The following is a 57001-nucleotide window of genomic DNA, read 5'->3' as shown; positions in this document are numbered from 1 at the left end:
GCCGACCCCGTTGACGAGCCGGTGCCCACGACGACACCCGGGCCCGCGAAGCGCTCGGCCGTCCCGGCGCGGACCGACGACGGCGCGCGCACCGGGCGGCCGATGACGACCCGGCAGGCGGCCTTCGACGAGAGCGCGCCGATCGTCTACCGGCAGACCAGGGTCGAGCGGCACACCACGACCTACAACGGCTACACGGTGGTGTACGAGACGACCACCGTCACCGAGACCAACTCGCTGGACCAGACCCGGACCACGACCCGGACGACCAGCTACACCCAGCAACAGACGCTGGCGAAACCGCCGTCCGGTTCACCGCAGACAGCCCGAACGGCTGAATCTACTCCCTCGCCGGCTGCGCCGAACGGACCCTGACAGGTGCGTGGGGTTGGCGGGTTAGGCCATCATTAGTAGCGATGATCCCGACCAGCTCCGGAGCCGGGAGGCCTTGATGACGCGCGTGGTGCGCGGCGCGGATGGACGGCAGTGGACCCTACGCAGCCAACTCGAATGGCGCTCACCGGCCACCGCGGACGACTTCGAACACGACGTGAGCGTGGGTAACGCGGCCGCGATCGTGCTACTCGCCCTGGTGTTGACGCTCGGCGTGGTCCTGATCGTGTGGACCCCCGACGACGTCGTGGTGCCGCTGTGGGTCGTGTTGCTCGTACTCATGCTCATCCTCTTCTTCCCGACGCGGTGGGCACTGCGCCGGCCGTGGACGGTGGTGGCCGAGACGGGCGACAACGGCGAGAACGAGCCCGTCGAGAGATGGGTGGGCGTCGTGCGCGGCGTGTTCACGGTGCGCCAGCAGATCAAGCGGGTGGAGAAGAGCATCGCGGTCGACTCGGTGCCCGGCATCGAGGGTCCGCTGCAACCCGTGGCGTAATCGCCGGAATCCGGCAAGACTGGCGGTGTGCCTGAACTTCCCGAGGTCGAGGCGCTCGCCCAGCACATCCGCGAGCACGGCGTCGGCCGCACCGTGAGCAGGGTCGACGTCGCGTCGCTGTCCGTGCTCAAGACCGTCACCCCACCGTGGACCGAGCTGCGCGACCGGACCGTCACCGCGGCCGGCCGGCACGGCAAGTTCCTCGACCTGGACTGCGACGGGCTGCACCTGGTCATCCACCTGGCCCGCGCCGGCTGGCTGCGCTGGGCGGAGACGCTGTCCGCGGCGCCGCCCCGGCCGGGCAAGGGCCCGCTTGCGCTGCGGGTGCACCTCGGCACGCCCGGCAAGGGCCCGGGCTTCGACCTGACCGAGGCCGGCACGAAGAAGGGCCTGGCCGCGTGGATCGTCGCCGACCCGGCCGAGGTGCCGAGCATCGCCGCGCTCGGCCCGGACGCGCTGGCGGTCACCCGTGCCGAGTTCGCGGGCGTGCTCGCCGGCCGCACCGAGCGGCTGAAGACGGTGCTGACCACGCAGAAGATCCTGGCGGGCGTCGGCAACGCCTACTCCGACGAGATCCTGCACACCGCCAAGCTCTCCCCGTACGCCACCGCCGGCAAGCTCACCGACGCCGCGCTCGACGACCTGTACGCGGCGCTGCGCACGGTGCTCACCGACGCGGTGAGCCGGTCGGTCGGCCAGCACGCGGCGCTGCTCAAGGGGGAGAAGCGGTCCGGCCTGCGGGTCCACGCCCGCACGGGCATGCCGTGCCCGGTCTGCGGCGACACCGTCCGCGAGGTCTCGTTCGCGGACAAGGCGTTCCAGTACTGCCCGACCTGCCAGACCGGCGGCAAGCCGCTCGCGGACCGCCGGATGTCCCGGCTGCTCAAGTAGGGCTCGCTTGCTTCGTGAGCACGGTCGGTCGAGCATTGACGGGTGACCGACCTGCTGTCCGACATTTTCAACGAGCGTGCGCTCGTCGGGGCGCTGGCCATGCTCGTCGTCGGCGGCTTGTTCGCGCTGATCGTCCGGCGGCGCAAGTCGGAGGGCTCGGTCGACGACGCGGTGCTCGACGCCGTGCAGCGCCTGTCGAAGGCGGCGCCGGCGATGCGCAGCGGGCTCACCGAGGAGGCGGCCGACCAGGCGGTCAAGCACCTCGTGGAGATGCTGAAGTGCGTCGCCATCGGCATCACCGACGAGCGGGGCCACCTGCTGTCCTGGGACGGCGGGGCCAACGAGCACTACCAGCACCTGATCCCGACCATCGACGTCGCGATCCGCAAGGCGCAGCGGGCGGCCATCCCGCACACGAACCTCAAGTGCAACCAGCGCGGCCGCTGCCCGATGCGCACCGCGGTGATCGTCCCGCTGATCCCGGACGGGCACGTGGAGGGCACGCTGATCGTGGTCGGCGGCGTGAACTCCAAGCGGCTCATCCGCGCCGCCGACGAGGTCGCGAAGTTCGTCTCGATCCAGCTGGAGCTGGCCAAGCTCGACGAGTCCAAGCAGGCGCTGGCCAAGGCCGAGGTGCGGATGCTGCGCGCACAGATCTCGCCGCACTTCCTCTACAACGCGCTGAACTCGATCTCCTCGCTGATCCGCACCGACCCCGAGCGCGCGCGCGACCTGCTCCAGGAGTTCGCGGACTTCACGAGGTACTCGTTCCGCACCTCGGGCCAGTTCACCACGCTGGCCGAGGAGCTGCGCAACATCGACCGCTACCTGACCATCCAGAGCCAGCGCTACGCCGACCGGCTCACCGTGCGGATCAAGATCGCGCCCGAGGTGCTGCACGTGGTGGTGCCGTTCCTGGTGCTGCAGCCGTTGGTGGAGAACGCCGTGCAGCACGGCCTGTCCCCGCAGCCCGGCGGCGGCACGATCACCGTGGTGGCGCAGGACAACGGCAACGAGGCGCTGATCAGCGTGGAGGACGACGGCGTCGGCATGGACGCCGACCGCCTGTTCGCCGACCTCCGCGACGCCCACAAGACCGGCTCGCACGTGGGCATCGGCAACATCAACCAGCGCATGCGCTCGGTCTTCGGCGACGAGTACGCGCTGATGGCGGAGACGGCCCCGGGCGCGGGCATGAAGGTGATCCTGCGCGTCCCGAAGTTCTTCCCCGGCGTCCGCCCGGACCTGCCCAAGTTCGGCGCGGAAGACGGCGAGACGCCCGACGCGTCCACGCAGGGCACCGTCGGCCGGGTCACCCGCTGACGCCTGTCCACAACCCGGCCACCTATCCACAGAAAGCCCACGACCACCGGTTTTGTCGGTCCTCACAAGTAGACTGGCGTGGTGGGGTGCCCCCGGGAAAGGGTGGGGGCCTGCGTACTGGGGTCCTGCACGCGCGCGTGCGTGTGGGAGTGGTTGGGGGTCGCGGTTCACGAGCCGGATACCGGATCGCGCCTAGGGTTGGCGTATGAGCGTCACTGACAAGCTGGCGGCGAAGCTGCCCACGCTGCCCAACCGCCGCGGCCACGGCGGTCCGGTGGTGGCCGTCGTCAAGCTGCACGGCGTCATCACCCCGACGCCGTCCCCGCTGGCCCGCGGCACGATCAACCTCAACAGCGTCGAGTCCGCGCTGAGCAGGGCCTTCGACCACGAGCGGCTCAAGGCGGTGGCGCTCGCGGTCAACTCGCCGGGTGGCGCGCCGACCCAGTCGGCCCTCGTCGGCGAGCGGATCCGCGAGCTCGCCGACCGCAAGAAGGTCCCCGTGCTCGCGTTCTGCGAGGACGTCGCCGCGTCCGGCGGCTACTGGCTCGCCTGCGCCGCCGACGAGATCTACGCCCACTCCTCCTCCCTGGTCGGCTCCATCGGCGTCGTCACCGCGGGCTTCGGGCTCAACGGCCTGCTGGAGCGGGTCGGCGTCGAGCGTCGCGTCTACACCGCCGGCGCCCACAAGGTCCGCCTCGACCCGTTCCGCCCCGAGAAGGACGAGGACGTCGAGTGGCTCAAGGGTCTGCAGACCCAGCTGCACGACCAGTTCGTCGACTGGGTGAAGGATCGCCGCGGCGACCGCTTGAACAGCGAGGACGACCTGTTCACCGGCGAGGTCTGGACCGGCGCCCGCGCGGCCGGGCTGGGGCTCGTCGACGGCATCGGCAACCTGCGCCAGGTGATCGCCGAGCGGTACCCGCAGGCGGAGATCAGCGTGGCCGAGCCGAAGCGCCCGCTGCTCGCCCGGCTCGGCCTCGGCGGTGCCGCCGCGAGCCTCGCGCACGGTCCGGCCGAGCGCCTCATGGGCGCGATGGAGGCGCTGGAGGTCAGGTCCACCTGGTCCCGATTCGGGTTGTGAGACCGGGAAACGTCTGCTCAGAGTTGTGTCCGGCACGCACTATCGGCCCACCGCTGACACGGGCGGGGTAAGCAGGATGTTGACCATGGACATTTCGTTCTCCCGATCGGCAAGATGCACATCACCGTGAGTACCTCAGCCAACACCCCTGGTCTCGTCGTTCTGGCCGTCGACGACGAGAAGGACGGGATGGACCTCATGCTCGAACGGCTGGACGGGAACCGCTACGTGCGGCGGGTCATCCCGGCCTTCGACGCGACCGAGGCCTTGCGCCAGCTCGCCGGCGACGACCCCGAGCTGTCCTCCCGCCGCAACTCCGGCCGGCCGATCGTGGACGCCGTCTTCTCCGACCTCAAGATGCCCGGCCTCACCGGCATGGAGATGGCCAAGGTCCTCGCCGGCTTCAAGCCGTCCCCGGTGCTGGTGTTCATCACCGGCCACGGCGAGGGCAACGACGCGGTGGAGGCCTTCGAGCTCGGCGCCGTCGACTTCATCCCCAAGCCGTGCGACCAGGCCCGCATGGACCGCGCGGTGCAGCGGGTGATCTCGAAGCTGCGCGGCGACGGCCTCACCGGCGAGGTGGCCGGCGCGGCACCCGGGCCGGAGCCGAGCGACGAGGAGGTCATCCCGGTCGAGCTCGCCGGCACCACCAAGCTGATCCCACGCTCGGCGGTCCGCTGGGTCGAGGCGCAGGGCGACTACGCCCGCCTGTTCACCGCCGAGGGCTCGCACCTGGTCCGCATCCCGCTGGCCCAGCTCGAGGAGCGCTGGGAGAAGGCCGGCTTCGTGCGCATCCACCGCTCGTACCTGGTGCCGATCAACCTGATCACCGAGCTGCAGCTCGGCGGCAACGGCTACCACGTGGTGATCGGCGAGGAGGAGCGCAAGCTCCCGGTCAGCCGCCGGCACACCCGCGAGCTCAAGGACCGCATCACCCGGCGCGGGGGCACATGAGCGAGCTTGCGAGCGAATCAACGACACAGGGCGAGCGGCATCACCGAGCCTGCGAGGGGATGTCGTGAGTAAGCACGCCGCCGGTCCGTCCGAAAAACCGTACAAGGACCCACCGACCAAACCGCGCCGCAAGCGCGTCGTGCTGGCCGACTCGCGCGCGCCGGTCACGGTCCTGCGCACGGTCGTCGAGCTGGAGGAGCAGACGAGCTACGGCGAGGAGCTGGTCAGCCAGTTCGTCCGCCACCAGTTCCATGTCGCGATCGGGTTCTGGATCGCGGTGGTCGGCGCCCTCGCGGCCGTGCCGACCGTGTTCTTCCTCGTCCCGCGGCTCGCCGAGGTGAGCTTCGCCGGCGTGCCGCTGCCCTGGCTGGTCATCGGAGTGCTGCCGTTTCCGTTGTTGTTCGGCGCCGGCTACTGGTACAACCGGGTGGCCGAGCGCCAGGAACAGGCGTTCGTCGCGATGGTGGAGAAGTAGCCAGCTCTCGTTAGGAACCCGGGACACTCGGTGGACGCAAAGGTGTGGGCGCTTGCCGGGATCCTGCTCGTCACGGTCGTGACCTTCTACATCGGACACCGGTCCTCGCGCACGGCCAACACCACGCAGGACTTCCTCGTCGCCCGCCGCACCGTGCGGACCCGGCGCAACGCGGCCGCGGTGTCCGGCGAGTACCTGTCCGCGGCCTCGTTCCTCGGTGTCGCCGGGCTCGTGCTCAAGGACGGCGCGGACGCCCTGTGGTACCCGGTCGGCTTCACCGCGGGCTACCTCGCCCTGATGCTGTTCGTCGCCGCTCCGCTGCGCCGGTCCGGCGCCTACACGCTGCCCGACTTCTGCGAGGCACGGCTCGGCTCCCGCACGCTGCGCGGCCTGGCCGCCGCGTTCGTCGTGTTCATCGGGATCCTCTACGTCGTCCCGCAGCTGCAGGCCGCCGGGCTCGCGATCGCCAACGTCCTGCCGGTGCCCACGTGGGTCGGCGCGCTGCTCGTGACGATCGTGGTGATCGTCAACGTGTTCGGCGGCGGCATGCGGGCGATCACCGTGGTGCAGGCGTTCCAGTACTGGCTCAAGCTCTTCGCCATCGCCGCGCCGACGTTCGTGATGTGCGTGCTGTTCATCGGCGACGGCGGCCCGCGCAGCGGCGAGACCACCGGCCTGACCGAGAAGCTGCCGCCCACGTTCACCAGTGCCACCACGGTCACCGTCGAGACCCCGGTACGGGTGAAGGTGGACAACGCGGTCGTGCTGAGCGCGGACGGCGTGGTCGACGGCGAGGAGGCGACGGGCACGGTCTACTGGCCGCCCGGCGAGCACACCGCCGACGCCGGAACGGAGCTGCACTTCTCGCAGGGCTCCACGGTCCCGGTGGTGCTCGGCGCGCCGACGGACAACGCGAGCTGGCTGCGACCGGCCGCCGGCTCTGGCGATCTCTTCGCCACGTACTCGCTGATGCTGGCGCTCTTCCTCGGCACGATGGGCCTGCCGCACGTGCTGGTCCGCTTCTACACCAACCCGGACGGCCGCGCGGCCCGCCGCACCACGCTGCACATCCTGCTGCTGCTCTCGCTGTTCTACCTGTTCCCGATCCTGGTCGGCGCGCTGTCCCGGCTCTACGTCCCCGAGTTGCTGGTGACCGGCAAGACCGACGCGGCCGTCCTGATGCTGCCTGCCAAGATCGCGCCCGGCATGCTCGGCGAGATCCTCGGCGCGATCACCATGGCGGGCGCGTTCGCCGCGTTCCTGTCCACGTCCTCGGGGCTCGTGGTGAGCGTGTCCGGCGTGCTGTCGACCGACGTGCTGCGCGGCCGGGTGGCCGACTTCCGCTTCGCCACGGTCATCGCGGGCGGCGCGCCGCTCGCGCTGGCGATCGTCATGCGCCCCGAGGACATCTCGCTGTCGGTCGGCATGTCCTTCGCGCTCGCGGCGTCGACGTTCTGCCCGGTCCTGCTGCTCGGCGTGTGGTGGCGGAAGCTCACCTGGGTCGGCGCGGCGGCCGGCATGATCGTCGGCGGCGGTCTCGTGCTGACCTCGTTGGTACTGAACACGGTCAGCGACTTCACCGGCGGCTGGGCGCCCGGCGCGTTCGGGCAACCCGCGCTGATCACGGTCCCCATCGCATTCCTTACGGTGATCCTCGTGAGCAAGGCGACACAGAACAAGGTGCCCGCGGACCTGGCGCAGATTCGGCTGCGCATGCACGCCCCGGACGGGCTCGGCTTCATCCGCGACCGTGCGGTCGCGCGGTTCGGGACCGCGGAGGAACGCGCCCGCCTGGCCGACGGGCGGCACCGCAAATGAGGCCGGTGGTCACCGACGACGGACGTCGGTTATGGGCGGTGACGGTCGGCCCGGCCGACACGGGCGGCGAGCCGCTGCTCGTCTGCCACGGCGGCCCCGGCCTGTGGGACATGTTCGGCGACGCGGCCGCGATGCTGTCCGACCGGCTGCGGGTCATCCGGTGGGACCAGCGCGGCTGCGGGCGGTCCGAGCGGCGCGGCCCGTACTCGATGGCGCGCACGGCGGCCGACCTCGACGCGGTCCGCGCGCACTTCGGGCTGGAGCGGGTGGCCGTGCTGGGTCACTCGTGGGGCGCGCAGCTCGCGCTGCGGTACGCGCTCGACAACCCGGACCGGGTCAGCAAGCTCGTGTACGTGTCCGGTGTCGGCCTCGGCTTCGACTGGCACGACGACTACGAGCGGAACCTGGCGGCCCGCCTCGGCCCCGACCTGGCCCGGCTCACCGAGCGCAGCGGCCGCGAGCGGACGGTCGACGAGGACCGCGAGCTCGCGATCGTGCGGTGGTCCGCGGACTTCGTCGACCCGGAGATCGCCCGCGCCCACGCCGAGCGCATGGCCACGCCGTGGCTCGAGGTGAACTACGAGTGCAACGCGACGATCAACGCCGAGGACCGGCGGACCTGGCGCGCGGAGGAGCTCGTCGAGGCGTGCCGCAAGCTCACCGTGCCGACGTTGATCGTCGACGGCGAGCGGGACATCCGGCCGCGGTGGGCGGTCGACTCGCTCGAGGAGGCGCTGCCGTCGGTGACCCGCGTGACGTTGCCGGCCGGTCACCTGCCGTGGCTGGAGGCACCCGCGGAGTTCCGTTCGGCCCTGCTCTCGTTCCTGCGTCCGGCGGATTGATCAGCTCGTTCGCGGGGTGATCCGGCCGTTAGCATTTGTCGCGAGCCCGGTCGCCGACGATGGGAGGCCCTGATGGCGGTGTCCGCCGACCGAGCGCCTGATCGGACACCGGCGAGCGCGCGCCTGCGACCCCGGGCCTGGTCGCGTTCGGACCCGGCCGCGGTGCTGACCGCGGCGCGGCACATCGCGGACGAGCTGAAGGACGGCCTCGGCGGGGCCGGTACCCGGGCCGCCGCGCGCGGGGTGCGCCGGCTGCTGGACGCGGACCGCGTGGGCCTGGTGGACCTGTCCGGCCGGCCGGTCTGGGCGCCCGCCCCACCCGAGGACGAGCGGGCGGCGAAGGATCTGGTCGAGGAGGTCCTGCACAGCGAGACGAAGGGCGGCCGGCCGCCGCTGCTGGCGCTGCCGCTGCACGTTCACGACGAGCTCGCCGGGGTTCTGGTCGTCGTCGGAGCGGTGCGCCGCTCGGCGTTGCGGGAGGCGTCGGGCTGGATCGTCGACGCGCTGGAGCGAGCCCGGCTGGAGGCGTCCGCCGAGCAGGCCGCGCAGGCGGAGCTGCGGGCGCTGCGCGCGGAGATCTCGCCGCACTTCGTCTACAACGCGCTGACCGTGATCTCCGCGCTCGTGAGCTCGGAGCCCGACCGGTCCCGCGAGCTGATGATCGACTTCGCCGACTACATCCGGTACAGCCTGGCCCGCCACGGCGAGTACACCACGGTCGCCGAGGAGTTCCGCGCCATCGAGACGTACCTGGCCCTCCAGCGCGCGGTGCTCGGCGAGCGGCTGCAGGTGCAGGTCCGGGTGGCGCCCGAGGTGCTGGCCGTGGCGCTGCCCTACCTCGTGCTGCAACCGTTGGTGGAGAACGCGATCCGGCACGGCATCGAGCCGCGCGCGGGCACCGGGCACGTCCAGGTGCGCGGCGAGGCCGAGGGCAACGACTGTGTGATCAGTGTCGAGGACGACGGGCTCGGTATGGATCCGGTGCTGGTGGAGGAGATCCTCGCCGGCCGCGGCGGTGCGGACAGCGTCGGTATAGCCAATGTGGACAGACGGCTGCGCAACGTGTACGGCCCGTGGTACGGCCTCGTGGTGGAGACCGCGCCGGACGAGGGGACGCGGGTGGTCGTGCGCATCCCGCGGTTCCAGCCGGGGGTGGTGCCGGGGTGACTGGTCTGTCGGTGCTCGCGGTGGACGACGTGCCTCCCGCGCTGGATGAGCTGTGCCGGCTGCTGCGCGAGTCGCCGTACGTGTCGGAGGTGTCCGGCGCGGGCGACCCGCTCTCGGCGCTGCGGATGATCCAGAGCGGGCGGTTCGACGCGGTGTTCCTGGACATCTCGATGCCGGGCCTGGACGGGCTGGAGCTGGCGTCGCTGCTGGCGAAGCTGTCCGACCCGCCGGCGATCGTTTTCGTGACGGCGTACGAGCAGCACGCCGTGGCCGCGTTCGGCATCGGCGCGGTGGACTACCTGCTGAAGCCGATCCGCGCGGAGCGGCTGGCCGACGCGCTGGCCCGCATCAACCGTGTGCTCCCGGCCGCGCAGCAGCCGGTCGCGCGGCAGCCGGAGGCGATGGCCGCGCTGCCGGTCGAGACGGAGGGCCGCACCCGGTACGTGCGCCGCGACGAGGTCCGCTTCGCGGAGGCGCACGGCGACTACGTCCGGCTGCACGCGACGTCGGGCGTGCACGAGGTGCGGATGCCGATCTCGCGACTGGAGGAGTACTGGAGCCCGGCCGGTTTCGTGCGCGTGCACCGGGGCTACCTGGTGGCGCTGGACGCGGTCCGCGAGCTCCGCAGCGACTCGGTGGGCGGCCTGCTCGCCCACACGGACCTCGGTGACGTGCCCGTGAGCCGCCGCCACGCCCGCGACCTGCGCGACCGCCTGCTGGCCGCGGCGCGGACCGGCCAGCTGGACCGCTCGGAGCGGCGGATCTGATGCCCGGCCACAAGCGGGTCGCGGTGATGAGCCCGCAGACCCGCCTGGCGCACTCCCGGCGGCGGCTGCGCGGCCGCTGGCGAGTCCCGAAGCTGGACCCGGCCGGCGCCGAACGAGCCGCGGTGCTCTACCGGGCCCAGCGCCGTCTCGCGGTAGCCCCGCTCGTACTGCTGTTCGTGGGCATGCTGGGCCTACCACTGGTCTTCGCCGTGTTCCCAGCCCTGGACGAGCTGCGCCTGCTGGGCATCCCGGTCTCGTGGCTGGCGCTGGCCGTCCTCCCGTACCCGGCCCTCACGCTGCTGGCCGCCTGGCACCTGCGCCGCGCCGAGCACGCCGAGGACGACACGCCATGACCACGAGTTGTCCACAATGCACGGACCTGTCCACAGCAGACGCCACCCCCCACCATCCGTCACCCCCTGCCACTAGACTGGCATGTGAGGGTGGCCCCCGGGACAGGGTGGGGCTTTCGTTTCTTGGGTTCCGCACGTGCGCGCGTGCGCGCGGGGGCGTTCGGGGTCCGCGGTGATCATCGCCTTCGCCGTCGCGCCCGTCGTTCTGGTGACCCTCCTCATCGGACTCCGTGGTGTCGCCGCGATGCGCACCACGTCCGACTTCCTCGTCGCCTCCCGGCGGGTCTCCCCGCTGCTCAACTCCGCGGCCGTCTCCGGCGAGTACCTCTCCGCCGCGTCCTTCCTCGGCGTCGCCGGCCTCGTGGTCAAGGACGGCATCGGCGCCCTCTGGTACCCCGTCGGCTTCACGGCCGGCTACATCGCCATGCTCGTGCTCGTCGCCGCGCCCATGCGCAGGTCCGGCGCCCTCACCGTGCCCGACTTCGCCGAGGCCCGCCTCGCCTCGCCCGCCCTCAGAAGGATCACCGCGGTCGTCATCCTCGTCATCGGCGGCCTCTACCTCGTCCCCCAGTTCCGCACCGCCGGCCTCGTCCTGAGCGCGGTCAGCGACAGCCCTTACTGGGTCGGTGTCGTCGTCGCCGGCGCCGGCGTCGCGATCACGCTGGCGCTCGGCGGCATGCGCGCGGCCACGTACGTCCAGGCCTTCCAGTTCGTGCTCAAGCTCGTTCTGTTCATCGTCCCGGCGATCTGGCTGCTCGTCCAGGTCGGCCCGCAGGTCCGCGACGAGGCCGTGCGGCCGGTCGAGTTCACCGAGTTCGACAGCGACACCCGCGTCGTGTTCCGCGTCGGCACGACCCTGCGGATGGTCGAGCCGACTAACGTCCTCATCGGACAGACGGCCGAGGTGAAGCAGGGCGACTGGGACGTTGCCGAGGGCACCACGGTGGTCTTCCCGAAGGGCGCGCAGGTCCCCGAGGTGGTCGGCGAGGCCCGGCCGGGCGGCGCCGGCTGGGAACGCCCGCTGCTCGACCTCCGGGACGCCGGCCACCCGCTGCTGGGCACCTGGGCCCTCGTCGTCGCGCTCGCGCTCGGCACCATGGGCCTGCCGCACGTGATCATGCGGTTCCACACCAGCCCCGACGGCCGCGCGGCCCGCCGCACCGCCGCGATCACTGTCGCCCTGCTCAGCGTCTTCTACCTGTTCCCCGGCATCTACGGCGTCCTCGGCCGCGTCCTCGTCCCGCAGCTCTATCTCTCCGGCGCAACCGACATCGCCGTCGTCGCGCTCCCGGCCCAGGTCGACACCGGCTGGCCCGGTGACTCCTTCACCGCGCTGCTCACCGGCGGCGCGTTCGCCGCGTTCCTGGCCACCTCGCTCGGCCTCGTCCTCGTCGTGTCCGGCGCGATCTCCTACGACCTGCTCCCCGGTGGCCTCGGCCGGCTCCGCTTCACCGTGATCGCGGTGTCCACGGTCGTCGTCCTCCTTGCCCTGCAAGCGATCCGGCTCGACGCGGGCGTACTGGTCACGTGGGCCTTCACCGTCGCCGCGTCCACGTTCTGCCCGCTGCTCGTGCTCGGTATCTGGTGGCCCCGGCTCACCGTCGCCGGCGCGATGAGCGGCGTCCTCGTCGGCCTCTTCGCGTCGAGCGGCGCGATCGCCGGCACGATCTGGGGCCTGCCGGTCGACGGCTGGCTCGCGATCCTCGTGGCCCAGCCCGCCCCGTGGACCGTCCCGCTCGCGTTCGCGACGATGTACGTCGTCTCGCTGCGCGGCCGTCCGCCGAGCTGGTCCCGGACCGCGATGCTGCGCCTGCACCTCAACGAGAACAGCCTCACGACGCGGCAGGACGACCTTCGGGCGCTTCGCACCAAGACGTGACACGGGCCACTCGACCCGCCAATCGAACCGCTGGTCAACCGTTCGTCGTGGCTCAGCGCGCTTTGACTGTCGATGATGTTGTCCGCGCTGCCTTCTTCCTAGGGTCGTAACACCGCCTTTACGTCTCGGACCCACCTCCCAGGAGGCATTGTGAGTAGCACAAACCCGGACCCACCGCCGACGGAGACATCCGGTCCCGATTGGGTGACCGTCCAGGAGAGTGCCGAGTTCAGGCAGCTGCGCCGCCGGTTGCGCGGGTTCGTTTTCCCGATGACCGTGGCATTCCTCGCCTGGTACTTGCTGTACGTGTTGCTGTCCGACTACGCGCACGGATTCATGTCGACCAAGTTGTTCGGCAACATCAACATCGGGCTCGTCTTCGGCCTGCTGCAGTTCGTCTCGACGTTCGTGATCACGAGCATCTACGTCCGGCACGCGGACAGGAAGCTCGACCCGGTGGCGGACAAGATCCGCGGCGACATCGAGGGCGACAGCGAGGGTGGTGACCGGTGATGGTGCTCGCACAAGGCATCGAGGGCAGCAACGTCGCGCTGAACATCGGCATCTTCGCGCTGTTCGTCGCCTTCACGCTCTACATCGTGTTCCGGGCGAGCCGCACGTCGAAGACCGCGGTCGACTACTACGCGGCCGGCCACTCGTTCACCGGCGCGCAGAACGGCGTCGCGATCTCCGGTGACTACCTGTCCGCCGCGTCGTTCCTCGGCATCGCCGGCGCGATCGCCCTGAACGGCTACGACGGCTTCCTCTACTCGATCGGCTTCCTCGTCGCCTGGCTCATCGCCCTGCTGCTGGTGGCGGAGCTGCTCCGCAACACCGGCCGGTACACGATGGGCGACGTGCTGAGCTTCCGGATGCGCCAGCGTCCGGTCCGCGCGGCCGCGTCGATCTCCACGCTCGTCGTGTCGATCTTCTACCTGCTCGCCCAGATGGCCGGCGCGGGCGGTCTGGTCGCGTTGCTGCTCGGCGTCGAGAGCAGGACAGGTCAGGCCATGGTGGTCGCGGTCGTCGGCGCCATCATGATCATCTATGTGATCATCGGCGGCATGCGTGGCACGACCTGGGTGCAGATCATCAAGGCCGCGCTGCTGATCGTCGGCGCCGCGGCGATGACCGTATGGGTGCTCGGCAAGGTCGGGTTCAACCTGTCGACCCTGCTCGGTGACGCGGTCGCGCGGGTCGGCGAGGGCGGCGAGAAGCTGCTCAACCCGGGGGCCCAGTACGGCCTGACCGGCACCACGCAGCTGGACTTCGTGTCATTGGCGCTCGCGCTGGTGCTCGGCACCGCGGGCCTGCCGCACATCCTGATGCGGTTCTACACCGTGCCCTCGGCCAAGGAGGCGCGCCGCTCGGTGGTGTGGGCGATCTGGCTGATCGGCATCTTCTACCTGTTCACGCTGGTGCTCGGCTACGGCGCGGGTGCGCTGGTCGGCTCGGACACGATCAAGGCGGCACCCGGCGGCGCGAACTCGGCGGCGCCACTGCTGGCCTACGCGTTGGGCGGCACGGTGCTGCTGGGCGTCATCTCGGCGGTGGCGTTCGCGACGATCCTCGCCGTGGTCGCCGGCCTGACGATCACCGCGTCGGCGTCGTTCGCGCACGACATCTACGCCAACGTGATCAAGAAGGGCGCGGCCGACGACAAGGCCCAGGAGGTGCGGGTCGCCCGAATCACGGCGCTGGTGATCGGTGCGGTGGCGATCGTCGGCGGCATCGTCGCGACCGGGCAGAACATCGCGTTCCTCGTGGCGCTGGCGTTCGCGATCGCCGCGTCGGCGAACCTGCCGACGATCCTCTACTCGCTGTTCTGGAAGCGGTTCAACACCCAGGGCGCGCTGTGGAGCATCTACGGCGGCCTCACCGTGTGCCTGGCGCTGATCATCTTCTCGCCGGCGGTGTCCGGCAAGCCCGTCGACCCGGCGACCGGGAAGAGTCCGTCGATGTTGCAGAACGTCGACTTCAGCTGGTTCCCGCTGGACAACCCGGGCATCGTGTCGATCCCGGCGGCGTTCCTGCTGGGCTACCTGGGCACCGTGCTCTCCAAGGAGCGCAACGACGCCAAGTACGCGGAGATGGAGGTGCGCGCGCTGACCGGTGCGCAAGCCGAGAAGGCGGTCGTCCACTAGCGACAGCGTGCACCGACGTGCGGCCCCGTTCCCCCGGACCGGGGCCGCACGCGCGCACCAACCATCCACAACAACCGCAGTTGTCCACAGCAAACGCCCAACCCCCACTTTTGTCAGCCCCGACAAGTAGACTGGCGTGGTGGGGTGGCCCCCGGAGAGGGTGGGGGCCGCCATCCACGGGGCGTGCGGGTCAGTGGGCGTTAGTGGGGGACGAGGGTGTTCTGTCGTGCCGCGATCAGCCATCGGCCGGCCTCCTTGACCAGCACGTAGAGCGCGACCATCGAGTGATCCAGCTCCAGCGGCTCGCCGTCGGCGTCGGTCGCGGTCGCGTGCTTGTACGCGAGCGCCACGTCCGGCCGGAGAAACCGGATGTCGGTGACGTCGTAGCGGACGTACTGGTCGTGCAGCGCGGCCGCCATGCCCTGTTCGGTCGCCTCGCGAAGGGCGTCGAGCCCGACGATCCGCTTGCCCATCGCGGTGACCACGGACGCGTCCGCGGCGAAGTGCTTGTTCATCAGCCGCGCGTCGTTGGTGTTGAAGGCGGTCTGCACGTCGGCGACGATCCGCCGGATGGCCGCCTCGTCCTCGGTGCTCACGTGGCCATGATGCAACCTCCACCATTGTCGAGGTCAAGCAGCGTCAATGGCCGAACGAGAACCGCCGGACCAGCGGCAACCACTCCCGGTAGACGTCGAGCTCGTCGGGCATCCCGTCGATCCGCACCAGCCGCTCGCACAGCGCCTCGACGTCGTCGTCCTCCTGGTACCGGTCGAGCAGCCCGCGCCACGACGTGAGCCCGGACCCGGCCGCCTCGATTCGCTTGAACAGCCCGTCCGCCTCATTGCCCTCCCCGGCGTGCACGGCGAGCAGTACCAGCACGGCACCCGACCCGTGCCCGGACACGAACGCGTCGAGCTCCGGCCCGGACAGCCGCGCGCGCAGCAGCCGGTAGAGGTTGACCAGCCGCTTCGCCGCTCGTGGCGACGGCACCAGTGGCGCGAGGCGGCTGAGGAAGTCCAGTTCCGCCTCGGAGATGTCCAGCTGCCGCGGCCGCAGGTCGGATATGCGGGCCGGGACGACGACAGCGGACTGCACAGGGACCGGCGTCTCGTTCGCGGGCCGCTCCCACGCGACCGCGACTCCCGGCGCCTTCTCGGTACCGGCCAGCGTGCGAACCAGATCCTCGAACCCATCGCTGTCCATTGAGGACAGCTGGAACGGGACCTGGAAGATCTTCTCCAGGTAGTCGGCCGGCGTCAGCACCTCGTCCGGCAGCATCTCCGCGTAGTGCCGCGTGATCGCCCGCCGCAGCCACCGCGCGTCCACGCCCACCACGACCACGAACACCGGCAGTGCGACCAGCAGGTGGATCGCCTCGAGCACCTTGACCACCACGTCCGGCGGGCACCGGTCGAGGTCGTCGATGTAGAGCACGATCCGCTCCAGCCCGCCGTCGGCCTCGCGCTCCTTGTCGAGGATCGCCGCGAACGTCTCCAGATCCCGCCGCAGTAACGACACGACCCCCAGGTGCTGGCGGTAGTCCGCACTGGCATGCCGCGACTTCGCGAACGCCGTCACGCCGTGTCCCGGGGCCAACTCGGAGATCGCACGCTCCAGCCGCTCGGTCTCCGCGTCCAGGTCGGCGAGCCGTTTCCCGGCGGCGGCCTCCTTGGTCTCGGCGGCCGACTTGATCCGGGTCACCGCCTTGTGCACCTCGCGGACGAACGGCGTGACGGTCGCGACGGCCGTCGAGACCATCGCCGTGATCGCCGGCCACAGTGGACTGCGCAGCAGCGCCACGATCCCGACCGTCAGCGCGACCCCGGCGCCGAGCAGGACCCACGCGAGCTTGCTGCGGCGGAACAACGAGAGCACCTGCCGTGCCTTCGCCTTCCACCCGAGCATGCCGGTGGCGAACTCGCGCACGTTGTCGATCGTCGCCTCGGGGACGTCGAGCACCTTGCCCACCCAGGCGAAGTCGTCGTGGGTGAGATCGAGCGTGAACGGCTCGCGCTCGTACCGCGCGGCGACCATCATCCGCTCCAGCCGGGCCGCGGAGAGCTGGGTCAGCAGCGACTTGTCCTGCTGCCGCAGCTCGGCCAGGTGGTCGGCCCGCCGCTCCAGGGCGTCCTCCGAGCCGCCCACGGCCAGGTTGTCGAAGATGTGCGCGGCGAGGCTGGCCCACAGGTTCGCCTCGGCGTAGTGCCAGGCGTTGAAGGTGATCTGCCGGACGGCAGAGCAGTACGACGACACGTCCCGCCCGCGCTCCTTGCGGGCCTTCTCCTCCGCGGCCGCCGCGTGCGCGAGCGAGCGGACGCGCTCGCGCATCTGCCGCATGAAGAAGCTCTTGCCCGACCCCCAGTTCCCGAACAGCCCGATCGACAGCGGCGGCTTGATCAACCGCGACGCCACGAGATCGGCCAGCATCTCCACGTCCGGCGAGATCCCCAGCCGGTCCACCCCGGCGTCGGTGTCCGCGTGGTAACCGGCCAGGTGCCGCTCGCGCACGACCGCGTCGACCTCCGGCGCACTGATCCTGACCACCCGATGGCTCCGCTCGACGAGCTCGTCACGCAACGCGGGCAGATCCGGGTCGAGCTGCTCGACGACTCCGACGACTAACCGGTCGTCGGCTATCAACTCATCCACCGTCTTGGTGCGCAGGCCGCCGAGCATCGCCTCTGCCGGGTAGAACGCGATGACGTTCGTCGCGACCCGCGTGGCCGCTTCGGTGACTTCATCGGTCGTGTTCGTCCCGCCGTCGTAGATGGCGAGCACCAGCGGTGCCTGAGCGAGTGCCCCCTCGAGTTGCGCTTCAATGGTCAACTCCACCCCGCCACTTTCTCGCACTCGTGCAACCGTCGGGGGCGGTTCCGTGTAGAAGGGGCCGGAGGTGGTCGAGAGTGCGGGGACGAGACCAGGAGTCCACCGAGTTCTTCGCGGCGCGAAGAACCGTCCTGACCCGGCTCTTCCTCGATGCCCGGCACCGCCGCCGGGCCAAGGAGTACCCCGTGGCCGTGCTACCGGAGCAGTCGGTCGCACCCGACCACAGCTCCCACGAACGCATGGCCATGCAGGCCGCGCTCCTGGCCGTACCTCCGGGGCAGCGGGCCGTGCTCGTGCTCCGCTACGTCGCCGACCTCTCCGTGGAGCAGGTCGCCGCCACGCTCGGCTGCTCGACCGGCAACGTCAAGAGCCAGACCGTCCGTGGGCTCGCCGCCTTGCGCGAGGCCTACCCCGGCGACAACACCGCTGCGAGGAAAGCATGAACATCGACGACCAGACGCGGGCCACCCTCCGCGCGATCGCCGACGTGCCTGCGCCCCCGACGGTCGTCACCGCCGAGCACGTGATCCGGCAGGCCGTCGCCGTGCACGCATCCAGCGCGGCGCGACCGTCGCCGCCGCGATCGGCGTCGCCGCCGCGATCGGGATCGGCGGCGTGCTGCTCCGCTCCGTCGCCGAGGGCCAAGGCGTCCAGCCGGTGGCGCCGCCGTCGAGCACGGCACCGCCGACCAAACCGCCCAGCGACACGTCGTCCTCCGATGACATCGGCGGTTGCTCGCCGGTCCGCGGCGACCAGCCCGGCCATCTTGAGCCGCCTTCGCAGGAAGTCGTGGATGTCGTTGAGAATCAGTTGATCGATGCCGTGAGCGAGCAGACCGGCATCGTGCCGGAGGACGCCGAGTGGTTTCCGCGCGAACGCTCGCTCGCGCTCTTCTTCACGAGAGACGGCATCGACGGCTTCGTCGACGTGACCATCGGCTCTTACGGTGGCACGGCCGAGGAAGCCGCCGACGCCGACGTCGCCTGACCGGCATGTGCGATCCGCCGCGGCGCGAAGAGCTGGCCGATGGCACCATCCTGCGGCTCTACACGCCCGCCACCGAGGTGCACCCGCGGAACGCTGCCGTCTACGAACCGGATGGCCGGTACTACCCCGTGACCGCGGGTGACATCACCGGGCAGGGAAGGGAATCCGACCCGGAGTCCGCTGGCCATGACCCCATGCCGTTGGACAGCGCGGAGCTGGCCGGCGTCGCGGAGGCGATCGCCGAGATCGGCACGTAACTCTCCTCCCAGGAGATCTCCAGCGGCACGATCCCGCTCCACCGGTCGCACGCCGCCTGGGCCGAGTCGTGCACGCCGAACAGCGTTCGCCCGGTCTCCGGGTCCTTGCGGTAGATGACCGCCTCGCTGTCCTCCGGCTTGTCTTCGTCACCGACGATCTCGATGCCCCAGGCGAAGACCTTGCTGTCGTCGTCGATGGTCGTCAGGGTGAACAGTCGTCCGTACACGGGATCTCCTTTCGGTAGGGCTCCCAGCATCCGGGTGGCGGGATCAACGTCAGGACGCGGACGTTCAGTACGCGGAAGGGCGGAAATCCCGCGTGGAAATCCCAGCCCCGGGATTCCGGGCTGCGATCATGTAGCCACTGGGAGTCACCGGGAGCTGGAGTTGAACACGCACAACAAGGCGCCGTTCCTCAGGCGTCGACTGGGTCGGCGGCTGCGGAGCATGCGGGAGTCCGCGGGCATGAACCTCGACCAGGCCGCCGTGCGCCTGGACAAGAAGCGCAGCGCCCTGCACCGCATCGAGACGGGCGTGACCAAGGCCGACGTGCACTTCGTCAGATCGGCCATGGACCTCTACGACGTCTACGACCCGGACCTGCTGGACCAAACCCGCGAGGCGGCGAAACCGTTGTGGTTCCGCGCTTACGGCGTCACGGACCTGGGCTACGTAGACGTCGAGACCTTCGCGACGGAGGTCAAGGAGTTCCCGGGCCTGAACCTCCCGGGCCTCCTCCAGACCGAGACCTACATCCGCGCGCTGTTCGGCAGCGGTCGGCGCCGCCGAACGCGCGCCGAACTCGAGAACGATGTGAAGGTTCGGCGGATCCGGCAGGATCGCCTGCTGTCCGAGGACAACCCCCTCCACCTCACCGCGATCATCGATGAAGCCGCGCTCCGCCGAGAGGTCGGCGGGCCGCACGTAATGCGCGAACAGCTCAGCTTCATGATCGAAGCGGCCGCCTTCACCACCGTGACCCTCCAGATCCTCACTCTGGCAAATGGTGCGCACAGCGCGATGGATGGCGGCTTCGTCCTCCTCGACTTCCCCGATCCCGACGACGCCGAGATGCTCTATGTCGAATACACGACCGGGGCCCTGCATATCGAGAATGAGAAGGAGGTGGAAGCAGCTAGCATTAAGTTCGAGCAGCTTCGCAGTGAGGCCTTGAGCCCCACCGACTCGATCTCCTTGCTGGAGCGGATAGACGGCGAGCTGCGGGGATGAGGGAGGCGATAAGAGTGTCCACTGTGGACCTCTCCGGGATCGCGTGGCGTAAGAGCAGCCGCAGCGGCCAAGACGGCAGCAACGGTGCCTGTGTCGAGGTCGCCGTCGCCGGTCCGGCCGTCGCCGTGCGGGACTCAAAGGAGCCTGCCGCCGGGGTGCTCGCGTTCCCGGCCGCCGGGTGGGCGCAGCTCACGGGCGTCCTACGGGACGGCGTGGCAGCATCGTCGGTGTGATGCCATCGCAGGTCCCGTCCGTGGCCGTGCCCGAGCTTCCGGCCGAGCTGCCGGAGCAGACCGTCCTGCTGGACGTGCGCGAGCAGGACGAGTGGGACGCCGGCCACGCGCCGCAAGCCCAGCACATCCCGATGAGCGAGCTGGCCGGCCGCCTCGGCGAGCTGCCGGACGACCAGGAGCTCCTGGTCATCTGCCGCAGCGGCGGCCGCTCGGCGCGCGTCACCGCCTACCTGAACGCGAACGGGTGGGAGGCACGCAACGTCGACGGCGGCATGCAGTCCTGGCAGGCCGCCGGTCGCGGCCTCACCTGCGCCGAGGGCGAACCGCAGGTCATATGACCAGGTGGGTGGCTACGAGCCCGTTCCGACCCGCACGGCAGCCGCGTCGCCGGCTGCCGTACCTCGGGCCGCCCCGCTACACCGAGATGCCGCGCTGGGGCTTCCCGCCGCTGGCCTGGCGCTGGCCCACGACCGTGCCCGGCGCGCGCCTGGGCGCGGGGGAGCCGGTCACCGTCGACCGCGTGCGGATTGTCAGCGGGCACGCGGCCGCGATGATGTGGGCGCTCGCCGCGCTGACGCTGTCGGCCGCCGCCGGCGAGGTCTGGCGCTACGTGGTGCTGCTGCGCAGCCGGGGCGGCGCGCTGTCCGACCGGCTCGTGGCGACGTCCGACGCCGTGGTGACGATCGGCGCCGTGCTGGCGCTGGCGTTCGGCGCGCTGGCGGTGGTGGTGACCGTGTGGTGGCTGTACCTCGCCCGGCACGCCGCCGCCGAGGTCGCCGAGCAGGCGCCGCACCGCCGTGACTGGCAGGTGCTCGTGTACCTGCTGGTGCCGGGCGTGAACCTGGCGATGGCGGGCGTGATCCTCGCCGAGCTGGAGCACCACGTCCTGCGCCGCCCGGGCGACGAGCGCCCGACCCCGACCCGCGCCACGAAGATCTGGTGGGCCGCGTGGGTGGTGAGCGGCGTCCTCTTCGTGACGACGATCGCCTGGCGCTTCCGCACCGGCGTCCAGTCCCAGGCCGACGGCGTACTCCTGAGCGCCGCCACCGACCTGGCCGCGACAACAGTGGCCGTCCTAACTGCCCTGACGATCCGCCGCCTGTCCGCCCTCGTGGCCCCCCTCGACCCGAAACGCCTCCGCCACCTACGAGTCCTCAGCGTGCACAACGCCCCCACCCCACCCCTCCGCGAAACCCGCCCCACCCCCTCCCGCCGCTAACCCACCCACCCCACTCCCGCCCGCGAGTCCCCCACTCCGGACTCGCGTTTCCCCCGTTCCCGTCCGCGAGTTCAACGCTCCCGACTCGCGAGTCCAACGCTCCAGTACCGCGTGTCCAACGTTCCGGTCCCGCGAGTTCAACGTTCGGTCCGGCGAGTCCAGCCGTCCCGGCCCAGCCCCTCGACGCGGCCCTCGATCAGCGCTCATCACGCGCACCACGATCGCGCCATTCGCACCGGCGAGTTGTCCACAGCCGCCGCAAAGCGGCCCGTCCCCGTCGGTGCTCGCGAATAGGCTGGAAATCGGGGGGCCCCCGGGCGGGCCCGCTGTCGAACAGCCCATGCGGACCACCCTCAGACGGTCAACGAAGCCGCCATCGGACAGCGGGCCATCGGACAGCGGGCCAGCAGGCAGCAGGCAGCAGGCAGCGAGCCTGCGGGCCAGGACTGCCAGGCGATCAGCGAGCACGGAGCAGACGCCAGAGTCAGACAGTCACCGGGAGCGTGCGCAGGCCGCGGATCACGAACTCCCCACGCCGCTCCGGCTCCGCCGCCAACCTCAACCCCGGCAGCCGCGTGACCAGGGCCTCCAGCGCCGCCTCGATCTCCACGCGGGCCAGCGGCGCCCCCACGCAGTAGTGGATCCCCGCCCCGAAACCGAGGTGCGGGTTGGGGGACCGGCCCACGTCGAGCCGGTCCGGCGATCCGAACACCACCGGATCCCGCGCGGCCGCCCCGAGCAGCGCGCCGATCCTCTCGCCCGGCTCCAACCGGTACCCGGCGACGGACGTGGGCGCGGTCGCCGTCCGCTCGAACAGCTGCAAGGGCGCGTCGAACCGGATCAGCTCCTCGGTCGCGGTCGGCAGCAGGGCGGGCGACGCCATCAGCCGCGCCCACTCCGACCGGTCGCGCATCAGCGCGAGCACCCCGTTGCCGATCACGTTCACCGTCGCCTCGTGGCCGGCCATCAGCAACAACACCGCCGTACCGACGAGCTCGTCGTCCGACAGCCGATCCGACCCGTCGCGCACCGACACCAGATCACTGATCAGATCGGACCCCGGTGACGAAGCGCGCGCCGCGGCCAGCGACCGCAGGTACGCCACGAACTCGCCGGCCGCGGCCTCCGCCGCCGCGGCCCGGTCGGCCGGCAGGTCGTACTCGTACATCTTCACGATCGCGTTCGACCACGGCTGCAGCCGCGGCCGGTCCGCCGCCGGCACCCCGAGCAGCTCCGCGATCACCTCGACCGGCAGCGGCGCCGCGAGATGTGTGAGCAGGTCGGCGGATCCGTCGACGGCGATGGCGGAAGCGAGCGAGTCGACCATTCGACCCGCGACCAACCGGACCCACGGCTCCAAACGCGCGGTGTGCCCGCGCCCGAACGCCGCCGAGATGAGCCTGCGCAGCCGCGTGTGCCGCGGCGGCTCGTTCTCCAGCAGCGAGTTCTGGTGCAGCAGGTTGAACGCCGCGAACTCCTCGACCGGCTCCTTGTCCTGCCACAGCCGCCCGGCGGAGCGGTCGCGCAGCACCGCCGAGCAGGCCGCGTGCGACACCGCGACCGCGATCCCCAGGCCCTCGTGCCAGTGCACCTCGCCCTCGTCGCGCAAGGACGCGAACGCCGGATACGGGTCGGCGAGGAACACCGGATCGTTCGGATCGAACACCAGGCGACCGTAACTCTTCTGTGCGATGATCCGCGCCGTGCAGCCCACAGTTGTGGCGCATCGGGGAGCCTCCGCACACCGGGCGGAGCACACGGTAGCCGCGTACGCGCTCGCCCTGGAGCAGGGCGCCGACGGCCTCGAATGCGACGTACGCCTGACCCGCGACGGTCACCTCGTGTGCGTTCACGACCGGAGGGTGGACCGCACCTCGACCGGCCGCGGCGTGGTCAGCACGCTCACGCTGGAGCGAATGTCCGAACTGGACTACGGCCGGTACGACGCGGCGATGCCCGAGCACGCCGACGACCTGGTGCACGAGCGGGTGTGGACGCCCGACCCGAACGACCACGGGGTGCTGACCCTGGAGTCGCTGCTGGACCTGATCGCCGACTCGCCGGGCACGAAGCTGTTCATCGAGACCAAGCACCCGGTCCGCTACGGCGGCCTGGTGGAGACGAAGCTGATCGCCCTGCTCAGCCGCTACGGCCTGGCCAACCCAAAATCCATAGAGGACTCTCCGGTCGTGATGATGTCCTTCTCCGCGAGGGCCGTGCGCCGCATCCGCCAGCACTCCGCGACCCTGCCGACCGTACTGCTGCTGAGCCAGCTGTCCCCGATGCGCTGGGACGGCTCCCTGCCCCGCACCGCCGACCTCGCCGGGCCGGGCATCCGGCTGCTGCGCCAGGATCCCGACTACGTGACTCGCGCCGCGGCGTTCGGCCACGACACGTACGCGTGGACGGTCGACGAGCCCGAGGACATCGAGCTGTGCCGCCGCCTCGGCGTCCGCTACGTGGCCACCAACGCCCCGGCGGCGACCCGCTCGCTGCTGGACCGGTGATCCCCGACGCGCTGCGGCGCAACGTCGAGACCGTGTGGGGCGCGGGCGGCGCGCGCTGGCTGGCCGCCCTCCCGCGCGTCCTGGCCGGCGTCGCCCGCGACTGGGACCTGACCATCGGCACGCCCTTCATCCTCACCTATCACTATGTCGTCGCCGTGACCCGCGGCGACGGGACTCCGGCCGTGCTCAAGCTGGGCGTGCCGGGCGCCGACTCGCTGCGCGACGAGGCCCCGGCCCTGCGCGCGTTCGCCGGCCGGGGCGCGGTGCGGCTGCTGCGTGCGGACCTCGACCGCGGCGCGCTGCTGCTGGAGCGGGCCGAGCCGGGCGACCGACTCCGTGACCTGGTGCCGGCCCACGACACCGAGGCGACCTCCATCGCGGCCGGCGTCATGCGGCGGCTCGCGGTCCCACCGCCGGACGAGCTGATGCCTGACCTCGTGACGCAGGCCCGGGCCTTCGACGAGTACCTCGCTCGCCACGGCCGCGGCGGTCCGCTGTCCGGCGACCTCGTGGCCCGGGCCGGCGGGCTGATGCGCGAGCTGTGCGCGTCGGCCACCGAGCGCGTCGTGCTGCACGGCGACCTGCACCACGACAACATCCTGCGCGCGACCCGGGAGCCGTGGCTGGCCATCGACCCGCACGGCGTCGTCGGCGATCCGGGCTACGAGACCACGTCGCTGCTGTTCAACCCCGATCCGCACGACCGGGACGAGACGCTGACCGCGCTGGTCCCGGCGCGCGTCGAGCAACTCGCGGACGAGCTGGACATGCCGGTGGATCGAGTCGTCGCCTGGGGCTTCGTCAAGGCCGTGCTGTCCGACGTGTGGACCGCCGAGGACTGGACGCCGGGCGGACCGCCGCCGGACAGCCGTGCGCTCGACGTCGCCCGCCTGCTGCTGCCCCGGCTGCCCGCGTAGTCCGTCGCCGCGTTCGGTAGCGTCGCGGCCATGGCCAAGCGATCCGCCGTGAAGCAGCGCAACACCGATGGCCCCAACCCGCGCCAGCCCTGCCCCTGCGGCTCTGGCAAGCGGTACAAGGCGTGCCACGGCAGTTCGAGCGGACCGGTGGAGCTGCCGGTCGCGCGCCCGCTCGAGGGCCTCGCCGGCGAGTGCGAGCTGGTCGCGCTGCGCGAGTTCGTCCCGTCGGCCACCGTGCCGCTCAGGCTCACGAAGCCGGCCGACCGTGAGGTCACGCTGGCCACCGTGCTGCCGATGGCGGCCGCCGCGCTGGTCCGGGCGGACGGGTCGGCGCTGGTGGGCATGCAGGTGCAGACCCGCTCCAGCGACGTCAGCCGGGACATGGCCCGCGCGTTGCGCTGGGCGCTCGAGGCCGAGGCGGGCGCCGTGCTGCCGGTCGTCGGCCCGGAGACCGACGAGTCGCCCGAGCGCGAGCGGTTCCAGGACCTGGTCGACGCCGACCAGATCATCGAGCCGGAGGTGCACACGGACTTCTCCTGGTGGATGCCCGAGGGCGAGGAGCCGGCCGGCGAGGTGGCGCTGTCCCTCGAGCGCGCGAACGCCGCGATCATGCCGACCGAGCGGATCGGCCCGGCGGCGTACTGGGTCGAGGCCGGCGACCGCTGCCACCTGCGCTGGGTCCGCCCCGAGCCGGAGGAGAAGCTGCTGCTCGCGATGGCCCGGCTGGCGGCGGCGGGCGAGCTCGGTCTCGGCGAGGGCTCGCGCTACGCCGGCTGCTTCCGGGCGCACGGCCTGCTCGTCCCGGTGTGGGACCTCGACGGCGAGCAGCACGCCCGCGAGTGGGCCAAGCCCGCGGAGGAGCTGGGCGACCGGCTCACCGAGGCGCTGGCCTCGCTGGACGCCAAGCCGCTGGCCGGCGAGGAGCGCCGCGCGCGCGACGGCCTGGTCGGCCGCCAGGTCACCATCCGCTGACGTGCTCCTCCACATCACCACGCGCGACGCGTGGGCGCCCGGCGAGCCGTACCGCGCGGACTCGCTGGACACGGAGGGCTTCGTGCACTGCTCCGACCCCGGCACCGTGCACCTGCCGGCCAACCGGCTCTTCGCCGGGCGCACCGACCTCGTACTGCTGGAGATCGACCCGGCCCGGCTCGACGTGCCGCTGCGCTGGGAGCCCGGCGCGCCGCCGGACCCCAACGGGGCCTGGTTCCCGCACGTCTACGGCCCGATCCCGGCCGCGGCCGTCGTCGCGGTGCACGACTTCCCACCATCCGCCGAAGGCCGCTTCGAGCTGCCGCCCGAACTCGCGAGTCCAACGCCGCAGACCCGCGAGTCCAACATTCCGGACCGGTGAGTCCGACATTCCGAACGTTGGACTCGCGGGTCGGGACCGTTGGACTCGCGGGTCGCCAGTGTTGGACTCGCGGGTTCTGACTGTTGGACTCGCGGTGGATTAGACCTTGCCGCCGGCCGTGCGGGGGGCAAGGGGGTCGCTGCCGGTGTCGCCGACCGACTCGCGGGCCAGGTAGTTCTCCACGTCGAACAGGTTGCCGCTCGCGGTGGCTCGGCGGACCACGTTGAGCAACGTGGTCATCTGGGCGACCTCCTCCACCTGCTCCTTGAGGAACCACTGCATGAACTGCTCGCCCTTGTAGTCGTCCTCGTCGCGGGCGATCTTGGCGAGGTTGATGACCTCGTCGGTGACGTTCTTCTCCTGCTGGAGCGCCAGGGAAATGAGGTCGACCGGCTCCGAGAAACTGTTCTGCACATTGTCGGAACCGGGAATCGTCGGCGCGACGTCGTTGTCCAGCAGGTATTGCACGATCATCATCGCGTGGTTTCGCTCTTCCAGCGACTGCCGGTAGAAGTGCTTCGCGAGCTGTGGCAGGTCCTGGCCGTCGAACCAGACCGCCAGGGCAACGTACTGCTGCGACGCGGTGAACTCGTGCCGCACCTGTTCCTGCAGCATGGAGTGGAACTTCGAGAGGTTGCCTGTCTTCGCCATGAATTCGATAATACGCAAAGCGAGCAGCGCAACGCTATGCGAGGTGGGCACGCGAACAATTTCCGTGCCTTTTTAGGCAAGCCTACCGAAACGCAATTCAGGTAAGGCATTCCTAAACGGCGCGCGGTGTCGTACCCTACGACCTGTTGCTCGGACACGCACCTTGAAGAGTGTCCGAAAATTCTTCACAGGGAGGGTCATGACAGTCTTACGTCGGTCCGTGTCGGTCTCGTTGCTGGTCGGCGCACTCCTGCTGGCCGGCGGAGCCACCGCGAGCGCGGACAGCGAGCGGTGCACCTCGGGCAGTGGCTGCGCCGGCCGCGTCACCTTCGCCTCGTACGGCGAGGTGTTCAAGGTCTCCGACCAGGCAGGCGACGGCCACTCCGCGGTCGCCCTGTACTGGCTGCCGGACGGCACCGGTCCGCACCTGGTCTGGAACCCCAACGGGAACGGCACGACAGTCACCGCGAACCTCGAGTTCGCCGAGGGCAGCTGGGTGACCTACCGCGCGTGCCTCGGCGAGTACGGCCCCAGAGAGGTCCTGCAGAACACCTGCGGCGCGACCATCACCGACACCGCCTAGGAGGCCGGGATGACCAAGCTCAACCGACGCGTGTTCATCCTGTCCGGCCTGGCCGCCGCGGGCGCGGTCGGGCTGCCCCACCTCGCCGGCGCGGCCACCGCCCCGTCGCCGCGCGCCGCCGGCGATCCGTTCCAGCTCGGCGTCGCCTCGGGCGACCCGCGACCGGACGGCCTGGTGCTGTGGACCCGGCTCGCCTCGAAGCCGCTGGACATCGGTGGCGGCATGGGTTCCGCGCCGCTCGACGTCCAGTGGGAGATGGCGACCGACGAGGCGTTCGCCGACGTGGTCGCCTCCGGCACCGAGACCGCGACCGAGGCGGACGGGTTCAGCGTGCACGCCGAGCCCGCCGGGCTGCCCGCCGGCGCGGAGTTCTTCTACCGGTTCAAGCAGGGCACGTTCATCTCGCCGGTCGGCCGCACCCGCACCGCGCCGGCGGCCGGCACCGACCCGGGCTCGATGAAGATCGCGCTGGCGTCCTGCCAGCACTTCGAGGAGGGCTGGTACCACGCGCACCGGTTCCTCGCGGCCGACGAGCCGGACCTCGTGCTGTTCCTCGGCGACTACATGTACGAGAAGCAGTCGGGCCGGGACACGGTGCGCGGCTACGTGGACTTCGACGAGGTCGACAAGCTCGACGAGTACCGGCTGCGCTACGCCCAGACCAAGCTCGACCCGGGCCTGAAGGCCGCGCACGCGGTGGCCCCGTGGCTCACGGTGTACGACGACCACGAGCTCGCGAACAACTGGTGGGGCGGGCAGTCGGGCTGGCCGGACGACCGCAAGTCCGCGTCGTTCCGGGCGTACTGGGAGAACATGCCGCTGCCGAAGTCGATGAAGCCGACCGGCCCGTCGATCCCGCTGTACCGCCGCGTGGGCTGGGGGACGCTGGCCCGCTTCCACATGATGGACACCCGCCAGCACCGCTGGGAGCAGGCCCCGAACGGCGACTGCGACGAGATCCACCGCACCGACCGCACACTCACCGGCGCCGCGCAGGAGCAGTGGCTGCTCGACGGGCTCGCGGCGGGCGGGTCCAAGTGGGACCTGCTGGGCCAGCAGGTGTTCTTCGCCGGCCGGGACGGCGACGGGGAGACCGGTTCGTGCGACGTCAGCGAGGATGCCTGGGACGGCTACCACGCGAGCCGGCAGCGGATCGCGCAGGGCTGGCTGGACCGGCAGGTGCGCAACCCGGTCGTGCTGACCGGCGACGTGCACCGGCACTGGGCGAACGACCTGCGGCTGGACTACTTCGACCACGACGCGCCGCTGATCGGCACCGAGTTCGTCACGACGTCGATCACCTCCACCGGCCAGCCCGGCAGCAGTGACCCGCCGCCGGACTACGTGCAGTTCAACCCGCACCTGAACTACGTGGGCAACCAGCGCGGCTACGTGCGGGCGACGATCACCGGCACGGAGCTGACCGCGGAGTTCGTGCAGGTGTCGTCGGTCGTGGAGCCCGACCCGGCGAAGGTCACCTCGTCGGTGTCGCGCCGGTTCGTCGTCGAGGACGGCCGGCCGGGGCTGCAGGACGGGTAACCGCGTTGCACGGATAGGTGCCGGCCATCGACGATGGGCCGATGGCCGGCACCGACGACAGTGACTTTTCCGCGGACGACCTTCCCGTGGACGTCCCGACGCTGACCGACGGCGAGGTGAGGTTGCGCCCGCACCGGGCCTCCGATGTGGACGCTCTGGTCGAGCAGGCCCTGGACCCGGAGTCGATCGAGTGGACGCGGGTTCCCGTACCGTACGCCCGGGCGGACGCGGTCGGCTACCTCGAGCTGATCGCGGGCGGGTGGCGCTCGGGACGCGAGTTCTGCTTCGCGGTCGAGACGCCCGACGTCCCGTTCGCCGGGTCGGTCAGTCTCCGCGCGTACATCGACGACGGCGTCGGCGAGGTCGCGTACGGCCTGCACCCGGCGGCGCGCGGGCGCGGCGTGTGCAGCCGGGCGGTGAAGCTGTTGCTGGACTGGGGATTCGAGCGGTTCGACGTCGTGCTGTGGATCGCGCACGTGGGGAACTGGGCGTCGCGGCGGGTCGCCTGGGCGAACGGCTTCACGTTCGACGGCACGATCCCGAGGTTCGCCGAGCAGCGCGGCGAGCGGTACGACGCCTGGATCGGCTCGCTGCGTACGTCGGACGACCGGTCGCCGAAGCACCCGTGGCACGTGGCCCCGATGCTCACGTCGGACCGGCTGCGCCTGCGCCCGATCCGCATGTCCGACGCGGACCGCTTCGCGGAGATGTCCAACGACGCACGCAGCCGGCACTACGGCGGCCGGGTGCGTGCGCTCCGCGAGGCCACCGCCGGCGAAGCGATCATCACCCGAATCATGCTGGCGCAGGCGTCCGGCGAGCGGTTCGACTGGTGCATGACCGAGCCCGGTTCGGATCGTCTGATCGGGCACATCCAGCTGTTCGACCTCGACGGGCTGGACGAGACGGAGGCCAAGCTGGGCTACTCCGTCCACCCGGACTCGCGCGGGCGGGGCGTGCTGCGTACCGCGCTGGGCATGGTCGTGGAGTGGGTGTTCCGGCCCGTCGCCGAGGGCGGCCTGGGCAAGCGCCGGCTCAGCCTGACGACGGCGGCGAGCAACACGGCGTCCCGGTACGCGGTCGAGCAGGCGGGCTTCGTCCACATCGCCACCGAGCCGGACTCGTTCACGAGCGGCGACGAGGGTTTCGAGGACATGGCGGTCTACCACCGGCTCAATCCGAACTGGACGATCGAGTCGACGAAGCCGTCCGCCTGAAACCCCGGCCGCGGCGGCTCGGGGCACCCGGGCAGCTCCACGGCCCCGGTGAGGTCCCGGACGGCGGTCGCGGTCCGCCGCTGGTGCGTCCGGTTCTCCGGCTCCGAGGGCAGCACCGCGACCGGCATGCCGAGGGCGCGCAGCTCCGCGTCACTGATCCCGCGCAGGGTCTCCCCGTTCAGCAGGCGCGTCGGCCACCCCCGGGCTCGCCCCCAGACCGGCCAGCCCTTCCCGGGTGTACGCGTCGACCTCGGGATCATTGGCGGTGGTGGGCCAGGCGAGTACCAGCCGCTCGACGAGGTCCGGCCGCCCGACCGCGAGCCGCGCGGCGGCCGAGCACCCGTTGGACCCGGCGACGACGGTGGCCGGCTCGTCGAGTTGCCGGGCGAGATGCTCGGCCTCGCTGTCCCAACCGGCCGCACGCGCCAGCCGATCCGGCGCGAGCACGGCGAACCCGCGGTCGCCCAGGGCGCTCGTGACACCGGGCCGGTGCCAGAAGAACTCGGCGTCCACCCCGTCCCACAGCCCACCGTGCACAAGCAAGACCGTGCTCACGTCAACTCCGCACCCCGCGCTCCAGCGCCACCACCACCGCACGCCCACCGCGCGCACGAACCCCACGCGCACACAGGAAATCCTCTCGCGCACACGCGCGTGCAGAACCCACGTACGCACGCCCCCACCCTCTCCGGGGGCACCCCTCGACGCCAGTCTACTTGTGAACACTGACAAAACCCGGTGTCGCGCAAGCCTTGTGGATGGTGCGGCGGTGTGAATGGCGGATTCGGTCGGGCTCAGAGAGAGGCGCGGGTGATCGGGCACGACATGCAGCGCGGGCCGCCCCGCCCGCTGCCCAGCTCCGACCCGCGGATCCGCAGCACCTCGATCCCCGCCTCCTCCAGCCGGGCGTTCGTCTCGACGTTGCGCTCGTAGGCGACGACCACGCCCGGCGCCACGGCCAGCGTGTTGTTCCCGTCGTCCCACTGCTCGCGCTCGGCAGTCACCGGGTCCAGGCCCGTGTCGATCACGCGCAGCCGCTCGATGCCCATCGCCCCGGCGGCCGCCTCGAGGAACGGCACCGGGCCCGACACGACCACGCCATCCTCGTCCCCGGGCCGCAACGGATAGGCGAGCAGCGTGTCCCGCACCGCCGGGTACATCACGACGGCGTCCCGGTCGACCATCGTGCACACGGTGTCCAGGTGCATGGTCGCCCGGTCCTGCGCGATCGGCACCGCCAGCACGGTGTGCGCGAGCCCGTCCGCGAACGCCGACCGAGCCAGCGACTCCGCGCCCGCGGGCGTGGTCCGCTCGCCGACCCCGATCGCGAGCACACCGGGCGCGAGCAGCAGCACGTCGCCGCCCTCGACCGGGGCGGAGTGGGCGCCGTACGCGCGGCCGGCGGCCCGGAACCGCGGGTGGTAGGCGTAGATCAGGTCCAGCAGCGCGGTCTCCCGGTTGCGCGCGGGCATCGCGAGCGACGCGATCGCCACCCGGTTGCCGATCCACACCGACGAGTCCCGGGTGAACAGCAGGTTCGGCAGCGGGTCGACGACGAAGTCGTGCGGATGGTGCATCTTGCGCACCAGCGACGCGCCCTCGGCGGCGGGCAGCTCCTCGAACGTCATGCCCGCCATCAGCACGTCCGCGAGCGCCTCGTTGTCCATCGTGGACAGATGCGAGCTGAGCGCGTCGGCCAGCTCGTGCCCGACCCGGCGCCGGTCGACGGCCGTGTCCGCGGCGGCGGCGTGCGCCCGCTCGTCGGTCAGCGCGGCGACGAGCGCGTCGGCGAGCAGCAGCACCTCCACCCGCCGGGTCCCCAACGTCTCGGCGAACGCGTCGTGCTCCTCCTGAGCCCGGTCGACCCACGGGATGCTGTCGAAGAGCAGCTGGTCGTTGTTGCGCGGGGTCAGCCGCTTGAGCTCGGCGCCCGGCCGGTGCAGCAGCACCGCACGCAGCGGCCCGACCTCGCTGTCCACCTTGGGCGTCGGCTGTTCGTGCACGGCCAGGTCAGGTGCTGGTTGAGCGGTCACGCGGCGAGCGTAATAACCCGGTAAGTACGCGGTCGCGGCCACTCCCGCCATTATGGGCACCATGCGACGTCTTCTTCGAAAGCCCGTGACATGGGTCGTGCTGGTAGTCATGGTGGCCGGGGCGGTCACCGGCCTGGTCCTGTTCGAGCCGTGGCGCGCGTTCACGAGCAGCCACCTGGACGAGCCCGCGCCAGTCGCCGCCACGGGCGCCGAACCGGACTCGAGCGCCGGGTCGGACGACGCCTCCGCGCCGGAGCCGGCCGTGCTCGCCGAGGGCGAGTTCGTGAGCCAGGAGCACGAAACCGCCGGTACCGCCCGGGTCATCCGCCTCGCCAGTGGCGAGCACATCCTGCGCCTGGAGGGCTTCTCGACCTCCGACGGCCCGGACGTTCACGTGTGGCTGTCCGCCGACAAGGCCGGCGGCGACTGGGGCTCCTATGACGACAGCCGCCACGTGGCCCTCGGCGAGCTCAAGGCGACGGACGGCAACCACAACTACGCCATCCCGGCCGACGCGAAACTCGAGGGCCTGCGCAGTGCCGTCATCTGGTGCGACCGCTTCAGCGTCGCCTTCGGCTCGGCCCCACTCGCCCTCTGACCTGTCCACAACCGACACAGTTGTCCACAGCAAGACCGTGACCTCGCCTTTCGTCAGCGCCTCCCGGTAGACTGGCACGTGAGGGTGGCCCCCGGGACAGGGTGGGGCTTTCGTTTCTCGCGTTCCACACGCGCGCGTGTGCGCGGGAGGTTTGGGTTACGGCTCGGGGAGGGGTGGGCGGTCCCTGGTGAGCAAGGGGGCCAGCAGGTCACCCACCTCCTCGACCCGGTCCAGCACCTCGTCCGCCGTGAAGACCAGATCGTTCGGGTGGCGGCAGGCGGCCACCTCGTCCCACGTGACCGGGGTCGACACCGTCGGCGCGGGGCGGCCGCGCAGCGAGTACGGCGCGATCGTCGTCTTGTACCGGTTGTTCTGGCTCCAGTCGATGAACACCTTCCGCGGCCGCAGGTTCTTCGACATCCGCGCCACGATCAGGCCCGGCCGCTCCCGCGCCAGCTCCTCCGCCACCGCCTTCGCATACGCCGACGTCCGCTCCACCGCCGGCGTCGTGATCGGTGCGTACAGCTGCATGCCCTTCGACCCGCTCGTCTTGGCGACCGGCGACAGGCCGTGCGACGACAGCAGGTCGCGCAGGAGCAGCGCCACCTCACAACACTCCACGATCGTCGCCGGCGGGCCCGGGTCCAGGTCGAACACCACCAGGTCCGGCGTCCGCCGCTCGCCGGCCGAGTCGACAGTCCACTGTGGAAGGTGCAGCTCCAGAGCCGCCATGTTCGCCGACCACACCAGTGACGGCAGGTCGTTCAGCACCACGAAGTCCAGAGTCTCGTAGCCGCGAGTGCTCCCCGGCGTCTCCACCCGCACCTTCCGGACCCACTCCGGCGCACCCCGCGCGGCGTTCTTCTCGTAGAACGGCTGCGCGGTCACCCCGTCCGGCCACCGCCGCAGTGTCACCGGCCGGTCGGCCAGGTGGGGGAGCAGCACCGGCGCCACGCGGCTGTAGTAGTTGATCACCTGCCCCTTGGTGAAGCCCGCCTCCGGGTACAGCACCTTGTCCAGGTTGGACAGACGCAGGCGCCGGCCGCCGACCTCGACCAGGACGTTCTGCGGCTGCGGCTCCTCCTCGGGCTCCGAAGACGCCGGCGACTCCGGCGACTCCGGCGACTCCGGCGACTCCGGCGACTCCGGTGGCGACGGAGGGGAAGGCGCCGCGTCCGGAACGGCCTCCGGCTCCAGGTCCGCCGCCTCCTTGTCCGACCGCAGCCCCCGCCACGACGGCGCCCGCAGCCTGCCGTCCGGCGTCCAGTTCCGGAACTCCACCTCACCGACCAACGTCGGCGACACCCAGTGCGCGCCCTTGCGCCGGTCCGCCGGCAGCTCGTCCGCGAACGGCGAGGTCTCCCGCTCCAACGGCGTCAGCCGCTCGCCCAACGCGGCCAGCGCCTTGTCGCTGAACCCGGTGCCGACCTGGCCGACGTAACGCAGCCCGGCGTCGGTCGGCACGCCGAGCATCAGCGAGCCGATCATGCCGGACCGCTGGCCCTCGCCCGGCCGCCAGCCGCCGATCAGTACCTCGATCGTCAGCAGTTCCTTGATCTTGATCCAGTCCGGGGTGCGCCGGCCGGGGAAGTACCGCGAGGTCAGCCGCTTGGCGAGGACGCCCTCGAGCTCCTGCTCGCGCGCCGTCTCCACCATGGCGGCGCCCTCGACGGTGTAGCTCGGCGAGATGTTCCAGTGCGGCCCGCGCAGCTCCAGCCCCTCGAGCAGCCGGCGCCGCTCCGTGTACGGAAGGTCCACACAGGACTGGCCGTCGAGGTGGATGACGTCGAAGATCAGGTAGGTGACCGGCACGGAGTTCGCGAGGCTGCGCGCCTGCCGGTCATGCTGGACGTGCATGCGCTGCTGCAGCGCGGGAAAGCTCGGTCGCCCGTTGTCCATGGCGACGATCTCGCCGTCGAGCCACACCTGGGTCGAGCCGAGCTCCTCCCCGAGCTTGCGCAGCTCGGGGTAGGTGACGGTGATGTCGTTGCCCTTGCGGGAGAACAGCTGCAGCCGGCCGCCCTCGACCCGGGCCAGTGCGCGCACGCCGTCCCACTTGAACTCGTAGGCCCACTCCTCGTCCTGGTTCTCCGGCGGCAGCGTGCCCGGCGAGGCCAGCATGGGCTCGACGAGGTCGGGCAGGCGGGTGAACCCGGGCCGCTGCGGCGGTTCGGAGCGGCGGACCATCCAGTCCTTGGCGTCCTTACCACTGCGGAAGAACGTGTACCGCCCCTTGGCGCGCGCGCCGTCGAAGACGACCGCGACCTCGCGGTCGGACCATTTCAGCGTCTCGTAGCGGCCGCGGTCCCAGATGAACATGCGGCCGCCGCCGTACTCGCCCTTGGGGATCTCACCGGAGAACGTCGCGTACTCCATCGGATGGTCCTCGGTGTGCACGGCGAGCCGGATGTCGCCCGGCAGGTCCGGCAACCCCTTCGGCACCGCCCACGACACGAGCACGCCGTCCCGCTCCAGCCGCACGTCCCAGTGCAGGCGGCTGGCGTGGTGCTCCTGGATGACGAACGTGTCGTTGTTGCCGGTCGGCAGCGCGCCCTCGACCGGCACCGGCTCCGGGGTGCGGGCCGCATCGCGCTTCTTCCGGTATTCGTCGAGGTCACCCATCCCGTCCAGACTAAGGGAGCCAGGACACCTGGCCACGCAGCAGCGCGTAGCCGACGAAGGCGACGACGTCGAGCAGCGTGTGCGCGATGACCAGCGGCCAGAGGCGGTTCGTCCGCTGCCAGACGCGGCCGAACACCAGGCCCATGACGAAGTTGCCCACGAACCCGCCGAACCCCTGGTACAGGTGGTAGGACCCGCGCAGGGCGGCGGCCGCGACCAGCGAGCCGTTCTCGTGCCAGCCGAGTTGGCGCAGCCGGGTGATCACGTACCCGACGACGAGGACCTCCTCGGCCCAGGCGTTCGCCGCCGCGGCGATCGTCAGCACGACCGGCCGCCACCACGTGTCACCCAGGGTGGACGGCAGCACCGTGAGGTTGGCGCCGGCCGCGCGGGCCAGGAAGTACAGCCCCAGCCCCGGGATGCCGATGAGCGCGGCGAGCCCGGCGCCGCCGAGCGTGTCGCGGCCGAGCCGGTCCCGGTCGAGCCCGATCGCCCGCAGCCGGATGCCGGCGCGCCACAACAGGTAGAGCCCGAGCGCCCCCCAGGCGAACAGCTGGACCGCGGACAGCAGTTGGCGGAGAAGGTCGATGAGTTGGTCGGCGGCCTGCGGGACGTTGATCGCGACCTGCTGGTCGGCGAGCGGCTCGGGCGCCAGGAGCGAGTCCAGCAGGGAGAGCAGGCTGCGCAGGCCGGAGAGTCCGAGCGTCACCGTGAGCACGATGAGGAGCTCGATGACGATCGCGCGGCGTTCGCCGGGGTCCGTGATCGGCTCGGTCCGCCGCTGCGGGACGAGCCAGGCGCTCAGTGACACGCCGAGACGCTACCGTTAGCCGGTGCCACGAATCGCCACGGCGGACCGGGTGGACGCGGCCTCCCTCGCCGACTTCATCCGTCCCCGCCACCACGCCATCCTGGTGACGACCAAGGCGGACGGCGGCCCGCAGCTGTCCCCGGTGACGTGCGGCATGGACACCGAGGGCCGCATCGTGATCTCGACCTACCCGTCCCGCGCGAAGGCGGTCAACGCCCGCCGAGACCCCCAGGTGTCGGTCTGCGTCCTGTCCGACGACTGGGACGGCGCCTGGGTCCAGGTGGACGGCACCGCCGAGGTCCTCGACCTCCCCGACGCGCTCGAACCCCTCGTGGAGTACTTCCGCGTGATCTCCGGCGAACACCCCGACTGGGACGAGTACCGCGCGGCGATGCGACGCCAGGGCAAGTCTCTGATCCGCGTCACGATCACCCGCTGGGGCCCCATCGCCACGGGCGGCTTCCCACCCGACCTGGCGTAACCCCGAACCATCCACAACCCACCCGGTTGTCCACAGCTGACCGCGCCCACCCCCTTTTGTCGGCGTGCGCCGGTAGGCTGGCACGTGAGGGTGGCCCCCGGGACAGGGTGGGGCTTTCGGTACCTGCGTTCTGCACGCGCGTGCGCGCGCGACCGGTGGGCGGTCCCGTGGGCGGCGGTTACGGGGCTGTGAGGATCACCGGGCCCGACCCGGTCACCGCGATCGTGTGCTCGATGTGGGCGGCGCGGCTGCCGTCCACGGTTCGCAGTGCCCAGCCGTCCGGGTCCGTGACGAAGCGGTCGCGGCCGCCGGCCATGAACATCGGCTCGATGGCGATCGTCAGGCCCGGGCGCAGGGACAGGCCGCGGCCCGGCCGACCCTCGTTCGGCACCGAGGGTGCCTCGTGCATCGCGCGGCCGACACCGTGGCCGCCGAAGCTCGACGGGATGCCGTACCCGCGCGCGCGGCCGATCTCGCCCACCGCCGCCGACACATCGCCCAGACGACCGCCGGCGCGCGCGGCCGCGATGCCGGCCTCGAGGGCGTCTCGCGTGTCGGCGATCAGCGCCACGTCGGCCGGCCGGGGCGTGCCCACGATGAAGCTGATCGCGGAGTCCCCGTGGAACCCGTCCACGCACGCGCCGAAGTCGACGCTCACCAGGTCGCCGTCCAGCAGCCGGTACTCCGACGGGATGCCGTGCACGATCACGTCGTTCACCGACGCGCAGATCACCGCCGGGAACGGCGTCGGCGCGAAGTGCGGGTGGTAGTGCTGGAACGACGACTTGGCCCCCGCCGACGCGAGCACGTCGTCCGCGACCTCGTCCAGTTCGAGCAGCGACACCCCGACGGCCGCCGCCGCGCGTACGGCCGCGAGCGCGTTCGCGACCACCCGGCCGGCCTCGCGCATCACGGCGAGCTCGGCCTCGGTCTTCAGCTCGACCATGACACCTCCAATAACTATCCCGGTATTCATATCACGGTATTAGTATCGGGGTCATGGTGCGACCACCCCTGAGCCAGCAGGACCGGGAACGCGGCATGCGCCTCGGCGAACGGCTGCGGGCCGCCCGGGGCGAGCGCACCAGCGTCGAGGTCGCCCAGGCGGCGGGCATCTCCGTCGAGACGCTGCGCAAGATCGAGCACGGCCGCGTCCCGACCCCGGCCTTCTTCACGGTCGTCGCGATCGCCCGCGCGGTCGGCGTCCCCGTGGAGACCCTTTGCGACGAGCCGCTACCGGCCTTGTAGCGCCACGAACGGACATCCGACCAGCCGCCGCAGCTCGACCGACAGCTCGTCCTGCGTGTCGATCGGCCGCTCGAACGCCAGCCGCACGTCGTGGTCGCCCTCGATCGCCTCGACGCGCAGCCGCAGGCCGTACCGGTCCAGCCCGAGCGGCCGCACGTGCCCGCCCCGCAGCCGGTCCGGCAGGTGCCGGTGCAGCGTGTGGATCACGTCGGTGTGCGACAGCTCCAGGTGCCGCAGCCAGCCCGCCTCCTTGTGGCAGAACGGGTCCACGGCCGCCGCGGCGAACACCGGCGGCGGCACCGGATGCGTTCCGTCCGCGTCCGCGACCACCATCGAGATCGGGGTCAGCCGCAGCATCGTCGCGCCGTAGCCGAGATCGAGCAGCCGTGGGTCCGGCCGCTCCTCGACCAGATCGAGCGCGAGGTCCCGCGCCTCCGCGAGCTCGACGGGCGCCAGCTGTCCGGTGATCCACAGCAGCCCGCGCACCGGCTCGCGCAGCGGCACCGGCGCGAGGTCGACCACCTCGACCACGGTCGTCATCGGCTCGGCCATGGCCTGCTCGTCGGGCAGCAGCAAGGTCACCGACCCGTCCGCGTGCACGTGGTGCAGCAGCGGCACGACACGGTCCGGCTGGCGCCGCTCGGGGACCGGCGGCAGTGTGGGTGGCGGCAGCAACGTCGCCGGGCCGCGCGCCGCGATGGTCCTGGCGCGCTCACCCGGTCCGGGAGTCGGCGGTCGATCACTCACACTGGTTAGGCTAGCCTAAGTCACTCGCGAAAATCGACAGCCAAAGGTGGGTAGCCTGGCCGAGTGACCGTGGCGCAGCTGCTTGCCCTCGGTGGCGTCATCCTTGTCGCGGCGATGTCGCCGGGACCCGACTTCGTGATCGTCACCCGCAACGCGATGCTGTCCGGCCGCCGCGCGGGCATGGCGTGCGCGGCGGGGATCGCCGCGGGCGTGTTCGTCTGGGTGGTCGTCACGGCGCTCGGCATCGCCGGCCTGCTTGCCGCGTCCGCGGTCGCGTTCACCGTCGTCAAGCTCGCCGGCGCGGCCTACCTGGTGCTCCTCGGCATCCGCGCGCTGATCGCCGCCCGCCGCGGCTGCTACGGGGCACCGGAGGTCACCGAGGGCCGGCCGGCCCGTGCGCTCGCCGCGTTCCGTCAGGGCCTGGTCACGAACCTGCTCAACCCCAAGGTGGCGGTGTTCTTCACCGCGCTGTTGCCGCAGTTCCTACCCGCCGCCGCGACCGCGTTCGACCACCTGCTGCTCGCCGGCGTCGCGGCCACCGTGAGCCTGCTGTGGTTCGTCGTACTGACGAACGTGGTCGGCGCGCTCCGCCGGTTCCTGACCGCGAACCGAGTCCGCCGCGCGATCGACGCGGTGATGGGCACGCTGCTGCTCGGCCTCGGTGTCCGGCTCGCGAGCCAATAGGACACGCGCCATACCGGCCGCATCATGGCCGCGGTGTCCGAGCTCGCGCACAGCCGACAACGTCGCGCACAGCTACACGCACGCCCCCACCCTCTCCGGGGGCCACCCCACCACGCCAGTCTACCGGTGGGGGCTGACAGAAGCCGTGGTCGGCGGGTTTGCTGTGGACAGCCTGACGAGTTGTGGACAGCCGGTCAGCCTGGCCCGCGGCCGGACCACGACCATGCGTACGCCGGATCTTCGCAGGCGCCCGCCGCCTCGCCGAGCTCCAGTGGGCGGAACGTGTCGACCATGACCGCGGTCTCGTCGAAGTAGTCGACCCCGATTGACGCCTCCGCGGCCCCCGGCTGCGGTCCGTGCGTGAAGCCCGACGGGTGCAGCGACAGCGACCCGAGCCCGATGCTGGAGCCCTTGCGCGCCTCGTAGTTGCCGCCGACGTAGAACATCAGCTCGTCGGAGTCGACATTCGCGTGGTTGTACGGCACGGGGATCGACAGCGGGTGGTAGTCGACCTTGCGCGGGCAGAACGAGCAGACCACGAAGTTCGGGCCCTCGAACGTCTGGTGCACCGGCGGCGGCTGGTGTACCCGCCCGGTGATCGGCTCGAAGTCGCGGATGTTGAACGCCCACGGGTAGAGGCAGCCGTCCCAGCCGACGACGTCGAACGGATGGTTGGCGTAGGTGAAGCGGGTCAGCCCGGCGCGGTGGCGGACGAGCACGGGCACGTCCGTGCCGTCGACGATCAGCGGCTCGCCCGGACCGCGCTGGTCGCGCTCGCAGTACGGGGCGTGCTCGAGGAACTGGCCCTTGGCCGACAGATAGCGCTTGGGCGGGCCGATGTGGCCGGTGGCCTCGAGGATGTAGAGACGGGTCTCGCCGTGCGGCAGCACGCGGTAGGTCGTCGACGTCGGCAGCACGACGTAGTCGCCGTCGGCCACGTCGAGCGCGCCGTAGATCGTCTCGATACGTGCCGACCCGGCCTGCACGTAGATCAGCTCGTCGCCGGCGGCGTTGCGGTACAGCGGGCTCGGCGAGGTGGCGACGGCGAACGCGATCGTCACGTCGTTGTTGCCGAACAGGGTGCGCCGGCCGGTGACGGCGTCGATCTCCTGCTGGCTCTCCGACTTCAGGTCCTGCGTGCGGAAGTGGCGCGGCATCAGCGGATGGTTCGGCGTCAGCGGTCCGCGGTGGTCCTCGACGACCTCGGCGTTCACGATCGCCGTGGGCAGGTGCCGGTGGTAGAGGAGGGCGGAGTCGGAGGAGAAGCCCTCCACGCCCATGAGCTCCTCGGCATACAGCCCACCCTCCGGGGAGCGGAACTGCGTGTGCCTCTTTCGGGGTATCTCCCCGGCGCTGCGGTAGTAAGGCATTGCCTCCTCCGGAGTGTCCGCATGTCGAACGTCTTTGTTCAGTAGCCGATACGCTACTAGCGTGTCAGCCGTGTCAAGCGCCGCACCCTTGCCTCCGCCAGGACAACGCGATGTCCCACCCCTTCTCGCTCGGCTCGTCGACGACGCCGCCCTGTTCCCACCGGGCAACGCCGCCATGGCCGACGCGGTCCGCCTGCACCTCGACGGCAGGACGAACGACCGTGCCGACCTGGTCGGGCTCTTCCTCTGCCCCGCCTCCCGGCTGCCCGAGCTGATCACCGGCCTGATCAAGGTCAAGCCGCCGCGACCGGTCGAGTTGTCGCTGGTCATCGACACGGGCCTGGGCGGTGTGCCGAAGGCGCTGTCGATCGTCGAGTCGCGGGCGGAGCTCCTGGCGCTGCGCATGGTGGAGATGCCCGCACCGTCCGATGTGGACGAAGTGTGGCTGGAGCGGGTTTCGGAGTTCGTGCCCGAGGACGTGATCCGGGTGATCGAGCCACGGCGCGGCGGGGCGGGCTGGCTGGACGGCATCCAGCGGGTGATCGAGCACGGCAGCTGGCCGAAGATCCGCTGCGGCGGGCTGTCCCGGGAGAACTTCCCGAGCATCGAGGAGGTCGCCGAGTTCCTGTCGGTGATCAACGCGGGCAACTCGTCGTTCAAGGCGACCGCGGGCCTGCACAACGCGGTCCGGCACACGGACGAGGAAACCGGCTTCACCCACCACGGGTTCCTGAACCTGCTCGTCGCCACCCACCGCCTGATCATGGCCGGCGGGACCGACGAGACGGTGCACGAGGCACTCTCGTCGACCGACGGCCGGGCGCTGGCCGCGGAGGCGCTGGCGCTGACCGAGCACGAGGCGCTGGCGGTGCGCGGCGTGTTCTCCTCGTACGGCTCCTGCTCGCTGACCGAGCCGGTGACGGACCTCGAGAAGCTGGGCCTGCTGTGACCTGGATTCCCGACCCCGCGTTCGCGAAGGACCTGCCGTTCGGGCCGCAGACGCTGCCGTACGGGGTCGTGGATACGGGCGATGCGCAGGGCCCGCGGGTCGCGGTGCGGGTCGGCGACCACGCGCTGCCGCTGGCGCCGTTCGGCGACGAGCTCGGTGACCTGGTCGACCTGGTGTCCGGTTCGTCGCTCGATCCGCTGCTCGCCGCCTCGAGGGTCGAGTGGAGCGCGCTGCGAGCGCGGCTGATGGACGTGGTGAACGGATCGGGCAAGCCGCCCGGCGCTTCGCTGCTGCCGTTGACCGACGTGCGCACGCCGCTGCCGTTCACGGTCGGCGACTATGTCGACTTCTACAGCTCGCGTTACCACGCGGAGAACGTCGGCCGGATCATGCGGCCGGACTCCGAGCCGCTGCTGCCGAACTGGACGCACCTGCCGGTCGGCTACCACGGACGCGCCGGCACGGTCGTGGTGTCGGGCACCGACGTGGTGCGCCCGCACGGCCAGCGCCGTGGCTCACCGCTGCCGCAGTTCGGGCCGTCGGGGCGGCTGGATGTGGAGGCCGAGGTCGGTTTCGTCTGCGGCGGCCCGGTGGCTCGGCGGGTGCCGACGTCGAACGCACCGGAGCACATCTTCGGCGTGGTGCTGGTCAACGACTGGTCGGCGCGGGACATCCAGGGCTGGGAGTACCAACCGCTCGGACCGTTCCTGGGCAAGTCGTTCGCGACGTCGGTGTCGGCGTGGGTGACGCCGCTGGAGGCGCTCACGGTCGCCCGCACACCGGTGCCCGACCCCGGCCACCCGCGGGTCGACTACCTGGTCGAGGACTCGCCGTGGGGGCTGGACCTGCGGCTCGCGGTGGAGTGGAACGGGACCGTGGTGTCCCGGCCGAACTTCGCGGACATGTCGTACTCGTGCGCGCAGCAGCTGGCGCACATGACGGTCAACGGCGCGACCGTGCGGCCGGGCGACCTGTTCGCGTCGGGCACGGTCTCCGGGCCGTCGGTCGAGCACCGTGGCTGCTTCCTGGAGCTGTCATGGGGCGGACGGGAGAAGATCAAGCTGTCCGACGGCTCGACGCGGACCTTCCTCGAGGACGGTGACACCGTGGTGATCACGGCGACCGCGCCTGGCGAGGACGGCTCGGTGGTGGGCATCGCCGAGGTGACGGGCACGGTCCTCCCGGCCGACTTCGCGGACGTTGGAGGCTGAGGTGGCCGCCCGGCCGATCCGCCCGATCGTCTCCTCCACCCGGCAGCCGAGCACCGGGCAGGGCCGGGAGAGCTCGCTGACGCTGGACCGGGGGCTGGCCCTGCTCCAGGCGGTGGCGGACGCGGAGTCGGAGGCGCCGACGATCAGCGAGCTGGCGACGGCCATCGGCGCGAGCCGCGCCGCGGTGTATCGGCTGCTGGTGCCGCTGCAGGAGCGTGGCCTGGTACGCAGGGACGGCTCGAAGGTTCGGCTGGGCCTGGGTCTGCTCCGGCTGGCCGCCAAGGTCACCCCGCAGCTGCGCCTGGCCGCGCTGCCGGCTCTGCGCGAGCTGGCGGAGGCGGTGGGCGCCACGGCTCACCTGACGGTCGCCGACGGCGAGGAGGCCCAGGCGATCGCGGTGATCGAGCCGTCGTGGACGACCTACCACGTGGCGTACCGCGTCGGCACCCGCCACTCGCTGGGCCGGGGAGCGGCCGGCAAGGCCATCGGCCTGCGCGACGAGACCCCGGGCTGGATAGCCACGACGGGCGAGCTGCAGCAGGGCGCGTCCGGCATCGCCGCCCCGGTCCGCGGCGTCCCCGGCCTGCGCGCGAGCGTGGGCGTGGTGACCTTCCACGAGCTGGACGCGGACGTGGTCGGCCCCCAGGTCCTGACCGCGGCGAGCGCCGTGGCCGACGCCCTGCGCTGACTTGTCCACAACCGCCCGACCTGTCCACAACCCAAGCGTCACAACGGTTCCCGTCAGCCCCGACCGGTAGACTGGCACGTGAGGGTGGCCCCCGGGACAGGGTGGGGCTTTCGGTACTCGCGCTCTGCACGCGCGTGCGCGCGGGGGAGGTTCGGGGTCAGCGGGGGCGGTGGGCCAGCATTCGTTGTAGGGCGCGTTGGGCTCGGTCCGCGCGGCGGGCCTGGTAGGCGATGGGGAAGTAGCGCAGCCGCTCCGGCAGCACGGCCATCACCAGCGCGACCACCCGTCCCAGCCGGCGCAGCCGGCGTTCGTCCCGGTCCGTCCACGGCAGGCCGAGGATCGAACGGGCGCGCGGCGGCAGCGTGCCCACCGTGACGAAGTACTGCACCCGCCCCGGCACGTCGGCCACCAGCCGCCACGGCGCCCGCAGCCACGACGGCAGCGCGGGCGGCGGCGGCACGTGCCGGGTGGCGTGCAGGAACTCGTACACCGTCGGGTGGGCCACGAGCGTGTGGGACAGCATGTCCTCGAACCGATCCAGGTAGGCCTCGTACGTCGGCGGGATCTCCTTCTCCGCCACGTGCAGGTTCCGCATCAACTGCTGGAGCTCCGCGTAGAACGCCTCCTCGTCCGCACGCGTCAGCGGCCGCAGCGAGAAGTACCGCGCGCCCACCGTGTACGCGTACGGCGCGGTCAGGATGATCCACGCCCACGGGCCGGACGCCAGCGCCCGGTGCGTCACCCCGGCGTCGTCGGTCGTGTACAACGGGGCGTGCAGCGCGCGCAGCCGGTCCGCCTCCGTCAGCGCCTCCGGGCCGCCGTACACCCAGGTCAGCACCGACGCGATGCTCCGCCGTGCCCGGCCGATGGCGTCCGTGCGGAACACCGAGTGCGCACCGACCACCGCCCCCACCGCCGGGTGCATCACCTGCAGCGCGAACGCCGCCCCGGTCGTCAGCGAGAACGTGATCAGCCCGGTGTCCTCCCACAGCCGCGTCCCCGGCTCGATCGGTTGGCGCATCGTGACCGCTCCCATCTGGTGAAGGACGTCACCAGATAGAGGATAGACTCCACGGGTGGCCCAACGCACCTACGGCGGCGTGACGAGCGCGGAACGGCGGGCCCGGCGACGCAAGGCCCTGACCGACGCCGCCCTCGACCTCGTCGCCGACGGCGGCTGGGACCGGGTCACCGTCCGCGCGGTCTGCGTCCGCGCGCGGCTCAACGACCGCTACTTCTACGAGAGCTTCCCGGACCGCGACGCCCTCCTGCTCGCCACCCGCGACGACATCGCGGCCGACGCGCTGCGAACGCTGCGCCGCACCATCGAGCACACGAGCCCGGACGCGCGCGTCCGCGCGGTCGTCGAGGCCGGGATCGACTTCTTCATCGCCGACCCGCGCCGCGGCCACCTCATGTTCGCCCCGCACGAGGCGCTGCGCGGCCGCCGCCGCGAGATGCTCCGGACGCTGTCCCGGATCGTCGCCGACCAGGCCACCGAGATCCTCGGCGAGCGCGCCGCGCCGCGAAAGGACCGCGAGCTCGGCGCACTCACCCTCGTCAGCGGCACGCTGGAGGTCTTCGTCAGCTGGCTGCGCGGCGAGCTCGACGTGACCCGCGAGCACCTCGCGGACTTCCTCGTCGCCATGGTCAACACCACCGGCGACCTCGCCACGGCACTGCGCCGGGAACGCGGCTAGAAGACCGCCTGCACCGCCGCCACCACCGCGAACCCGGCGAACAGCGCCGCCGCGCCGCGCTGGATGAGGTGCGCCGGCACCCGCGCCCGCAGCTTGCGCCCCACCAGCAGCGCGATCACCGTGACGCTCATCAGCGCGAGGAACGCCCCGAGGCCCACGGCCACCGGGCTCGAGTACCGGGCGGCCACGCCCACCGCGGTCACCTGCGACGCGTCGCCCCACTCGGTGAGGAACAGCGTGCCGAACGAGACCATCGCAGCGCGTGAGAACGACGTGTTCGCCCGCGCGCCGGATGCGGCCGCGTCGGCCTCGTCGGGGTCGTTGGCCAGGCTCTCCCGCAGCAGCAGGAACGCGCCCACCGCGAACAGCACGGCGATCGCCCCGGCCACGAGCCGCTCCGGCAGCAGCCGGATCGCACTGCCCAGCGCGACCGCGATCACGGCCTGCAGCGCGAACGCCAGCGCGGCGCCTGCGAGCACCGGCCGGCCGCGGAACCGGCTGGACAGCACCAGGGTCAGCGCGGTCGTCTTGTCCGGGAGCTCGAGCAGGAACACGGCGACGTACGCCGAGACGAATGCGAGCAACCAATGTTCCATGTGGACGGTGCCCCCTCTCCGGATCGAGCCCGGTCGGAGGCGGCACGACTCCGGCCGGGCATGGTCACATGCCGGCCGGAGGTCTCGTTCGCCCACTCGCAGCGGGTGAGGCACCGGACTCGCGAGCGAGTCAGTATGTCGATGTCCTCGCCGGGCGGGCCGTGGCCCGCCGCGGGAACTACTCCCCTCTGGCGTAGGCCACTCTACCGGCTCCGGGGCGCACCGTCCGGGTCGCGCTGGTCACAGGACCAAGGTCCCGTCCGAGCGGGACCCGGGGACCTGCCCGTGCCGGGTCTCGCGGAGGAGCGTGGTCGGCGTGGACGTCCTGGACCTCGCGCGGTGGCAGTTCGGAATCACCACCGTCTACCACTTCCTGATGGTGCCGCTCACGATCGGCCTGTCGCTGCTGGTCGCGGGCATGCAGACGGCGTGGGTGCGTACCGGCGACCGCCGCTACCTCGCGATGACGAAGTTCTGGGGCAAGCTGCTGCTGATCAACTTCGCGATGGGCGTGGTCACCGGCATCGTCCAGGAGTTCCAGTTCGGCATGGCCTGGAACGAGTACTCGCGGTTCGTCGGCGACGTGTTCGGCGCGCCGCTGGCCATGGAGGGGCTCGTCGCGTTCTTCGTGGAGTCCACGTTCCTCGGCCTGTGGATCTTCGGCTGGGACCGGCTGCCGCGCCGCGCGCACCTGGCGTGCGCGTGGGCGTTCTCCCTGGCCACCATCGCGTCCGCGTACTTCATTCTCGCGGCGAACTCGTGGATGCAGCATCCGGTCGGCGTCGAGCTGGTGGACGGCCGGCCGCGGCTGACCTCGATCTGGGCGGTGCTGGGCAACTCCACGGTGCTGGCGGCCTTCCCGCACGCGATCGCGGGCGCGTTCGCGGTGGCCGGCACGTTCCTGGTGGGCATCGCGGCATGGCACCTGTGGCGGTCCACTTCGGACTCCGACGTGTGGCGCTCGTCGATCCGGCTGGGCGCGTGGGTCGGGGTGGTCGCGTTCGTGGCGCTCGTGGTCAGCGGGGACCAGCAGTCGAAGCTGATGTTCCGGCAGCAGCCGATGAAGATGGCCTCGGCGGAGGCGTTGTGCCACACCGAGCAGCCGGCCGGGTTCTCCGTGTTCGCGGTCGGCGACGTGTCCAGCCCGGACTGCGAGAACGTCAAGTCGATCACGGTGCCGGCGCTGCTGTCGTTCCTGGCCAACAACGACCTCGACTCGAAGGTCACCGGCGTGACCGACCTGGTCGAGCAGTACCGGGAGCGCTACGGCGAGTTCTACCCGCAGGACCCGAGGCTGGGTGAGCTGTCCGGCAGGCCGATCGACTACGTGCCGAACCTGCCGGTCACGTACTGGGGCTTCCGGCTGATGGTCGGGTTCGGTGCGCTCGCCGTGCTCGTCGGCGTCGCCGTGCTGTGGCTGACCCGGCGGGGCCGGGTGCCGCGGTCGCGCTGGTTCCCGCGGCTGGCCCTGGCCGGCATCGCGACCCCGTTCCTGGCCAACAGCTTCGGCTGGATCTTCACCGAGATGGGCCGCCAGCCGTTCGTCGTCGCACCCAACCCGTCCGGTGTGGACGGTGTGTGGATGTTCACCGCGCGGGCGGTGTCCGGGCTCTCGGCCGGCGAGGTGCTCACGTCGCTGATCGCGTTGACGCTGGTCTACGGCGTGCTCGCCGTGATCGAGGTGTTCCTGATCCGCCGGTACGTGCGGGGCGGAGTCGCCGCCGTGCTGCCGCCTTCCGGTGAGCCGTCCAGACGCGACGACGCCGTCCTGTCGTTCGCCTACTGATTCGGGGCATGCCATGGATCTCGCGACCGTCTGGTTCCTGATCATCGCCGTGCTGTGGCTCGGCTACCTGTTCCTGGAGGGCTTCGACTTCGGCGTGGGCATGCTGTTGCGCGTACTCGGTCGGGACGAGGCCGAGCGGCGGGTGCTGATCAACACGATCGGCCCGGTGTGGGACGGCAACGAGGTGTGGCTGATCGTCGCCGCCGGCGCGACGTTCGCGGCGTTCCCGGGCTGGTACGCGGGCCTGTTCAGCGCGGCGTACCTGCCGCTGCTGCTGTTCCTGCTGGCGCTCATCGGCCGCGGCGTGGCGTTCGAGTACCGGGGGAAGGTCGACTCCGCGCGCTGGCGGGCGGTGTGGGACACGGTGATCACTGGCGGGTCGGCGGTCGCCGCGTTGGGTGTCGGGCTGGTGCTGTCGTGGAACGTGCTGGGCCTGCCGCTGGACGCGGACGGGAATCGGGTCGGCGCGGCGTTCGCGGCGGTGCGCTGGGACACGCTGCTCGGGGCGCTCGGCGTGGCCGGCTTCGCGCTGGTGCACGGCGCGGTGTTCGTCGCGCTGAAGACGTCCGGCCCGCTCCGGGACCGGGCTCGCCGGCTCGCGCTGGGGATCGCGCCGGCCGCGCTCGCGCCGCTGGCCGCCGTGCTGGTGGTGGTGCAGCTGCGGGAGGGGTCGGGCTGGACCTGGGCGACGCTGGCGGTGGTGGGGCTCGCGGCCGCCGCTGCCTGGCTACGCCTGCGGACCGGCCGCGAGGGCCAGACGTTCGCCCTGCTCGGCGTCGCGCTGACGGCGTCGGTGGTGACCCTGTTCGGCGCGCTGTACCCGGACGTCCTGCCGTCCACAGTGGACCCGGCGTACTCGCTGTCGATCGCGGACACGGCGTCGAGCCCGTACACGCTGACGGTGATGACCTGGGTGGCCGCGTTCGGCACGCCGGCGGTGCTGATCTACCAGGGCTGGACGTACTGGGTCTTCCGTAAGCGAATCGCGACCCACCACATCCCGGAAGCACGCACCCCATGACCAGGGGCCCCACATGTGGTCCGGCTACCGAATCGGACCTCGTGCCCAGCGGCCCGACGAACCACGATCCGGCCCGCGGTTCCAGCCCCGCGAATCCGGCCCCGTGGATGGCGGCCCCCACCCTCTCCGGGGGCCACCCCACCACGCCAGTCTACCGGCAAGGGACGACAAAACCGCTGGTCGTGCGGGGCTGTGGACAAGTTTGGGTCGCGAGTGGCGCGAACCGTCGGGTGTGGGTCGGGGGGCGGCGCATGAGCGGGCCGCTCGGCGCGCTCGCGTTGTCCCGCACCGCGCGGCGGGCGCTTGCCGGCTGTGCGGTGCTCGGTGCGCTCGGGGCGGTGGCGCTCGTCGTGCAGGCGTGGGCGCTCGCGTCCGTGCTCGCGGACATCGTCGCGGGGGCGGGGGCACCGGCCGGTGAGCTGCTGGGGGTGCTCGCCGGTGCGGTGCTCGCCCGCGCGCTGCTCGGCTGGGCCACGCAGGTCGTCGCGGCGCGGGCGGCCGCCGGGGCGAAGGCCGAGCTGCGGGGCGTGCTGCTCGACCGGACCCTCGCCGCCGGTCCGGAGTGGATCGCGGAGGCCGGGCCCGGCGAGCTGACCGCGCTCGCGACCCGCGGCCTCGACGCGCTGGACGGCTACTTCACGACCTACCTGCCCGCACTGGTCAACGCCGCCGTCCTGCCGGTCGGCATCGGTGCCGTGATCCTGTTCGCCGACTGGCCGTCGGCCGTGGTGCTCGTGCTGACGCTGCCGCTCGTTCCGGTGTTCGCCGTCCTCATCGGCCTACGCACCCGCGACCGCGTGGCCGAGGCGGCCGACGCGACCGGACGGCTCTCCGCGCACCTGCTCGAGCTCGCGCGCGCGTTGCCGGTGCTCACCGCGTTCCGCCGCGCCGCCGCCCAGGTCGACGCCGTCCGCCGGGTCTCCGCCGCGCACCGCCGCGCCACGATGGGCACGCTGCGCGTCGCGTTCGCGTCCGCGCTGGTGCTGGAGCTGATCGCGACGCTGTCGGTCGCACTGGTCGCGGTCACCATCGGCCTGCGCCTGGTGTCCGGCGACCTCGGGCTCGCGGTCGGCCTGTTCGTGCTGATCCTGGCGCCGGAGTGCTACCTGCCGCTACGTGCCGCGGGCGCCGCGCACCACGCGAGCGAGGACGGTCTGGAGGCGGCGCGCCGGGTGGCCGAGCTGCCCGTGGTCGGCGACCGGTCGGGCACCGCCGCGCCCATCGGCGACCTCGTCGTCGCTGGTCTCACGGTCCGCCGCCGCGACGGGAACGCACCCGACGGCCTGTCCCTCACGGCCCGGCCGGGGGAGATCGTCCGTCTGGACTCGCCGAGCGGGAGCGGCAAGTCGACCTTGTTCGCCGTGCTGCTGGGCTTCGCCGAGCCGACCGGGGGAGTGGTCCAGGTCGGCGGGGTGGACCTCGCCGACCTGGACCTGCCCGCGTGGCGCCGCCGCATCGCGTGGGTCCCGCAGCACCCGCGGTTCGCCGGCGGCACCGTGGCCGACGAGCTGGCCACCGCCCGCGAGTCCCCCGTTCCCGACCCGCGAGTCCCCCACTCCGGCCCCGCGAGTCCCCCGTTCCCGACCCGCGAGTCCAACGCTCCCGACCCGCGTGTCCAACCTTCCGGACCCGCGAGTTCCCCGCTCCGCACCGGCGAGTCCCCCGTTCGGGACCCGCGAGTTCCCGGTTCGGGACGCGCGAGTTCCCCGCTCCGCACGGGCGAGTGCCCCGACGCGGCGTGCGTGGCCGTCGATCACCTGCTCGACCGCCCGGTCGCCGAGCTGTCCACGGGGGAGCGGCAGCGGGTCGCCGTGGCGCGCGCCCTCGTGCGCGTCCGGCAGGGTGCCGACCTGCTCCTGCTCGACGAGCCCACCGCCAACCTCGACCCGGCCGCCGCGGGGCTGGTCATGGCGGCTATCGAGCAGGCGGCCGCGAGCGGCGTCGCCGTCATCCTCGCGGCCCACCGCACCGTCGAGTCCACTTCGGACACCGTGGCGGCGGGCCCGGTCGGTACCGTCACCGGCCACGCGACCGCCGTCGGCTCGCCGCTGCGGACACTGTTCGACCGCCGGCTGGTCGCGAGCGCCGCGCTGGGCGCGCTGGCGCTGCTGGCCGGCGTCGCGCTGACCGTCACCTCGGCGTGGCTCATCGCGAAGGCCGCGCAGCAGCCGCCGATCCTCACGCTGTCCGTCGCGGTGGTCGGCGTGCGCGCGTTCGGCCTCGGTCGCGCCGTGCTGCGCTACCTCGAGCGCCTCGTCACGCACGACGCCGCGTTCCGCGTGGCCGGCGACCTGCGGGTGACGCTGTGGCGCACGCTCGTCCGCCGCGGTCCGGCCGGCGGCAGCGGCGACGACCTGCCACGCCTGGTCGACGACACCGACACCGTCCGCGACCTCACGCCGCGCGTGCTCACCCCGCCGCTCGTCGCGGCGGCCGTGTGCGCGGTGGCCGTGCTCGTCCAGCTGGCGATCCTGCCGGCCGCGGCGATCACGCTCGCCATCGCGGTCGCGGCGGCCGGCCTGGGTGCACCGGCCGCCGCGCTCGCCCTCGACCGGCATGCGGGCACCGCGCTCGCCGCCGGCCGCCGCCGGATCGCCACCGGCACGCTGACCTTGCTGGACGCGGCCGCCGACCTCATCGCGTTCGGCGCCCACCACCGTCACCGCGTCGAGCTCGCCACCGACGACGCCGACCTGACGAGATCGGCGAAGCGCGAGGCATTCGGCGCCGGCGCGGCCACCCTGGTCGTCACGTTGTCGACCGGTGCGGCGGCCGTCGCGGGCACCGCCATGGCCGCCACGGCGGTGGCTGCCGGCACCCTCGACCCGCTGCTCGCGCCGGTCTGCGCGCTACTCCCGCTGGCGCTGGCCGAGGTCGTGGCTCTCGTCCCGCCGGCCGCGCAACACCACGACGCCCTCCGCGAAACCCTGGCCAGAACTCAGGACGCGCAGACGCTTGCCCGCTCCGCGACCCCCGAGGCAGCGCTCGACGCACGCCAGGTCGAGCTGCGTGGCGTCGATGTCGCCTGGCCGGGAGCCGCACCGGCACTGCGCGACGTCACGCTCGACATCCCGCCCGGCACGCACGTCGCCGTCGTCGGGCCATCCGGCGCCGGGAAGTCGACGCTTCTCGCGCTGCTCCTCGGCTTCCTCCAGCCGGCGAGCGGCACCGCCCGGATCCCGCGCGCCGTCGCCTGGTGCCCGCAGGAGCCGCAGCTCGTCTCGACCACCGTCCGCGAGAATCTCCGCATCGGCGACCCCGACGCGACCGACGCCGAGCTACGGGCGGCGCTCCGCGTGGCCGGCCTGCCGAACTGGACCGACCGGCTCGACACGAGGCTCGCCGGTGGCGCCGCCGCCACGTCCGGCGGCGAGGCCCAACGCCTGGCCCTCGCCCGCGCACTCCTCGCCGCCCCGCACGCCGACCTCGTCCTGCTCGACGAGCCCACCGCGCACCTCGACATCCCGACCGCGCAAGGAGTGCTGCGCGAGATCCGCGCCCTGACCAACACCGTCGTCCACGTGACACACCGCGCCGACGAAGCCGCGAACGCCGACCTGATCCTCGAGATCACCCACGGCCGGGTGAACTCGGTGCGAATGGACCATTCGCACCCCAAGGGGTCCCCCGATGTCGACGCTACCGGAGGCCACCGACAGTTCCCGACCGACGGCGATGCGGCTCCAGGCCAACGGAAACGGCCGGAACCCGCCTGGCGATGACCGGACCCGACTGGCATGGCACAGGTGGTCGTGACGATGCCCGGTGGTGCGCGTGGCGGCGGGGCCGAGCCGTGCCGCGCTAGCGTGAACGTGACGATGGAGCCCGACCTGGCCGCCCGTGCGCTCGGCGCGGCAACCGAGATCGCCACGGTGGCGCTGTCCGGGGACGACCCGGCGGCGGTGCTGCGGCTCGTCGTGCGCCGGGCCGCTGAGCTCGCCGGTGCGGACCTCGGGCTCGTCATGGCGCGCGCCGAGGACGGGTCGCTCACCGTCGAGGCCGCGCATGGCACGCCGACCGTGCCCACCACCGAACCCGTCGGCCTGGTGCTCTCCGCGCGCAGTGCGGCCGCCCGCGTCGCGCGCAGCGGCGTCGCCGTCGTCGTCGACGATGTGTGGGACGACCCCCGCACCGCACCCTTCGTGCCCCGCGAGCTGCGCCAGTACGGCCCCTTCGCCGCCGCCCCGTTCGGCACCGCGCAGCGCCGGCTCGGTGCGCTCACCGTCTACCGCCACCGCGGCGCCAAGCCGTTCGAGGCAGCCGCGATCGACCTGCTCACCGCGTTCGCCGCGCAGGCCGGACTCGTGCTCGTCCTCGCCGAGGGCGCCACCGCCCGCGCCCGCGTCGGCCTCTACCAGGAGCGCGAGCGAATCGCCCGCGACCTGCACGACGTCATCGTCCAGCGGCTCTACGCCGCCGGCATGCGGCTCGACCTCGTCGCCCGGCGGCCCGCCCGCAAGCTCGCCCGCGCGGACGCGACCCGGCTCGCCGAGGCCGTCGACCAGCTCGACGCCTCCATCGCCGACGTGCGCGCGGTCGTCCGCGCGCTGCGCAACGCCGACCCGGCCGACCTCGCCGCCGACCTCGCCGAGTCCGTCCGCGGTGAGGTCGCGGTCGCCGGTGAGCTGCTCGGCTTCGCGCCCGAGCTGACCATCGACGGCGACCTGCGTGACGTCCCCGCCGAGCTCGCCGACCACACCCGCGCCGCACTCCGCGAAGCACTGTCCAATGTGGTCAGACACTCTGGAGCGCACCACGTTGAGGTCCACATCGGACGCAACGGCGAGCTGCGGCTGACCGTCGCCGACGACGGGTGCGGCATTCCCGAGGGCGTCACGCACCGCGGTCTCAAGCACCTCGAGGAGCGCGCGGCCCAGGCCGGCGGCCACTGCGAGATCGACTCCTCCTCGCGCACGGGCACCACCGTGACCTGGACCGTGCCACTGGGGTAGGGCCAGCCCTACCCCGTTCCTCCCGGTCAGCACCAGTGTTTCCGCGGCCCACCCGGACGAGGCTGGTCTCGTGCGACAGATCGACGAAACGAGCGCGGACGTCGTGAGGCTGACCGACGTGCGCAAGACCTATGGCGGCAAACGCACCAGCGTGGTCGCGCTGGACGGCGTGAGCATCAGCTTCGGCCGGGCAACCTTCACCGCGGTGATGGGACCGTCCGGCTCCGGCAAGAGCACCTTCCTGCACTGCGCGGCCGGCCTCGACCGGCCGACCGGCGGCACGGTCGTCGTGGCCGACCAGGACCTCGCCGAACTGTCCGAAGTGGAGCTCACCCGGCTGCGTCGCGAACGGATCGGGTTCGTGTTCCAGGCGTTCAACCTGCTGCCGGCACTGACCGTGCAGGACAACGTGACGCTGCCGCTGCGCCTCGCCGGCCGGCGCGCCAAGCCCGAGCTGGTGCGGCGCGTGATCGAGCAGGTCGGGCTCGGCGACCGCCGCCGGCACCTGCCCGGCGAGCTCTCCGGCGGCCAGCAGCAGCGGGTCGCGATCGCCCGCGCCCTCGTCGCCCGGCCCGCGGTGATCTTCGCCGACGAGCCGACCGGCGCGCTCGACACCCGCACCGCCCGTGACGTGCTCGGCCTGCTGCGCGACGCCGTCGACCGCGCCGGGCAGACCGTCGTGATGGTCACCCACGACCCGGTCGCCACGTCCTACGCCGACCGGGTCGTGTTCCTCGCCGACGGCCGGCTCGTCGGCGAGCTCGCGGACCCGACCGCGGCGGGCGTCGCCGAGCGGATGACCAACCTCGGCGCATGGGCCGAGCACGAGCCGGCGGGAGTCCGGTGATGCTGCGGGTCGCACTGCGCACGCTGCGCTTCCGCGCGGGCGCCTTCATCGCCACGTTCCTCGCGATGACCTTCGGCGCCGTGATCGTGATGGCCTGCGGCGGCCTGATGGAGACCGGCATCCGCACCGACCTGCCGCCCCAGCGCCTGGCGGCCGCGCCGCTCGTGGTCACCGGCAGCCAGTCCTACCAGCTGCCAAAGGAGAACCCCGCCGATCCGGAGGAGGACGCCGAGACGGGCGCGCTGCCCGAGCGGGCGCGGCTCGACGGCGATCTCGTGGCGAAGGTCGCAGCCGTGCCCGGTGTCGAGGCGGCCGTCGGTGACGTGTCGTTCCCGGCCACCCTGCCCGGCGGCGCGACCACCGGCGGGCACGGCTGGGCATCGGCCGCGCTCACCCCGTACCCGCTCACCGCCGGCCACGCGCCCGGCCCGGGCGAGGTCGTGCTCGGTGCCGGCGGCCACCGGGTCGGCGACACGGTCGAGATCGCCGCCAACGCCCGCACCGAGACCTTCACGGTCGCCGGCCTCACCCGCTCCGCCGACGTGTTCTTCGCCGACGCCGACGTCGACCGCATCGCCGGCCACGGCGGCAAGGTCGATGCCATCGGCGTGCTCACCGCGCCGGGCGTCGACCTCGGCCACGTCACCCGCGAGGTCGGCGAGGCACTGCGCGGGTCGCCGGTCGCACTCCTGACCGGCGACGACCGCGGCATCGCCGAGCACTTCGAGGCCGGCCGGTCGAGCGAGAACCTGATCGTCCTGTCCGCGGTGTTCGGGGGGCTCGCGATCAGCGTCGCGCTGTTCGTCGTGGCCACCACGCTGGGCCTGTCGATCCAGCAGCGGCAGCGCGAGCTGGCCCTGCTGCGCGCGATCGGCACGACACCCGGCCAGCTGCGCCGGATGGTGATCGGCGAGTCCGTGCTCATGTCGGTGTTCGCCACCACCCTCGGCTCGCTCCTGGGTGTCCCGTTTGGACAGTGGCTCTTCGACCGGCTGGCCGGCAACGGGATGGTGCCGGCCTCGATGGTGTTCCGCACCGGCTGGATCCCGATGGTCGTCGCGGTCGGTTCGTCGCTGCTGATCTCGCTCGCCGCCGCGTTCGTCGCCGCCCGCCGCGCGGCGCGCACGCGACCCACCGAGGCGCTCGTCGAGGCCGCGATCCAGCGGCGCTGGCTGTCCGCGGTCCGGCTGATCCTCGCCGTGCTGTGCTTCGGCGGCGGGATCGCGCTGTTCATCGTGACCATCGCGGTGATGACCGGCCCGATCGCGGCCAGCACGGCCGGGCCGTCGGTGCTGCTGTGGGCGATCGGCCTCGCGCTGATCGCGCCGGGCATCACCCGCGTGCTGCTGGCGGTGCTGCGCTGGCCGGTCCGCGCGGTGAGCGGCACGGCCGGATACCTGGCCACGCTGAACGCGCGGACCCGGACCGTGCGGATGGCCGCCGTCGTCACGCCGATCATGCTGGCCACCGGCATCGCGACGGCCAACATCTACCTGCAGACCACGCAGGTCGCTGTGGCCAACCAGGCGTACGCCGAGAACCTGCGGGCCGACCTGGTGCTCAGCTCGTCGACCGGTGGCCTGCCGCCGTCGCTCGTGGACGAGGTGCGCCGGGTGCCCGGGGTCGTGGCGGCCTCGGAGTTCGCGAGCACCACCGGTTACGTGGTCGCGCCGTACGACTCGTCGCAGAGCGAGGACGGCTGGGTGGTTCAGGGCGTCAGCGCCGACGGCGCCGCGCGGACCACCGCGGTGCGCCTCGCCGCCGGGCGGCTCGCCGATCTGCGCGGCGACACCGTCGCCCTGCCGGCCGAGCACGCGCGGACGCTCGGCCGCGGCGTCGGCGACACGATCACCATGCGGATGGGCGACGGGGCCACCGTGGACGTGCGGATCGTCGGCCTCTACCCGGGGCGTGCGGGTTTCGAGACCGTGCTGATGCCGGCCGACCTGGTCGCCGCGCACACCACGTCCGGCCTGCCCGCCCAGATCATGGTGCGGGCCGAGCCCGGGATCGCCGGGGACGCGCTGTCCCGGTCGCTGTCGGCACTGGTCGCGGACCAGCCCGGCGTCACCGTGGCCGACCGTGACGTGCTGACCGCGGCGTACGCGGAGGAGCAGGAGATCGGCGCGTGGATCAACTACCTGATGGCCGGCATGATCGTCGCGTACACGGCGATCTCGGTGGTCAACAGCCAGGTGCTGGCCACCGCCGCGCGGCGGCGTGAGTTCGGCCTGCAGCGGCTGACCGGGTCCACGCGCGGCCAGGTGCTCCGGATGATGTCCGTCGAGGCCGGCATGGCCTCGGTCATCGGCATCGTCCTCGGCACGGTCGTCGCCACCACGACTCTCGTCCCGTTCACGCTCGTCACGGACGGCTCGCTGCTCCCGCACGGCCCGATCTGGATCTACCTCGGCGTGATCGGCACGGCGACCGCGCTGACCATGCTGTCCACCCTGCTGACCACCTGGGTCACGCTGCGCCCCCGCCCCGCGGAGGCCGCTGTCGCACCGGCGTGACACCAGGAGAGGCCGGGGCGTCGCGACATCCCACACGC

At 71.9% G+C, this 57001-nt stretch carries 56 protein-coding genes (1 of these 56 cut by a window edge); 42 read left to right on the top strand and 14 right to left on the bottom strand.

The features are described from left to right. From ACRDTB_RS02120 to ACRDTB_RS02050, 15 genes are all read left to right on the top strand, one after another. Positions 1-375 carry the 3' end of a sigma-70 family RNA polymerase sigma factor gene (locus ACRDTB_RS02120; protein WP_431428124.1) on the top strand. It extends 1089 nt beyond the left edge of the window, so 375 of the gene's 1464 nt are visible here — the last part of the coding sequence; the start codon falls outside the window, past its left edge; the stop codon is at positions 373-375. Positions 376-451: 76 nt separating this feature from the next. Further along, positions 452-889: a DUF983 domain-containing protein gene (locus ACRDTB_RS02115; protein WP_431428123.1), complete on the top strand. Its 438-nt coding sequence runs from the start codon at positions 452-454 to the stop codon at positions 887-889. 27 nt (positions 890-916) lie between these two features. Then, the gene (locus ACRDTB_RS02110) at positions 917-1780 is read left to right on the top strand and encodes an Fpg/Nei family DNA glycosylase (protein ID WP_431428121.1); all 864 of its coding nucleotides are present in this window, start codon (positions 917-919) and stop codon (positions 1778-1780) included. A 99-nt stretch (positions 1781-1879) separates the two neighbouring features. Then, positions 1880-3103, top strand: coding sequence for a histidine kinase (locus ACRDTB_RS02105; RefSeq protein ID WP_431428242.1), 1224 nt, complete (start codon positions 1880-1882; stop codon positions 3101-3103). Between the two features lie 205 nt (positions 3104-3308). Beyond that, entirely contained in the window at positions 3309-4184 is an 876-nt protein-coding gene (locus ACRDTB_RS02100; RefSeq protein ID WP_431428120.1) for a S49 family peptidase, read from the top strand. Between the two features lie 114 nt (positions 4185-4298). Continuing rightward, entirely contained in the window at positions 4299-5138 is an 840-nt protein-coding gene (locus tag ACRDTB_RS02095) for a LytR/AlgR family response regulator transcription factor (protein WP_431428119.1), read from the top strand. 64 nt (positions 5139-5202) lie between these two features. After that, positions 5203-5613, top strand: coding sequence for a hypothetical protein (locus tag ACRDTB_RS02090; RefSeq protein WP_431428118.1), 411 nt, complete (start codon positions 5203-5205; stop codon positions 5611-5613). Between the two features lie 30 nt (positions 5614-5643). Continuing rightward, entirely contained in the window at positions 5644-7431 is a 1788-nt protein-coding gene (locus ACRDTB_RS02085; RefSeq protein ID WP_431428117.1) for a cation acetate symporter, read from the top strand. Between the two features lie 5 nt (positions 7432-7436). Then, on the top strand, positions 7437-8273 hold the full coding sequence (locus ACRDTB_RS02080; protein WP_431428116.1) for an alpha/beta fold hydrolase: 837 nt from the start codon (positions 7437-7439) through the stop codon (positions 8271-8273). 72 nt (positions 8274-8345) lie between these two features. After that, a complete protein-coding gene (locus tag ACRDTB_RS02075) occupies positions 8346-9440 on the top strand; it encodes a sensor histidine kinase (RefSeq protein WP_431428115.1) in 1095 nt (364 codons plus the stop codon). Then, positions 9437-10207, top strand: a complete 771-nt coding sequence (locus ACRDTB_RS02070; RefSeq protein WP_431428114.1) for a LytR/AlgR family response regulator transcription factor — start codon at positions 9437-9439, stop codon at positions 10205-10207. The genes ACRDTB_RS02075 and ACRDTB_RS02070 overlap by 4 nt, the downstream gene beginning before the upstream one ends. After that, a complete protein-coding gene (locus tag ACRDTB_RS02065; protein ID WP_431428113.1) occupies positions 10207-10560 on the top strand; it encodes a hypothetical protein in 354 nt (117 codons plus the stop codon). Before ACRDTB_RS02070 ends, ACRDTB_RS02065 begins: the two co-directional genes overlap by 1 nt. Positions 10561-10732: 172 nt before the next feature. Continuing rightward, entirely contained in the window at positions 10733-12439 is a 1707-nt protein-coding gene (locus tag ACRDTB_RS02060) for a cation acetate symporter (protein ID WP_431428112.1), read from the top strand. A 150-nt stretch (positions 12440-12589) separates the two neighbouring features. Then, the gene (locus ACRDTB_RS02055; protein ID WP_431428111.1) at positions 12590-12952 is read left to right on the top strand and encodes a DUF485 domain-containing protein; all 363 of its coding nucleotides are present in this window, start codon (positions 12590-12592) and stop codon (positions 12950-12952) included. Continuing rightward, entirely contained in the window at positions 12952-14583 is a 1632-nt protein-coding gene (locus tag ACRDTB_RS02050; protein WP_431428110.1) for a solute symporter family protein, read from the top strand. Before ACRDTB_RS02055 ends, ACRDTB_RS02050 begins: the two co-directional genes overlap by 1 nt. A 200-nt stretch (positions 14584-14783) precedes the next feature. On the opposite strand, the gene ACRDTB_RS02045 is transcribed toward ACRDTB_RS02050, so the two are convergent. After that, the gene (locus ACRDTB_RS02045) at positions 14784-15179 is read right to left on the bottom strand and encodes an SgcJ/EcaC family oxidoreductase (protein WP_431428109.1); all 396 of its coding nucleotides are present in this window, start codon (positions 15177-15179) and stop codon (positions 14784-14786) included. Between the two features lie 43 nt (positions 15180-15222). Further along, positions 15223-17415 carry a P-loop NTPase fold protein gene (locus ACRDTB_RS02040; protein ID WP_431428108.1) on the bottom strand — a complete coding sequence of 731 codons (2193 nt, stop codon included), beginning with the start codon at positions 17413-17415 and terminating at the stop codon, positions 15223-15225. A gap of 71 nt (positions 17416-17486) precedes the next feature. On the opposite strand from ACRDTB_RS02040, the gene ACRDTB_RS02035 reads away from it, so the two are divergent. Both ACRDTB_RS02035 and ACRDTB_RS02030 read left to right on the top strand, forming a co-directional pair. Continuing rightward, positions 17487-17852: a sigma-70 family RNA polymerase sigma factor gene (locus ACRDTB_RS02035; protein WP_431428107.1), complete on the top strand. Its 366-nt coding sequence runs from the start codon at positions 17487-17489 to the stop codon at positions 17850-17852. A gap of 172 nt (positions 17853-18024) precedes the next feature. Beyond that, positions 18025-18396: a hypothetical protein gene (locus ACRDTB_RS02030; protein WP_431428106.1), complete on the top strand. Its 372-nt coding sequence runs from the start codon at positions 18025-18027 to the stop codon at positions 18394-18396. A gap of 121 nt (positions 18397-18517) precedes the next feature. Here the strand turns inward: ACRDTB_RS02030 and ACRDTB_RS02025 are convergent, their stop codons facing one another. After that, entirely contained in the window at positions 18518-18880 is a 363-nt protein-coding gene (locus tag ACRDTB_RS02025) for a hypothetical protein (protein ID WP_431428105.1), read from the bottom strand. A gap of 160 nt (positions 18881-19040) precedes the next feature. Here ACRDTB_RS02025 and ACRDTB_RS02020 point away from each other — a divergent pair, with 160 nt between their 5' ends. The 4 genes from ACRDTB_RS02020 to ACRDTB_RS02005 are packed head-to-tail and all read left to right on the top strand — an operon-like array spanning position 19041 to position 21335. After that, on the top strand, positions 19041-19883 hold the full coding sequence (locus tag ACRDTB_RS02020; RefSeq protein ID WP_431428104.1) for a helix-turn-helix domain-containing protein: 843 nt from the start codon (positions 19041-19043) through the stop codon (positions 19881-19883). Next, positions 19880-20116: a DUF397 domain-containing protein gene (locus tag ACRDTB_RS02015; protein WP_431428103.1), complete on the top strand. Its 237-nt coding sequence runs from the start codon at positions 19880-19882 to the stop codon at positions 20114-20116. Before ACRDTB_RS02020 ends, ACRDTB_RS02015 begins: the two co-directional genes overlap by 4 nt. Beyond that, on the top strand, positions 20116-20454 hold the full coding sequence (locus tag ACRDTB_RS02010) for a rhodanese-like domain-containing protein (protein ID WP_431428102.1): 339 nt from the start codon (positions 20116-20118) through the stop codon (positions 20452-20454). The genes ACRDTB_RS02015 and ACRDTB_RS02010 overlap by 1 nt, the downstream gene beginning before the upstream one ends. Before the next feature lie 8 nt (positions 20455-20462). Continuing rightward, a complete protein-coding gene (locus ACRDTB_RS02005; RefSeq protein ID WP_431428101.1) occupies positions 20463-21335 on the top strand; it encodes a DUF4328 domain-containing protein in 873 nt (290 codons plus the stop codon). A gap of 484 nt (positions 21336-21819) precedes the next feature. Here ACRDTB_RS02005 and ACRDTB_RS02000 read toward each other — a convergent pair whose 3' ends face one another. Next, positions 21820-23001 (bottom strand): cytochrome P450, encoded by a 1182-nt coding sequence (locus ACRDTB_RS02000; RefSeq protein WP_431428100.1) that lies wholly within the window; start codon positions 22999-23001, stop codon positions 21820-21822. A gap of 37 nt (positions 23002-23038) precedes the next feature. On the opposite strand from ACRDTB_RS02000, the gene ACRDTB_RS01995 reads away from it, so the two are divergent. From ACRDTB_RS01995 to ACRDTB_RS01980, 4 genes are read left to right on the top strand one after another with little or no spacing between them, the layout of a single operon-like run. After that, the gene (locus tag ACRDTB_RS01995) at positions 23039-23842 is read left to right on the top strand and encodes a glycerophosphodiester phosphodiesterase (protein ID WP_431428099.1); all 804 of its coding nucleotides are present in this window, start codon (positions 23039-23041) and stop codon (positions 23840-23842) included. Next, the gene (locus ACRDTB_RS01990) at positions 23839-24759 is read left to right on the top strand and encodes an aminoglycoside phosphotransferase family protein (RefSeq protein WP_431428098.1); all 921 of its coding nucleotides are present in this window, start codon (positions 23839-23841) and stop codon (positions 24757-24759) included. The genes ACRDTB_RS01995 and ACRDTB_RS01990 overlap by 4 nt, the downstream gene beginning before the upstream one ends. A gap of 30 nt (positions 24760-24789) precedes the next feature. Next, complete coding sequence (locus ACRDTB_RS01985) at positions 24790-25731, top strand: DUF5926 family protein (RefSeq protein ID WP_431428097.1); 942 nt, start codon at positions 24790-24792, stop codon at positions 25729-25731. A 1-nt stretch (position 25732) separates the two neighbouring features. Further along, positions 25733-26113: a DUF952 domain-containing protein gene (locus ACRDTB_RS01980; protein WP_431428096.1), complete on the top strand. Its 381-nt coding sequence runs from the start codon at positions 25733-25735 to the stop codon at positions 26111-26113. A gap of 99 nt (positions 26114-26212) precedes the next feature. Here the strand turns inward: ACRDTB_RS01980 and ACRDTB_RS01975 are convergent, their stop codons facing one another. Continuing rightward, positions 26213-26764: a ferritin gene (locus ACRDTB_RS01975; protein ID WP_431428241.1), complete on the bottom strand. Its 552-nt coding sequence runs from the start codon at positions 26762-26764 to the stop codon at positions 26213-26215. A 199-nt stretch (positions 26765-26963) separates the two neighbouring features. Here ACRDTB_RS01975 and ACRDTB_RS01970 point away from each other — a divergent pair, with 199 nt between their 5' ends. From ACRDTB_RS01970 to ACRDTB_RS01960, 3 genes are read left to right on the top strand one after another with little or no spacing between them, the layout of a single operon-like run. After that, positions 26964-27347 carry a hypothetical protein gene (locus ACRDTB_RS01970; RefSeq protein WP_431428095.1) on the top strand — a complete coding sequence of 128 codons (384 nt, stop codon included), beginning with the start codon at positions 26964-26966 and terminating at the stop codon, positions 27345-27347. A gap of 9 nt (positions 27348-27356) precedes the next feature. After that, positions 27357-28886: an alkaline phosphatase D family protein gene (locus ACRDTB_RS01965; RefSeq protein WP_431428094.1), complete on the top strand. Its 1530-nt coding sequence runs from the start codon at positions 27357-27359 to the stop codon at positions 28884-28886. A 41-nt stretch (positions 28887-28927) separates the two neighbouring features. Further along, complete coding sequence (locus ACRDTB_RS01960) at positions 28928-30103, top strand: GNAT family N-acetyltransferase (protein WP_431428093.1); 1176 nt, start codon at positions 28928-28930, stop codon at positions 30101-30103. A gap of 150 nt (positions 30104-30253) precedes the next feature. On the opposite strand, the gene ACRDTB_RS01955 is transcribed toward ACRDTB_RS01960, so the two are convergent. Together ACRDTB_RS01955 and ACRDTB_RS01950 are read right to left on the bottom strand one after the other, a co-directional pair. Continuing rightward, positions 30254-30658, bottom strand: a complete 405-nt coding sequence (locus ACRDTB_RS01955) for a hypothetical protein (RefSeq protein WP_431428092.1) — start codon at positions 30656-30658, stop codon at positions 30254-30256. A 239-nt stretch (positions 30659-30897) separates the two neighbouring features. Further along, entirely contained in the window at positions 30898-32082 is a 1185-nt protein-coding gene (locus tag ACRDTB_RS01950) for an arginine deiminase (protein WP_431428240.1), read from the bottom strand. Between the two features lie 115 nt (positions 32083-32197). On the opposite strand from ACRDTB_RS01950, the gene ACRDTB_RS01945 reads away from it, so the two are divergent. Further along, entirely contained in the window at positions 32198-32734 is a 537-nt protein-coding gene (locus tag ACRDTB_RS01945; RefSeq protein ID WP_431428091.1) for a DM13 domain-containing protein, read from the top strand. A 156-nt stretch (positions 32735-32890) separates the two neighbouring features. On the opposite strand, the gene ligD is transcribed toward ACRDTB_RS01945, so the two are convergent. Continuing rightward, entirely contained in the window at positions 32891-35356 is a 2466-nt protein-coding gene (gene ligD / locus ACRDTB_RS01940; RefSeq protein WP_431428090.1) for a DNA ligase D, read from the bottom strand. Positions 35357-35366: 10 nt separating this feature from the next. Beyond that, on the bottom strand, positions 35367-36167 hold the full coding sequence (locus tag ACRDTB_RS01935) for a CPBP family intramembrane glutamic endopeptidase (RefSeq protein WP_431428089.1): 801 nt from the start codon (positions 36165-36167) through the stop codon (positions 35367-35369). Between the two features lie 22 nt (positions 36168-36189). On the opposite strand from ACRDTB_RS01935, the gene ACRDTB_RS01930 reads away from it, so the two are divergent. Beyond that, on the top strand, positions 36190-36648 hold the full coding sequence (locus ACRDTB_RS01930) for a PPOX class F420-dependent oxidoreductase (protein ID WP_431428088.1): 459 nt from the start codon (positions 36190-36192) through the stop codon (positions 36646-36648). 178 nt (positions 36649-36826) lie between these two features. Here ACRDTB_RS01930 and map read toward each other — a convergent pair whose 3' ends face one another. Further along, complete coding sequence (gene map, locus ACRDTB_RS01925) at positions 36827-37594, bottom strand: type I methionyl aminopeptidase (RefSeq protein ID WP_431428087.1); 768 nt, start codon at positions 37592-37594, stop codon at positions 36827-36829. A 53-nt stretch (positions 37595-37647) separates the two neighbouring features. Between map and ACRDTB_RS01920 the strand changes: the two genes are divergently transcribed. Then, positions 37648-37896, top strand: coding sequence for a helix-turn-helix domain-containing protein (locus tag ACRDTB_RS01920; RefSeq protein ID WP_431428086.1), 249 nt, complete (start codon positions 37648-37650; stop codon positions 37894-37896). Here ACRDTB_RS01920 and ACRDTB_RS01915 read toward each other — a convergent pair. Beyond that, the gene (locus ACRDTB_RS01915; RefSeq protein ID WP_431428085.1) at positions 37882-38643 is read right to left on the bottom strand and encodes a DUF2470 domain-containing protein; all 762 of its coding nucleotides are present in this window, start codon (positions 38641-38643) and stop codon (positions 37882-37884) included. The two genes, ACRDTB_RS01920 and ACRDTB_RS01915, sit on opposite strands and share 15 nt — an antisense overlap. A gap of 63 nt (positions 38644-38706) precedes the next feature. Here ACRDTB_RS01915 and ACRDTB_RS01910 point away from each other — a divergent pair, with 63 nt between their 5' ends. After that, positions 38707-39327 carry a LysE family translocator gene (locus ACRDTB_RS01910; protein ID WP_431428084.1) on the top strand — a complete coding sequence of 207 codons (621 nt, stop codon included), beginning with the start codon at positions 38707-38709 and terminating at the stop codon, positions 39325-39327. A 194-nt stretch (positions 39328-39521) separates the two neighbouring features. Here ACRDTB_RS01910 and ACRDTB_RS01905 read toward each other — a convergent pair whose 3' ends face one another. Continuing rightward, on the bottom strand, positions 39522-40697 hold the full coding sequence (locus ACRDTB_RS01905) for a homogentisate 1,2-dioxygenase (RefSeq protein WP_431428083.1): 1176 nt from the start codon (positions 40695-40697) through the stop codon (positions 39522-39524). 70 nt (positions 40698-40767) lie between these two features. Between ACRDTB_RS01905 and ACRDTB_RS01900 the strand changes: the two genes are divergently transcribed. Genes ACRDTB_RS01900 through ACRDTB_RS01890 form a run of 3 tightly spaced genes read left to right on the top strand, consistent with a single transcriptional unit; the run spans position 40768 to position 43545 of the window. Further along, complete coding sequence (locus ACRDTB_RS01900; protein WP_431428238.1) at positions 40768-41646, top strand: hypothetical protein; 879 nt, start codon at positions 40768-40770, stop codon at positions 41644-41646. After that, on the top strand, positions 41643-42857 hold the full coding sequence (fahA, locus tag ACRDTB_RS01895) for a fumarylacetoacetase (RefSeq protein WP_431428082.1): 1215 nt from the start codon (positions 41643-41645) through the stop codon (positions 42855-42857). Before ACRDTB_RS01900 ends, fahA begins: the two co-directional genes overlap by 4 nt. Before the next feature lie 25 nt (positions 42858-42882). Further along, complete coding sequence (locus tag ACRDTB_RS01890) at positions 42883-43545, top strand: IclR family transcriptional regulator (RefSeq protein WP_431428237.1); 663 nt, start codon at positions 42883-42885, stop codon at positions 43543-43545. A 157-nt stretch (positions 43546-43702) separates the two neighbouring features. Here the strand turns inward: ACRDTB_RS01890 and ACRDTB_RS01885 are convergent, their stop codons facing one another. After that, complete coding sequence (locus ACRDTB_RS01885) at positions 43703-44566, bottom strand: oxygenase MpaB family protein (RefSeq protein WP_431428081.1); 864 nt, start codon at positions 44564-44566, stop codon at positions 43703-43705. A 55-nt stretch (positions 44567-44621) separates the two neighbouring features. On the opposite strand from ACRDTB_RS01885, the gene ACRDTB_RS01880 reads away from it, so the two are divergent. Continuing rightward, entirely contained in the window at positions 44622-45245 is a 624-nt protein-coding gene (locus ACRDTB_RS01880; protein ID WP_431428080.1) for a TetR/AcrR family transcriptional regulator, read from the top strand. Here the strand turns inward: ACRDTB_RS01880 and ACRDTB_RS01875 are convergent. Further along, positions 45242-45829, bottom strand: a complete 588-nt coding sequence (locus ACRDTB_RS01875) for a TMEM165/GDT1 family protein (RefSeq protein ID WP_431428079.1) — start codon at positions 45827-45829, stop codon at positions 45242-45244. The genes ACRDTB_RS01880 and ACRDTB_RS01875 overlap by 4 nt on opposite strands. A 328-nt stretch (positions 45830-46157) precedes the next feature. Between ACRDTB_RS01875 and ACRDTB_RS01870 the strand changes: the two genes are divergently transcribed. The 6 genes from ACRDTB_RS01870 (at position 46158) to ACRDTB_RS01845 (ending at position 56963) form a co-directional block, all read left to right on the top strand. Continuing rightward, entirely contained in the window at positions 46158-47627 is a 1470-nt protein-coding gene (locus tag ACRDTB_RS01870) for a cytochrome ubiquinol oxidase subunit I (protein ID WP_431428078.1), read from the top strand. A 13-nt stretch (positions 47628-47640) separates the two neighbouring features. Beyond that, on the top strand, positions 47641-48648 hold the full coding sequence (cydB, locus tag ACRDTB_RS01865) for a cytochrome d ubiquinol oxidase subunit II (RefSeq protein ID WP_431428077.1): 1008 nt from the start codon (positions 47641-47643) through the stop codon (positions 48646-48648). A 251-nt stretch (positions 48649-48899) separates the two neighbouring features. Beyond that, complete coding sequence (gene cydC, locus ACRDTB_RS01860; RefSeq protein WP_431428076.1) at positions 48900-52370, top strand: thiol reductant ABC exporter subunit CydC; 3471 nt, start codon at positions 48900-48902, stop codon at positions 52368-52370. A 96-nt stretch (positions 52371-52466) separates the two neighbouring features. Beyond that, entirely contained in the window at positions 52467-53600 is a 1134-nt protein-coding gene (locus ACRDTB_RS01855) for a GAF domain-containing sensor histidine kinase (protein ID WP_431428236.1), read from the top strand. A 70-nt stretch (positions 53601-53670) separates the two neighbouring features. Then, entirely contained in the window at positions 53671-54447 is a 777-nt protein-coding gene (locus ACRDTB_RS01850) for an ABC transporter ATP-binding protein (RefSeq protein ID WP_431428075.1), read from the top strand. Then, positions 54414-56963, top strand: coding sequence for an FtsX-like permease family protein (locus tag ACRDTB_RS01845; protein WP_431428074.1), 2550 nt, complete (start codon positions 54414-54416; stop codon positions 56961-56963). The genes ACRDTB_RS01850 and ACRDTB_RS01845 overlap by 34 nt, the downstream gene beginning before the upstream one ends. The last annotated feature ends 38 nt before the right edge of the window (positions 56964-57001 follow it).

The sequence above is a fragment of the Actinophytocola sp. genome (assembly GCF_050699935.1).
Classification (GTDB): domain Bacteria; phylum Actinomycetota; class Actinomycetes; order Mycobacteriales; family Pseudonocardiaceae; genus Actinophytocola.
Note: the sequence above shows the minus strand (reverse complement) of the source record. Positions and strands in the feature narration are given on the sequence as shown.

Bases quoted from the DNA above. Each gene is read 5' to 3' on its own strand.
- ACRDTB_RS02115 (WP_431428123.1), top strand. From the start codon at position 452: ATGACGCGCGTGGTGCGCGGCGCGGATGGACGGCAGTGGACCCTACGC.
- ACRDTB_RS02105 (WP_431428242.1), top strand. From the start codon at position 1,880: ATGCTCGTCGTCGGCGGCTTGTTCGCGCTGATCGTCCGGCGGCGCAAG.
- ACRDTB_RS02100 (WP_431428120.1), top strand. From the start codon at position 3,309: ATGAGCGTCACTGACAAGCTGGCGGCGAAGCTGCCCACGCTGCCCAAC.
- ACRDTB_RS02095 (WP_431428119.1), top strand. From the start codon at position 4,299: ATGCACATCACCGTGAGTACCTCAGCCAACACCCCTGGTCTCGTCGTT.
- ACRDTB_RS02075 (WP_431428115.1), top strand. From the start codon at position 8,346: ATGGCGGTGTCCGCCGACCGAGCGCCTGATCGGACACCGGCGAGCGCG.
- ACRDTB_RS02065 (WP_431428113.1), top strand. From the start codon at position 10,207: ATGCCCGGCCACAAGCGGGTCGCGGTGATGAGCCCGCAGACCCGCCTG.
- ACRDTB_RS02050 (WP_431428110.1), top strand. From the start codon at position 12,952: ATGGTGCTCGCACAAGGCATCGAGGGCAGCAACGTCGCGCTGAACATC.
- ACRDTB_RS02015 (WP_431428103.1), top strand. From the start codon at position 19,880: ATGAGGGAGGCGATAAGAGTGTCCACTGTGGACCTCTCCGGGATCGCG.
- ACRDTB_RS02010 (WP_431428102.1), top strand. From the start codon at position 20,116: ATGCCATCGCAGGTCCCGTCCGTGGCCGTGCCCGAGCTTCCGGCCGAG.
- ACRDTB_RS01985 (WP_431428097.1), top strand. From the start codon at position 24,790: ATGGCCAAGCGATCCGCCGTGAAGCAGCGCAACACCGATGGCCCCAAC.
- ACRDTB_RS01975 (WP_431428241.1), bottom strand. From the start codon at position 26,764: ATGGCGAAGACAGGCAACCTCTCGAAGTTCCACTCCATGCTGCAGGAA.
- ACRDTB_RS01970 (WP_431428095.1), top strand. From the start codon at position 26,964: ATGACAGTCTTACGTCGGTCCGTGTCGGTCTCGTTGCTGGTCGGCGCA.
- ACRDTB_RS01965 (WP_431428094.1), top strand. From the start codon at position 27,357: ATGACCAAGCTCAACCGACGCGTGTTCATCCTGTCCGGCCTGGCCGCC.
- ACRDTB_RS01960 (WP_431428093.1), top strand. From the start codon at position 28,928: ATGGCCGGCACCGACGACAGTGACTTTTCCGCGGACGACCTTCCCGTG.
- ACRDTB_RS01945 (WP_431428091.1), top strand. From the start codon at position 32,198: ATGCGACGTCTTCTTCGAAAGCCCGTGACATGGGTCGTGCTGGTAGTC.
- ligD (WP_431428090.1), bottom strand. From the start codon at position 35,356: ATGGGTGACCTCGACGAATACCGGAAGAAGCGCGATGCGGCCCGCACC.
- map (WP_431428087.1), bottom strand. From the start codon at position 37,594: ATGGTCGAGCTGAAGACCGAGGCCGAGCTCGCCGTGATGCGCGAGGCC.
- ACRDTB_RS01920 (WP_431428086.1), top strand. From the start codon at position 37,648: ATGGTGCGACCACCCCTGAGCCAGCAGGACCGGGAACGCGGCATGCGC.
- ACRDTB_RS01905 (WP_431428083.1), bottom strand. From the start codon at position 40,697: ATGCCTTACTACCGCAGCGCCGGGGAGATACCCCGAAAGAGGCACACG.
- ACRDTB_RS01885 (WP_431428081.1), bottom strand. From the start codon at position 44,566: ATGCGCCAACCGATCGAGCCGGGGACGCGGCTGTGGGAGGACACCGGG.
- cydB (WP_431428077.1), top strand. From the start codon at position 47,641: ATGGATCTCGCGACCGTCTGGTTCCTGATCATCGCCGTGCTGTGGCTC.
- cydC (WP_431428076.1), top strand. From the start codon at position 48,900: ATGAGCGGGCCGCTCGGCGCGCTCGCGTTGTCCCGCACCGCGCGGCGG.
- ACRDTB_RS01855 (WP_431428236.1), top strand. From the start codon at position 52,467: ATGGAGCCCGACCTGGCCGCCCGTGCGCTCGGCGCGGCAACCGAGATC.
- ACRDTB_RS01845 (WP_431428074.1), top strand. From the start codon at position 54,414: ATGGGCCGAGCACGAGCCGGCGGGAGTCCGGTGATGCTGCGGGTCGCA.